Below are 56,278 nucleotides of genomic sequence, written 5' to 3' on the forward strand. Positions count from 1 at the left end.
AATTCACCATGTCGCGATCATCGCCTCCGATTATGAGGCTTCCAAAGCCTTCTATACAGAGGTGCTGGAATTGCCGATCATACGCGAAAACTACCGGGCGGATAGGGATTCCTACAAACTCGATCTCAAGCTGGGGGAGAGCGAAATCGAACTTTTTTCTTTTCCGAATCCGCCTGAGCGCCCAAGCGGTCCGGAATCAGTCGGGCTCCGTCATCTTTGCTTCTACGTTGAGGATGTCGAGGCCACTGTGGCTGAACTGAACCGCAAGGGCGTGGAGACTGAGCCAATCCGGCTGGATGACTACACGAACAAGAAATTCACTTTTTTCAAGGATCCGGACGGCTTGCCGCTGGAGTTGCATGAATAAAGCATAGCTAGAACGGGGAGTGTCTCATTTGAGATGCTCCCCGTTTTTTTCGGCCTGTGTTCACCGGGGTTCAGAGCCGAAGCCGCAGTTCGAGGCGACACATTCATCTGTTTAAATTGATAATTTGTAAACACAAATATAAAATAGGTATTTACAACGAAAAGGAAAGGGGTTACAATATGAAAAAGAGAGTTGGAGGAGGCAACTCAATCATCAATCAGAACAAGCAGAGCAAAAAGTTTAGGAGGAAAAAGAATGGAAAATGCGAAGTGGATTGAACGTTTGAATATGATCGCCTATAAGATCAATGATTTGAAGTATATTATCGCAATCAAAAATGCCTTTTCAATGTTGTTGCCGGTCATCATCACGGGTGCTTTTGCCACATTGTTTTCGAACATGGTGTTCGATTCAACGAATGGATTGGCCCAGTTCGAGGCTTTACGCTTCTTGGAACAAATGAAACCGATTACGCAGGCGATCAACTACGCCACCATGAACCTGATGACGATCGGTGCGGTCTTTTTGATCGGGATTGAAGTCGCTAAACTGAACAAAGTATCCGATCATTTCGCTGGTCTTTTGGCGGTCATCAGTTATATCGCGACCATCCCGACAGCGATTGAAGTTCTGTTTGAAGAGACGCCGGTTCCGGTGACAAATGTCCTTTCCAGCAATTATACAGGGTCGCGCGGTTTATTCCTTGGGATGTTCATCGCCATCTTATCCGTTGAACTTTACACTTGGTTGAGCAAACAGGATAAACTGAAGATCACCATGCCTGATACTGTACCTACGAATGTTGCCCGCGGTTTCTCTGCTTTGATCCCGACTATTTTGACGGTTTCACTGATTGCGGCAGGTGCCCATCTGATTTTCATGATTACGGGATTGACTTTGTATGACATCATTTATACGACCATCCAAGCGCCGCTTGCGAAAGTCGTTCAAGGCTTGCCGGGCATCCTCTTGCTGATGTTCGTATCGCAGATTTTTTGGGTAATTGGGATCCATGGTAACCAAATGATCAAACCGATTCGCGAGCCGATTTTGTTGGCTGCTATCGCTGAAAATACAGCCGCTTTCGAAGCCGGCAAGGAAGCTCCGAACATCATCAACATGCCTTTCTGGGATATGTACATGAGTATGGGCGGTTCCGGCGTAACGATCGGTCTGCTGATCGCCGTCTTCATGGTTTCGAAACGTGCCGATTTCAAGGAAATCGGCAAACTGTCTGTAGGCCCTGGCCTCTTCAACATCAATGAACCGCTTATTTTCGGGATGCCGATCATGCTGAATCCGATCATGGCGATCCCGTTCATCTTGACCCCTTTGATCACGGGCACAATTGGTTACTTCGCGACGGCAATCGGATTTGCCGGCAAGGCGGTCGTGATGGTTCCTTGGACAACGCCACCATTGATCAGCGGCTATCTTGCGACAGCCGGCAGCCTGGGTGCAGTCGCTACGCAACTGATTTGTATCGCTGTTTCCGTGCTGATCTATCTGCCGTTCGTGAAGGCCAGCAATCGTGCGCTTGCAGTGGAACCAGAAACCGAAAAGGAAGCAAAAGTGGCGGCAGCCACAGAATAATGGAAGATTTGAACAGAAAGGGGCATGAGGATGATTAAAAATATACCAGAAGGATTCATCTTGGGCGCATCTTCTTCTGCTTGGCAGACGGAAGGCTGGAAAGGCAAAAAAGAAGGGCAGGATTCCTACCTGGACATGTGGTACAAAGAGGAGCCTTTCGTATGGCATGAAGGTTATGGACCGGCTGGAGCGACCTCATTCTATGACCGCTACCACGAAGATGTTGCCTTGATGAAAGAAATCGGTCTGACGCATTACCGTACGTCGATCAACTGGGCGCGCTTCTTTACGGATTATGAAAATGCAGTAGTCGATGAAGACTATGCCCAGCACATCAACGATGTCGTGGACGCACTGCTTGGGGCCGGAGTCGAACCGATGCTCTGCCTAGAGCATTACGAGGTCCCTGCCTATTTGATGGAAAAATACGATGGCTGGAGCTCAAAACATGTCGTCGAACTCTATGCGAAATATGCCGAAATAGCCTTCGAACGCTATGCCGACCGCGTCAAAAATTGGTTCACTTTCAACGAACCGGTTGTCATCCAGACGCGCATCTACCTCGATGCCATCCGTTATCCGCATGAGCAGGATACGTCGAAATGGATGCAATGGAATTTCAACAAGGTGATCGCCACGGCACGGGCAGTCCAAATTTTCCATGAAAAAGGCTACAGCGGCCAGATCGGAGCCATCCTGAATCCGGAGGTGACCTACGCGCGTTCCTCATCACCGGCTGACCAAAAAGCCGCCCGGATGTACGATCTGTTGTATAACCGCATCTTTCTGGATCCATTGGTGAAGGGGGAGTATCCCAATGAGTTGTTCGATGTGCTCGCAAAGCACGCTATCCCGTTTGAATACTCCGAAGAGGAACTGCTCATCATCAAAGAAAATACGGTGGACTATCTCGGGATCAATCTGTATTTCCCGAAACGGGTCCGTTCGCCTCGTTATGAGTGGAACAAGGAGACACCGTTCCATCCGGAATACTATTATGAAGAGTTTTCCTTGCCCGGCAGAAGGATGAACACATCGCGCGGTTGGGAAATCTTCCCGCAGATCATGTATGATATGGCCATGCGCCTGAAATCCGAATACGGAAATATCCCGTGGTTCGTTGCGGAAAGCGGGATGGGCATCGAGCAAGAGGAGCGTTTTGCTGACAGCAAGGGCACCATCCAGGACGATTACCGTATTTCATATATCACTGAACACTTGAGTTCCTTGTTGGATGCTGTCCATGACGGGGCGAACTGCAAGGGCTACATGCTGTGGGCCTTCACCGATTGTGTCTCGCCGATGAATGCCTTCAAGAACCGTTACGGACTCGTGCGGATCGACTTGGAGGACGACAAGAAGCGTTCCCTGAAGCAATCGGCCTATTGGTATCGGGATCTTATCCAAAGCAAACGACTGGAAGTGGCGGAGCACACATATAAGTGACAGCTGTATTTCCTCTTGTCTGTTGGCCAGTTGTCTATGTTATAATCAACAAGGAGAGATTTGTAAATACAAATTTTCGTATCACGTAGATAAGTGGTGAAGGACATGGCAAAATACAAAGAAGTCGCAAATGAAATCAGAAAAAGAATCAAAAGCGGAATCTATCATTCCGAAGAAAAAATTCCCGATCAAGAATCCTTGGCGAAGGAGTTCGGCACCAGCCGCGTGACGGTTAAGAAGGCGCTCGATATGCTGAGCGTCGCCGGGTTGGTGTACACGATCCAAGGTTCGGGGACCTATGTGAAGAAAAACGCGGTCAATCTGGCCGAGCGGAGCATCCAAATCGGCCAGAACGTCGGCTTGACAGCTGCGGCCGGAGAACGATTGGAACTGAAAACGGAAGTGCTGGACTTCAACGTCCGTTTCCCGGATGAGGAAGAATGCAACCAATTGAGCATCACAAAGGAAGAACCTATCTATGACATCAAACGATTGCGGATCCTGGATGAAAAACCGTATTCCTTGGAACATACGATCATCCCGATCGCACTGGCACCAAACATTACGAAGGACATCCTGAACCGCTCACTCTATGATTATCTCCAAGGGGACTTGGGCATCGTCTTTGGCGACAACCGACAGACAGTCCGGGCGGTGAAGCCGGATGATAATGACAAGAAATATCTGCAATGTTCCAATGAGGATCCGGTCCTTGAAGTGAGCAAAGTCATGTTCCTGGAAAGAGGGACGCCATTGGAATATTCAATCGTGCATCACCGCTATGATATGGTGGAGATGTCTTTCATCAACGTCAGCAGAGACGGACTGTTGGGATAGCTTTTACGGACAACGAGGTTGCGCGGCAACTTTCGTTGTCCGTTTTCCGTAAAAGCTTTGCGTTACAACAATGAAAACGCTATACTAGATATATTAACTTGTTGAGGTGATGACATGTATCAACCGGCACAAAACAGATATGACAAAATGATCTATAACCGCGTAGGCAACAGCGGTCTGAAACTGCCTGCCATTTCCCTAGGGCTTTGGCATAACTTCGGCGAGGTGGATCTGTTCGATAATTCGCGCAAAATGGTCCAACGCGCCTTCGATCTGGGGATCACCCATTTCGATCTGGCAAACAACTACGGTCCGCCTCCGGGCAGCGCCGAAGAAACATTCGGCAAGATTTTGAAGAAAGACTTCCAGGCTTACCGGGATGAAATGATCATTTCCAGCAAGGCCGGCTATGATATGTGGCCAGGTCCGTATGGGGAATGGGGTTCCAAAAAATATTTGACGGCGAGCCTTGATCAAAGTCTGACAAGGATGGGGCTTGATTATGTGGATATTTTTTATTCACATCGTCCGGATCCTGAAACACCGTTCGAAGAAACTGCGCAAGCATTGGATTTGATGGTCCGCCAAGGGAAAGCCCTTTATATCGGCATTTCCAGCTATTCTGCGGAGCAGACTACTGAAATTACAGCCATCTTCAAAGACTTGAAGACGCCGTTCATCATCCACCAACCTGCCTACAACATGTACAACCGTTGGATCGAGGATGGCCTGCAGGATGTTCTGACGGCCAACAAATTGGGCACCATCGCCTTCAGCCCGTTGGCGCAAGGCATGCTGACCGATCGCTATTTGAATGGCATTCCGGAAGACTCACGTGCGGGCAGAGCTTCTTCACCGTTCCTGAATGCGGAAGGGGTGCAGCAAACCATCGAAAAATCACGCGCTTTGAACGAAATCGCGCAAAGACGCGGCCAGACATTGGCTGAGATGGCAGTGGCTTGGATTCTCCGCGATGGGAAAGTCACGAGCGTACTGATCGGCGCCAGCAGAGTGAGCCAAATCGACGACAACGTGAAGGCGTTGGAAAACCTGGACTTCAGCAATGAAGAACTGGATGAAATCGAAGCGGTATTGGCAAAATAAAAAATAGGAACAGCTTCCCGAAGCGGTGCAAAGCATCATTTCGGGAAGCTTTTTTGTTGTTCGGATGATGCAGCTTCATCAGTGCGCAGGAGCCATGAACAGAAAACAGTATTATTATTTTGCATAAATCTGCTTGCAGACAATCAGAATGTTGGGTAAAGTGGATAAGTACGCCCGGATTGTACATCGGCAACAATACAAGCGGGCAAGCATCTTTATTTACTGAAAGGGGAAGCGATATGACAGACAGAAGAAAGGGACAGATCGGACTTATTTTTGTGACGATGATATGGGGTTCGGGATTCGTCGTGAGCGCCATATCATTGGAGTATTTTTCCCCATACCAAATATTGACCATGCGTTTTTTGTTGGCATTCATACTGATGGGTGCAATTTTTTTCGGCCAGCTGAAGCATGCGACCAAAAAGACTTATCTAAAAGGCATAGGTCTCGGAACCATCCTTTACTTGGCTTTCTTGTTTCAGACGGTGGGGCTGGTCTACACGACCCCTTCGAAGAACGCGTTCCTTACAGCTTTCAATGTCGTGTTGGTGCCGTTCATCGGCGCACTGTTTTTCAGGAGGAAAGTGACGGCCCCTGCCATCGTGGGCGCGCTGTTGTCGATTGGCGGCATCGCCGTCATTTCCCTGACCGACTTCCACAGCGTAAATTTCGGGGATATGTTGACGCTGGTTTGCGCTCTGTTGTTCGCCTTGCAGATCATCTTCACAAATCGGTTCGTGCTGGGTGAAAACATTTATGCATTGACCACCATTCAGATGGGCACCGCCGCTCTCTTGGGGGTGCTCGTATCGCTCGCAAGGGGAGAATTTTTGTTTCCGGCAGCCGCGGAAGGCTACTTTTCCATCATTTATTTGGGAACGGTCAGCACGATGCTGGGCTTTCTGATCCAAACGGCCTCGCAGCAGTTCACCAAAGAAACGGAAACAGCCATCATCCTTTCGCTGGAGGCCGTGTTCGGGATGGTCGCTTCCGCACTTTTTCTGAAGGAAGAGATCACGTTGCGGATGCTTATCGGAGCAGCGTTGATTCTGGCCGGCGTATTGGTCGTGGAGCTGAAGCCGAAGACAACCTTGACAGACCGACAGTCTATTACGGATATTCAGGACTGAAGATAACATCAGTTTTTACGCTGTCAACATGCAATAAAAGAAGGTGGACCGTAAATCATCCGGATTTACGGTCCACCTTCTTTTGTTAGCTATCAGTCCTGGATTTCGAATTTGTAGATCGTTTCAGCCGAATAGACTTCATCCGGTCGGAGCGTGATGTCGCCGAAGCCTTCTTGATTGATGGCGTCAGGTAAAGCTTGCGTCTCCAAGGTGATACCGGCATATTGGATGACCGGTCTGCCGGCAATCGTGTACTTATCGATGGCGGCGTTGTGCATATAAATCACGACGCAATCCTGATCCGTATACATTTTGACGATTCGGCCGGATTCCGCATCGCTGAGGATTGCATCAGGTTTTCCATCATCATGCTGCAGCAGGAAAGGATGGTCGAAGCCGGCGACTTTTTTTGTCTGCGGATGGCTCTGCTCAGCGGCAACTGCAAGTTTTCCTCCGTAGCGGAAATCAAAAGCGGTCCCTTCTGCAGGCAACAAGGCCCCGGTAGGGAGATTGCCTTCGCCCAATTCGGCAAAAACCGCGCTGTTCAGTTGCAGATCGTGCTGCAGGATCGGTTTGTTGATGTCGCCGCTCAGGTTGAAATAGACATGATTGGTCGGATTGAACAAAGTTGCCTGATCCGTCGTTGCCCGATATGTGACTTTCCATTCGTTAGCGGCAGTGAGCGTGTAGCTGACCATTACCGAAAGTGTTCCGGGATAGCCGTTGGCGCCATCAGCATCTGTCGTTGTGAAATGGATGCTGGCTTCATCAGCGGATGCCTGGACCTCCGCATCCCAGACATGCGTATCCAATCCGGCCGGACCGCCGTGGAGTTGATTACCCCCCTCATTCACGACCAATTGATGCGGTGTTCCGTCCAAGTCAAAAGCCCCTTTTGTGATGCGTCCTGCAATCCGGCCGATTGTGGCTCCGTAATACGGACGATGCGTCACGTAATCATCCAAAGAATCCATTGCCAAAATAACGTTCTCTGTCTTTCCGTTTTTGTCCGGCATCAATAGTTCCGTGATGCTGGCTCCGTAGGTCATCGCTGTAAGGGAGATGCCGTTGGGGTTCGTCAAAGTGTAAGCTACAACGTCTTTTCCGTTGGCTTGCCCGATTATTGCTTCAGATACTTTCATTGTTTTTCCACTCTCCTGCTTGCTTAGTGTTAGGCGAATCAATCGATCCGCTATATTTTATTTGGAAGTCTATTTAAGTTTCCTCTCCATTGTAAGCGTTTGAATTTCGTAAAGCAATGAAAACGGTAAAAAAAATGATAAATTAAGTAAATATTTACTGATGCTTATGATGTCACCAGAAAAAAGTGCTAAATTTCAGCAGAAAATGCCTGAAAAACATGATTCCAGTAACTGAAAGCGGTATAATAGGATGAGGTGCGAGTATGCTGTTTCATGACAAGTCGGACAAGTATCGAGTGGAATCCGATGGTGGCAACGCACGCGAAAACTAACCAATTGGAGTGAAAAATTTATGCTAGTAGGTGGAATTGAAGCAGGCGGAACAAAATTTGTGTGCGCTGTCGGAAATGAAAAAAATGAGTTGTTGGAGCGGGTCGCTTTCCCGACGACTACGCCGGAAGAAACACTGGAGCAGGTGTTTGCTTTCTTTGATCGTTTTGATTTAGCTGCAATCGGAATCGGTTCCTTTGGGCCGATCGACGTCAATGCAGACTCGGAAACATATGGCCACATCCTTTCTACGCCAAAGTTGGCCTGGAAAGATTTTGATTTCCTGGGTGCCATGAAAGCAAGATATGCCGTTCCGATGGGGTGGACTACAGATGTGAATGGCGCTGCCTTGGGCGAATCCGCTCTGGGCGCCGCAAAAGGGATGAAGAATATTATGTACATCACAATCGGCACAGGTGTTGGAGCCGGTGCAATCGTCGACGGGAAAATCCTGCAAGGTATCGGACACCCGGAAATGGGGCATATGCTTGTGCGTCCGCATGAACATGACCACTATGAAGGTTTCTGCCCTTACCACGGCAATTGCCTTGAAGGCATGGCTGCCGGTCCTTCAATCGACGGACGACTGGGTAAAGCCGGTAAAGATGTGGAGCCTACAGATGCGGTCTGGGATTACATCGCTTATTACATTGCGCAAGCTTTGGAAGCCTACACGGTCATTCTGCGTCCGGAACGCATTGTATTGGGCGGTGGCGTCATGAAGGTTCCTGGTATGCTTGGTAATATCAAAGCGAAATTTACGAAGCTGCTTGCCGACTATGTGCCGGTCCCTGCTGTCGATGATTACCTCGTGCTGCCAGGCTTGGGCGATGATGCCGGTATTACCGGTGCAATTATCTTAGCGAATGAAGTGAAAGCATAAAAACGATCGAATCAGCAACAGAAAAAGCGGCCCCTTCCCGACGAAGCTATCATCGGGAAGGGGTCGCTTTATTATTTTTCTTAGCTGTTTTTCGGTCCGGGATTGGAGGCTATCAGTTCCATGTTGCCGGATAGGGACCAAGCCGAAACGGTCGCAGGCAAAATGAAGTGATCGCCTTTTTGCAACGGATAGGCTTTTCCGTCGACAGTCAGGCTGCCATTGCCTTCAATGACGCTCGCCAAAGTGTAGGGAGCTGTCTTTTTGAAGGCCATTTCCGAAAGGATATCCCATTTATAGACAGTGAAATAGTCGCTTTCGATGTAAGTCGTCACGGTATTGCCGTCCACTGTGGTTGTTTCGAAATGGTTCGCAGGATCCGTGTGCGGGATCATCGACACATCGATGGATTGTTGGATGTGCAGGTCGCGTGTGTTGCCTTGATCGTCTTTGCGGTCGAAGTCGTAGACGCGGTAAGTCGTGTTGCTGCTTTGTTGCGTCTCCAGAATCGTGATGCCGCCGCCGATGGCATGGATGGTTCCGCTCGGTACGAAGAAGAAGTCGCCTTTCTTCACTTTGACATGGCGCAGCAAGGTATCCCAGTTTCCTTTCGCAATCATTTCGGAAAACTGCTCTTTTGTTTGGGCATTGTGTCCGTAGATGATTTCGGAATTCTCATCTGCATCGATGATGTACCAACATTCCGTTTTCCCCAACTCGCCTTCATGCTTCAGTCCATAAGCGTCATCTGGATGCACTTGGACGGATAAGGCTTCCGCAGCATCGATGATTTTGGTCAGCAAAGGGAAGACGGGCGAATTCGGATTTTCGAACAGCTCAGGATGTTCCGCATAGAGGACATCCAGCTTTGTGCCGGCGTATTGGCCGTTTTCCACGGCTCCGGTGCCGTCAGGATGGGCGCTGATCGCCCAGCATTCCCCGGTATGGTCGCTGGGAATGTCGTAACCGTAGATGTCGCGCAGTTTTGTGCCGCCCCAGATTTTTTCTTGCAGGACAGGTTGGATGAACAATGGCTCTTGCATATTTTTCCTCCTAATATTTGTTATTGTTTAATGATATCAGTGATGGTGTAGGAACGCGTATCGAAGCGGCTGCGGGAAGTCGAGTATTCGAAGGGAGTTCCGTTCGTGAGATAAACGACCTGTTCCACTTCGAGGATCGGAGTATTCGCATCGCATTCCAGTTCTTGCCAATCCAGTTCATTGGATCGCTCAGCATGGATTTTTCGGTAGGCTCCACCGATTTTCAGCCCTAAGGTATCGCGGATGTGATCATAGATGGAACGGTGGATGATGTCTTCCGTCAGGTCCTTCACCAAGCCTGCCACAAAGTAGGTATTTTCCAGTATATAAGGTTTGTCGTCGATGATCCTCAGGCGCTGCAGATGATAGACAGGTTGGTTATCCTCCAGCATCAACAAGGCTTGGATGGTCTTGGGAGGGAACATGATATCGAACAGGATGATTTTGCTCTTTACAGTCTTGTTCGGGAACTGTTTGGATAAGCCGGCATATTCATCTGCTTTGGAATCTCCGCTGTTCCAGAGAGCGCTCTTGATGACAAAGGTGCCGACACCCCGTTTGCGGAAAATCAGGCCTTCCATTGCGATCATATCGATGGCTTTCTTTAAGGTCATCCGGCTGACGCCGAATTCTTCCGCCAGAGCGATCTGATCCGGGAGCATTTCATCTTCCGCGTACTCGCCTTCAGCGATGCGGCGCCGCAGTTCATCCGCTATTTCTTCATATTTTTTCATTACAGTCGATCCTCCCGGAAATTACACGATTTTATTCCCCATTATACCGTAATGGCTAGACTTGAAACAAGTTAAGCTTTACATTTGGCTGATTAAGGAAAGGCAAATGGCCCGAAGCGGGTTGCCTCGGGCCATTTGCTTGGAAAGAACAGAGAATGCAGTTTCCGGAATTGGTCAGCTTAGTTTTTTGATTGCGCGCCTTGCAAGGAAGTGCGGTCAGTAGCTTGCTCATTTTCCTCGACAGTGAGTGCCAAATTCGCTTTATCGACAACTTTCAGGAATGGATACCACATCACTCCGACGATTGCGAAGTCGATCAATTGTAGCACGCCGCCCATGATGGAGTTGGTCGCCATCATACCGCTGAAGAACAACGGAACAGTCCAAGGAACCGTTACGCCTGTTGGAGTAGGGAACAAACCGGATGCCATCGACAAGTAATTGACTGTCGTTACGAGCAGCGGTGTCAATACCCAAGGGATCAGGATGGAGGCATTCAATACGATCGGCAAACCGAAGATGACAGGCTCGTTTACGTTGAATATTCCAGGTCCGATCGCCAGACGACCGATGTCTTTCATTTGTCTGCTCTTCATGACGAAAGCCATCAAGATGACAACCATCAACGTCATGCCGGAACCGCCCAGGCCGACAGTAAATGTCTCCATGAAAGGTTTCGTGATGATGTGCGGCAGTGCTTCGCCTGCTTTAAAAGCATCCAGGTTTTCCAGAGCCAAAGTGTTCCAGATCGGATCCATAACCGAGTTGACGATGATTTGGCCATGGAGACCGAAGAACCACAGGATTTGGACAAAGAACAAGGAAAGCAGGGTTGCGGGTAAGCCGCTGCCTAAACCTACCAACGGTTTTTGGATAACGGTGTAGACCACATCATGCAGGTTTGTCGTGAACACGCCGGACACCAATGCATTCACAAACAAAAAGATCGTCAATGTCGAAATGGCAGGGATCAGGGAAGCGAAAGAACGAGCGACGGCATCAGGAACACCTTCAGGCATTTTGATGACGATGCCTTTTTTCGTGATGCGCACATAGATTTCAGCCGCAAGGAAAGCAGCCAGCATCCCGATGAACATCCCTTTTGCGCCCAAACGATCCAAGGACAACGCGCCGCTTACTTCAGCGCCGTCTGCAGTCGTGAAGCTGAAAGGCGTCAAAATCAGATAGGAAGCCAGTGAAACAGCTCCACCAAAGATGCCGTCCTCATCATAAGAACGGGTCAGGTAATACCCGATACCGAAAGTGATGAAGATCGTCATGATGGACATGGTCGCATTTTGACCGTTTCCGAAGAGACCGCCCAAAGTGCCTTTCAAGTCATCGCTCCAGAAGGGCAAGTTATTCAGCACCACTACGATCGAACCGAACATCGTCAGTGGGAAAGAAAGCATAAAAGCGTCACGCAATACTGCTAAGTATCTGTTTGAGCCGAGCTTGCCGGCAAGCGGAGTCAATTTTTCGGCTAAATTATCAATAAAATTATTCATTAGTCATTTTCCTCTCTTAGAAAACTTATGCGTCAAAACCATTGTTGTCTGAAACTTGTTTGAACCAGTAACCACTTTTCTTGATTGTGCGTTTTCCTTCTTCCGCCAGATCGACCGCAATGAAGCCGTAACGGTTTTTGTAGGCGTTTGTCCAGGACCAGTTATCCATGCACGTCCACATGTGGTAGCCTTTCACATTGCAACCCTCCTGCAACGCTTGATGGACATATTTCAGATGATCTTGGACAAATTCAATACGGTAATCATCTTCGATCATGCCATCCGCGTTGATGAAGCGTTCTTCGCCTTCCACACCCATTCCGTTTTCGGAAATGTAGCAGGGCAGGTTGCCATAGTTGTCGCGGACATTGATCAGGCAATCGTAAATGCCTTTTTCGTAGATTTCCCAGCCGCGGTACGGATTCATTTTGCGTTCCGGCCAGATGTAATTGTCGAAGTAATCATCCGGCATCGGCTTGTCTGACAGGCGTTCTTTGCTTTCTTTTTTCATGATGCGTCTTGGCTGATAGTAATTGATTCCCAGAATGTCGATGGTATTATGTTTGATGAGTTCTAATTCCGATTGCATATATTCCGGTAGGTAATCCAATTCCTTCAACAGCGAAACCAAATCTTCGGGGAAGGTGCCTTTGATGGCAGGATCCAAGAAGGAACGGTTGAAGAAGGCATCAGCGAGATGGGCTGCCTTGACGTCTTCAGGATCATTGTCATTGCGCGCGTAACTAGGTGTCAGATTGAGGATGATGCCGATTTGCCCGTCAAGGTTCATTTCATGATAAATTTTGATGGCTTTCGCGCTTGCCAAAGTTTCGTGATAAGCGACTTGAACGGCTTTTTTCATATCCACGACACTAGGGTAGTGGAATTGGTAGAGATAGCCGCCTTCGACCGGAACGATCGGTTCATTGTGGGTGAACCATTTTTTAACGCGGTCGCCGAACAGCTCAAAGCAGATGCGCGCGTAATCCGCATAGGCATCCACGACTTCTTTGCTTTCCCAGCCTCCTTTCTGTTGTAATGACAACGGCATATCAAAGTGATAGAGATTCATGAATGGTTCGATGTCGTTGGCCAACAGCTCGTCGATGTAGCTGTTGTAGAACGCCACCGCTTCCGGATTCACTGCGCCGATCCCATTCGGAATCAGACGGCTCCATTGAATGGAAGTTCGGTACGTTGTGTGTCCCGTTTTTTTCATGAGTGCTATATCTTCTTTGTAGCGATTGTATACGTAGGATGTGTCTTCAGGACCGACTTGATTGAAAAACAGTTCCGGGTTCTGCTTGTACCAGTGATCCCAGATGCTGTCCCCCTTGCCGTCTCCGGCAACCGTGCCCTCTGTCTGTGGTCCGCTTGCTGCCGATCCCCACCAGAAACCTGCAGGAAATTCGTATTTCATCTAAACAACTCCTTCTCTATGTCTATACATAACTTCAAATAGAATTATACAAAATAGAAAAAGAAAATGCAATCGATTTCAACGAAAAATATATATTTTTATTATTTCTCAATTATTTTCACGTTCTGACGAGAATTGGGGAGTTGATTATGGTATAAAGAGAACAAACAGGTTTGGAGGCGATTATTGATGAAGATTGGAGTCATCGGTTTAGGGAACATTGCACAAAAAGCATATTTGCCGGTTATGGTCGAGATGCAGGATGAGGTGGAATGGCATCTGTGCTCGCGGAACAAGGAGACGCTGGAAGCGGTCGGAAAGAAATTTGGCTTCCAGCATTTGTACACTTCGCTGGACGACTTGTTGGACAGCGAAATCGAGGCTGCTTTTGTGCACGTAGCTACCGTTGCCCATGGGGAAACCATCCGTAAGTTGCTGGAGCGCGGCATTTCGGTCTATGTGGACAAGCCCATCAGTGGTGATTTGGAGGAGACAAAGGAACTGATCGAGTTGGCGGACGCCAAGGGCTTGCTGCTTACCGCGGGCTTCAATCGCCGGTTCGCTCCGATGGTGGAACGGCTTAAAGAGATTCCTGACAAAAAGATGATCCTGATTCAGAAGGATCGTGTGAAGAACGTGGAATCGGTCCGCTTCGCTGTATATGATCTGTTCATCCATATCGCGGATACGGCTTTGTATTTGTTGGATGATGAGGTGGTTTCGGTGCAATCGCATCTGGTCGAAAACGAAGGGGAATTGAAACGGCTATGGCTGATGCTTGAAACGAAGAGCACCACTTGTTTCGTTTCGATGAACTATGAAGCGGGCGCCAATCAGGAAGTCATGGAAGTCCAAAGTCCGGAGGGGATTGCGCGCGTGCTGAATTTGACCGAAATGACCATCGAACAAAAAAACGGCAAGCAGCAAATTGCTTTCGGCGATTGGGAAGGGACACTCCGCAAAAGAGGATTCGAGCCATTGATCAATTCGTTTGTGGCGGGCATAAAGGAACATACCAACCCCGTCTCCACAGAATCAAGTTACCTGAGCCATTCGCTGTGCGAGAAAATTCTCGCCGACAACGGATTCGGAAACAATCCAAATGAATAGAACGATATTTTTGTAGGTACAAATTATATATTTTTGTTAATTTGTTCGTACATATCTGGTATAATATAAATCAGCAAGGCCTAGGATCATTAAATGGAGGTGAAGGATGACAAAAGATATGACTGCCGGCAGTCCTGCGAAGCTGCTTGTGCTGTTTTCGGTTCCGATGCTGATTGGGAATATATTCCAACAACTGTACAGCTTAGCGGATACAATCATCATCGGCAGGACATTGGGAGTGGACGGACTGGCGGCCATCGGATCGGTCGGCGGGGTACTCTTTTTCATCCATGGATTCGGGATCGGAGTCACTTCGGGTTTAGGGATCGTCATCGCGCAGCGTTTTGGCACTAAAAATGAGGAACGGATCCGGAAGAGCATCACGATAAGCGTCTGGATTACGCTTGCCATAACGGTCCTCATCACCATCCTGAGCGTTTGGCTGGCTGAGGATATCCTGTTATTTATGGATACACCGGCAGAAATACGCAAGGAAGCCGAAGCCTACTTTTTAGTTTTGATGTGGGGTTCGGTGGCGATCATGGTATTCAATTTGTTGAGCAACATCCTGCGTTCGCTTGGTGACAGTAAGCTGCCGCTGGTCATCCTGGTGATTTCTTCCCTATTGAATGTGGTGTTGGACTATGTGTTCATTGTCTGGTTTTCTATGGGGGTCGCAGGAGCAGCGTTTGCGACTGTTGCGGCACAATTGTTCGCAAGTTTTCTCTGTTTCGTATACATAAGGAAGAAAATGGCCATTCTGCGCTTTTCCAAAGAAGATTGGCGCGTGCACTCCGCAGACTTCTCTTTGCCATTGAAAATTTCGCTCCCGATCGGTCTGCAAGCCTCTATCATTTCAATCGGTTTGATTGTATTGCAGAAAAGTCTGAATGGCTTCGGACCGGAAGCGGTCGGTGGATACGCCATCGCCCAAAAATTGGACATCATGGCAACATTGCCGATAGCCTCCATCGGTATCGCGATGGCGACTTTCGCAGCCCAAAACTACGGGGCCGGATTGTATTCGCGCATTTGGGCAGGCGTGCGCATCAGTTTGCTGCTGTCCTTTGGCTACAGCATTCTTTTAGGAGGAGCGCTGTTGTTCTTCGGGACGGATCTGATCCGGCTATTGTTCAATCAGAATGATCCGGCTGTATTGGCATATGCGCATACGTATTTTATTGCGACGGCCAGCTTCTATCTGGTATTGACGACTTTGATCATTTTGCGGTATACACTGCAAGGTGTGGGCGACAATGCCGCGCCTACCTTTGGGGGTGTGATGGAGATGGTCGCGCGCGTCCTTGTTCCGTTGGGATTTTCCGGTCTGTTAGGCTATCAGGCTGTCGCTTTTGCCAATCCCGTTGCGTGGGTGGGGGCTGCCGTTCCCATGATGTACGCGTACCGTCAGTTGAAAAGGAAATTGACTTTATTGGAAGAGAACAGACGCAAGGAAACTGAGGGTGAGCCATGGATTGAATTGTCTGATTGATAATCCATTATTGCTACATATCTAAGTTAATAAACTGATATAAACCGATTCGGAATATGTTATAATAAGATTAAATCATGATTATAAAAGTTGGTTGAGGAGTTCAATACTAGATTCACTATCTTGAGGAGGAAAAAAATGTTTGATCAAATTGATGAGTTAGCAGTTAATGCAGTACGTACACTTAGCATAGACGCCGTACAGAAGGCCAATTCAGGGCATCCTGGTTTGCCGATGGGAGCGGCTCCGATGGCCTACGCGCTTTGGACAAAACATTTGAAAGTCAACCCTAAGAACAGTTTGTGGGCAGACCGTGACCGTTTCGTATTATCGGCTGGACATGGATCATCCATGTTGTACAGCTTGTTGCACTTATCTGGCTTCAATGTGAGCCTGGACGATGTGAAGAACTTCCGCCAATTCGGCAGCAAAACACCTGGACACCCGGAAGTGCATGATACGGACGGCGTGGAAGCGACAACCGGTCCATTGGGACAAGGGATCGCGAATGCGGTCGGTTTCGCAATGGCGGAAGCGCACTTGGCGGCTACTTACAATAAAGAAAACTTCCCGGTTGTGGATCACTATACGTACTTCCTGAACGGCGACGGCGATCTGATGGAAGGTATCTCCCATGAAGCGGCTAGCTTGGCTGGCCACTTGAAATTGGGCAAACTGATCGGTTTGTATGACTCCAACGACATTTCCCTTGACGGCCCGACATCGAAATCATTCACTGAAGATGTGGCTGCCCGTTTCGAAGCGTACGGTTGGCAACATATCTTGGTGAAGGATGGCAATGATCTGGAAGCTATCTCGAAAGCCATCGAAGAAGCGAAAGCTGAAACGGAAAAACCAACTTTGATCGAAATCAAAACCATCATCGGCTTTGGAGCTCCTGACGCAGGAACGCATAAAGTACATGGCGCTCCCCTGGGAGCGGAAGGCGTTACTTTCGCGAAAGCGGCTTACGGCTGTGCGGACGAAGCTTTCTGCGTACCGGCTGAAGTGACAACCCGCTTCGATGAAACAATGGTTGCAGAAGGCCAACAGGCTGAAGCAGCATGGACAGCAATGTTCAACGAATACAAAGCAGCCTACCCGGAATTGGCGCAACAATTCGAAGCTGCCATCGACGGTAAATTACCTGAAGGCTGGCAAGACAAACTGCCGACTTATGAAGTGGGCAGCGCAGCCAAAGCTAGCCGTGTGACCAGTGCTGAAGCGATCCAAGCATTGGGTGAAGCTGTACCTTATTTCTGGGGCGGTTCTGCGGACTTATCGTCCTCAAACAACACAATGATCAAAGCGGCAAGCGATTTTGAGCCGGGCAACTATGCCGGCCGCAACATCTGGTACGGTGTGCGCGAATTCGCGATGGCCGCTATCATGAACGGCATCGTTCTGCATGGCGGAACCAGAACGTATGTAGGAACATTCTTCGTCTTCACGGATTATCTGCGTCCAGCGATGCGTTTGGCTGCCATTTCGCACTTGCCAGGCACTTACGTGATGACGCACGACTCAATCGCGGTCGGCGAAGACGGCCCGACGCATGAGCCAGTGGAACACTTGTCCAGCTACCGCGGCATGCCGAACTTGACGGTTCTGCGTCCGGCTGACGGCAACGAAGTCAGTGCAGCATGGGAAATCGCCGTGTCTTCAGCGGACAAACCAACGATGTTGGTGCTGACGCGCCAAAACTTGCCTGTTTTGGAAGGCACAAAAGAAATGGCCCGCGAAGGCGTGAAGAAGGGTGCTTACGTGCTTTCTCCACAACAAGGCGAAACGCCTGCGGGCATCCTGATCGCAACCGGTTCGGAAGTGAACTTGGCTGTGGAAGCGCAGCAACAATTGCGTGAAGCCGGAGTGGACGTCTCTGTTGTCTCCATGCCGAGTTTCGATCTGTTCGAAGCGCAGGATGCAGCCTACAAAGAGACTGTCTTGCCTGGCGCAGTCCGCAACCGCATGTCCATCGAAATGGGCGCGACCTTCGGTTGGGAACGTTATGTCGGCTTGGATGGCCTAGCTTACGGCATCGACACTTACGGTGCAAGCGGCAATGGCAACGTGGTAATGGCGGAATATGGCTTCACTACTGAAAAAGTGGTTGCGGCCTATCAAGCAAAATTCGCAAAATAAACTTCATTAAAACAAATCAAAAAGCTGCGACCCACTCCTCTCGGAGCGGATCGCAGCTTTTTTTCTTATTTTTCAGGAATAGTAGGCTTTGAAGTTGATATCCTGGTCATGATTTCCGAATTTTTTGCCGAATAGGGTCACGCCTCCGACATTTTCCGCATCCGGCTTCACTTCGATGCGGATCTCCCATGTTTCGGCTGTCTTATTCAGGTCAGAGATGCTGACTTGGGAAAGGGGGTCTCCGTCCATGTAAGTACCGTGATGGGTTACCCTTAGTGTCTTCAACAAACCGTATTGGTTCAAGTTCGAAGGCCACCAAGATGGATTCAGCTTCCCGCGCGTATCCGCGAAGTCGCCTGGACTCGTCCACGTGCCCAACTCTGTTCCGTTCAGAGTGAATGTGATGTCGGATGGCCAAACATCATTCGAAAAAGGGAATTCCGAACTGATTTCCATGCTGATGTCAATCTGCTCCAACGTGTCATCAGGCGTCAGGAAATTGGGGGTCTTGTATTCCACATAGCCTGCAGTGAACCAAAGGATGCTGGCGTCCATTCGCCCGGAGTCCATGAAGTATTTCGGTTCATCGACATTTCCGATGAAATCTTTGGAATCAGCCAAGCCGCAAGTCGGAGTGACGTGATAATCCGTGTAGTGCCCGATTGGAATGGCGGTATCGAAGGTTTCGAAGGAGTGGTAGATTTTCTTCGGAAAATGGATGTCGATATGATCGACTTTCAGGATGGAGACCTTTTGGAGACCGGATATGCCGGGGATCCTTTCCGTTTTGATGATACCTACGGCTTCAAGTTTTTTGATGTGCTTTGAAATGATGGCGCTGCTTAGATTTAGTTCAAGCGCGAGATCTTTCACATTCATTTTTTGTTTGGATAATAATTGGATGATCTTTAAGCGTATATCGCTGGCCAATGCCTCGTATACAGCCAAAGATGATTCGGATATGTCCAATTGCATAAGCTCACCTCATTTTTCATTTATGTTAATGATATTGTTTATCACTGTATGTGATAAATATAAAAGTTTATCACTTGTCTGTCAATAGGTTGGATTACATTACTCTATGAGTTAACTAAAAAAGATATATCTCTCATAGGTTTATGAAAATGACGATCAAAAAGAGCGCAATGACAGTACTTATGAACATGGTTAACAAATATGTTTATTAAGTTCGGGATATTTTTATAAAAACAACGCAAATAGTATTGACAACGTTTGCATAGTTCGTTATTATTACCTCATAAGTTAATTTTATTAATCTTAGTAAACAAAAAGGTTAACTAAGTTAGTGAGGAGGACAAATGGAAGCGAAATTATCGATCAACAGGCAGAATACCATCAGCAAAATAGATAAGCGTTTGTATGGTTCGTTCATAGAACACTTGGGAAGGGCCGTATATGACGGCATTTACGAACCGGAACACAAAAATTCCGATGCAGATGGCTTTCGGACAGATGTAAAAGAGGTAGTGACGGAACTGAATGTACCGCTTATCCGTTATCCTGGAGGGAATTTTGTTTCAGGGTATAAGTGGGAGGATGGAATCGGGCCAAAAGAGATGCGTCCCAAAAAATTGGACTTGGCGTGGCGATCCCTGGAGACGAACCAGGTAGGCATCCACGAATTCGCCAAATGGGCAAAAGAAGTCAATGCAGAAGTGAACATGGCAGTCAATTTAGGCACGCGCGGCATCCAGGAAGCTGTGGAATGCTTGGAATATTGCAACTTTGAAGGAGGGACCCACTGGAGCGACTTGCGCAAGCAGAACGGATCGGCAGAACCTTTCGGAATCAAGACCTGGTCACTCGGCAATGAAATGGATGGTCCGTGGCAAATCGGCCATAAGACTGCGGAAGAATACGGGCGCTTGGCGGCAGAAACAGCTAAAGCGATGAAATTGGTCGATGACAGCATCGAATTGGTCGTTTGCGGAAGTTCGACCAGCAAAATGCCGACTTTCGGTGACTGGGAACGGATTGTTTTGGAACATACTTATGATTATGTCGACTATCTTTCATTGCATTGCTATTATGGAAATAAGGAAAATGATATAGGCAATTATCTGGCACAATCTTTGGATATGGACCGCTTCATCAAGACAGTCGTTTCCATCTGTGATTTCGTGAAGGTCAAAAAAGGCAGCGACAAACAAATCAATCTGTCGTTTGACGAGTGGAACGTATGGTATCACTCAAATGATCAGGATAAGGAATTGGAACCATGGCAAGTCGCACCGCCTTTATTGGAAGATATCTATAATTTCGAAGATGCCTTGATGGTGGGGTGCTTGCTGATCACGCTGTTGAAAAATGCTGACCGCGTCAAAATTGCCTGCCTGGCCCAATTGGTGAATGTCATCGCACCGATCATGACGGAAAAGAACGGAGATACGTGGAAACAAACCATCTTCTATCCGTTCATGCAAGTTTCCAATTATGGGAGAGGCGTGGTGCTGACTCCGCATGTCGAGTCGGAAACCTATGGATCGAAGGATTTTGCCGAAGTGCCGTATATCGAAACGATCGCAGTCCACAACGATGAAACGGATGAACTGGTGATTTTTGCGGTGAACCGATCAGAAGATACGGACATCTCCTTTACCTTCGAAGAAGAAGGGTTCGGGTTGGAAAGCATCTCCGAAGCGACGGAGCTAGCTGGATATGATAAAAACGATACAAATGCAACCAATCATGATTTGGTCAAATTGAAAGAAAAGTCGGATGTGGAACTAAAAGAGGGTAGATTGTCCGCTATTTTGAAACCGTTATCTTGGAATGTCATCAGAATAAAAACAAAATAAAAAATGGAGGCATAAAAAATGAAAAATGCACACAGAAAGTTTTTATCAGCAGCGACGTTGGCAGGCATCACCTTATTGGCAGGTTGCGGGAACGCAAATACAATCACCTTCTGGAACCCGTTGACTGGGGACGATGGTGCCTATATGGATGCGTTGGTTGCCGAGTACAATGAGACAGACCCTGAATTTCCCGTCGAGAGCGTCATCACAGCGGATATGTACACCAAAATCTACACAGTCATGAACTCCGGCAAAGACATTCCAGATTTGGCCTTGATTCACGCAGATCGCGTACCCCAATTCGCTGATTTGGATATGCTGGAGCCTGTCGAAGGTCTGATGGCAACGAATACCGATCTGACAGCGGACAACTACCTTGAAGTAGCCTGGAATGCAGGCAATTACGAAGGAACGCAATACACGGTTCCGTTGGATATCCACGGGAATGCGATGTATTACAACACCGATCTGCTGGATAAATATGACGCAAACACTTTCCTTGATGATGATGTGGTGACGATCGAAGAAATCCTATCGTTGGATGGGAAACTGGATGAAGGACAGTATGCCATCAATAATGCCTTGATCGAATGGGTGGCATTGGCGAACGTCGTCAACGTAGGTGGGGATATTTCCGACGAAGCCGGCAATCCTACCATCAATACGGATGCGATGAGAACGGTAGTCGAACAATTGAAATCGGTAGCGGATGCAGGCTTGATGTCACCTTACGGAGAAGATGGCTATGCGATGTTCCAATCGGGAGACGTGTTGTTCTCTACTGACGGAACTTGGACATCCACAGCTCACGGATCTGTTGAAGGATTGAACTTCGGAGTGACCAATATTTATTCCGTGACGCCTGACAAATTCACAAACAGATCTTCTGCCCACTTATTCTCATTGTTGAACAACGAAGACAGAACCGATGAAAAAGAACAAGGGGTAGCAGATTTCTTGAGCTGGATGCGCGAAAACTCAATCGACTGGGCAGGTGCCGGTCAAATCGTAGCAAGTAAAGAAGTGTTCGAGAGCGAGGAATACCAACAGTACCCACAATCCTTCTTCACAAGCTCAGATGCCGAAAAAGAAGCTTCCTATATCTTTGAGTACAAATATTACAGCTATGTCGAATCAGCTTTGGCTACCGTTTTATCTGACATGATCTATGGCAACATCACAATCGATGAAGGTCTGGATCAAGCGCAAAAAACAGTCGAAGATCTGATTGCCGAAAACGCAAGCTGATCATCCAACTGCAATGGAGTGACAAGGAAGTAATTCAAAAATTCATACGGCGTTCTTAATCGGAATCGCTGTATGGATTTTTTTGAAAGGAAGATAATATGCAAACATCTGAAGCTATATCCACCAAAGAAAACGCTAAAGACAACAAGAAAAAAAACTTTAAATTTCTGTATTTCATAGGTCCCCATTTGATTCTGTTCTTTGTATTCGTGCTGTTGCCGATCATATACGGTATTTATTCTTCATTCACACAGTGGAACCTAATTTCCGACCAGACTTGGGTAGGCTTGAACAACTACAAAACGATTTTGTTGGATCAGGAGTCGACGTTCTATTTTCAATTCCGGAATGGTCTGAAAAACACTTTGCTCTTTGTGCTCTACACGATCCCTTTCCAAATTCTGTTCCCGCTGATCATCGCAACCGTCATGCAGCATAAAGGACTGAAATTCAAAGGCTTGTTCCAAGCCATCTTTTATGTTCCAGGGCTCGTTTCCGCCTCGGCAGGTGCCTTGATTTGGCTATTGATCTTTAATCCGAGATTGGGGCCCATGAACAACTTGGTCGCTTCGGATATCGTTTGGACAGCCCAGCAACCGTATGCCTGGATCGTCATCTTCGTTATGTCGATGTGGGGTGCGATCGGCGGCAACCTGATCATTTATCGTTCCGCGATGGCGGGTGTATCGGAGGACCTTTACGAAGCCGCTGAAATTGACGGTGCGGGTTCGTTCCGGAAATTCATCAGCATCACGTTGCCTTCCATCCGGTTCCCGCTGTTCTATACATTCGTCATGTCCACTGCAGGTGCCTTCAATGTGTACGTTCAACCGTTGATGGCAACCAACGGGGGACCTAATCAGTCAACCACCGTCCTGATGATGTACATCCGCAACCTGGCATTCGGCTCGGGCGAGTCGGTTGCGGGTATGGCTTCCGCAATGGCAGTCCTGTTGGGTCTTGTCATTCTGGCAGTCTCAGCCTTGCAATTCTATGTCATGACGAAAAGATCGAAGGGGTGAAAAAGATGAGAAAAAACAATGTTTCAAAATATTTGGCTTATGCCTTCCTGATTCTGTTGGCGCTTGTCTGGTTGTTCCCGGCTCTTTTCGGGCTGTTCACATCATTCAAATCCCAAGGTGACATCATGGAAGTGGGCTTCCGGATGTTCCCTGCCAACTGGATCGTCACCAATTACCTGAAATTGCTGCAGAATACATCGAGCGCACCAATCATCACGTGGTTCTTCAATTCACTGTTCGTTTCGACCACTCATGCTTTGTTGGTTGTGGTAGTCGTCTCCTTGGCTGCATTCGGATACACAAGGGTCAATTTCAAAGGCCGGGATGCTTTGTTCTATGGCGTGCTTGCCATTTCGATGTTCCCATCAGCCGTGAATATCATCCCCTCCTATAAAATAGTGGATTCCTTGGGTTGGGTGAACACGTACTTGGCAGTCATCATCCCGGGCTTGGGAGGCGTCGGAAATGTGTTTCTGGTCCGCCAATTCATGCAGAATATTCCGGCAGAATACGATGAGTCCGCAAGAATGGATGGCGCTTCGGATTTCGTGATCTACAAAAATATCATCCTTCCTTTAGTGAAGCCTGTCCTGATTGTTGCGGGTATGTTCTCGTTCGTCGGCTCATGGAATGACTTCCTGTGGCCAACAATCGTTTTGAGCGATGTCAAAAAAATGACGATCACAGCTGGTCTGCAATTGCTTCAGGACTTGTACGGCAACTATGTGATGATCGGGCAACTGATGTCGGCTGCAGTCATCGCCATGATCCCAACAGTGCTGCTGTTCGTTTTTGCGCAGAAGTATTTCATTGATTCATTGAATCTAAATGTAGGTATTAAGTAACGGGGTGTTAAAAGATGAAAAGAACTTTGGAAAGAAACCTATTAAGAGGCGGTGCCATCTGGAATCTCATCAATGGGATGGTCACAATACTGGGATATGCAACATGGATCAAAACATCCGGAATCGGTGCGCTGTCTTCCGGGATGTCATCCGATATCAATTTCGACGGTTCTTTGATCGACTCCGTCTACACGATTGCAGTCGGGTACGGCATTCTGCAATTGATCATCGGTGTGTTCAATATCATTATTGTGCGCCGTCTCCGGAATAACCAAATACAGAAAAGGGTAGTTGTTTGGCTGGGGGGATTGCTCCTCTTCTCCATCAGCACCATGGATGTCATCGGCATCATCATCTACTCGGTGCTGTTCGTCATCTATCAATCGCGCAATAAAGCGATCCGATTGGCAAACCAAATGTCCCTTTAAAAAGAAAAGTCGAGGTTGTGATTGTGCGGAAAAAAATACTGTTTAGTCTGTCAGCTGTGGCATTATTGGGCGGCTGCGGGGAAGAAGCAAAAAATGCGACAGCGGTACCGAACCAGGAGGTCAGCCTAAATCAAAATTTCAAGGAAGCCTCCGTTCATGACCCGTCCATCATTTTTGCGGAGGGTCAATACTATGTCATCGGGTCCCATCTGGCATTCGCGAAGAGTCCGGATTTGATGAACTGGGAACAATTGGCGACGAGTGTGTCTACAAGCAAACTGTTCGAGGACGTCTCCGTTTCGTTGGCTGAAAGTTTCGATTATTCCAGAACGGATACGCTCTGGGCAAGCGACATAACCCAACTGAAGGACGGGAAATACTATCTTTATTATTGTTCCTGTGAAGGTAGCAGCCCACTGTCGACGCTGGGAGTGGCAGTGTCGGATTCGATCGAAGGGCCCTATGAGGACAAAGGCATCTTTTTGACATCCGGCACCGAGAGCATTACCGGTGAAGCGTTCGATGCGACGGAAGAGCCGAACGTCATTGATCCCCACGTTTTTTACGACGAGGAAAATAGGCTGTGGATGGTTTATGGCTCCTACTCGGGAGGTATTTTTATACTTGAGATGGACTCCGCAACCGGGTTTCCGAAAGAAAATCAAGGCTATGGCAAAAAGTTGTTGGGCGGCAACCACAGTAGGATTGAAGCCCCCTATATTTTATACAACAAAGACACAGACTATTATTACCTATTCTTGTCCTTTGGCGGGTTGGACGCAAGCGGCGGCTACAACATAAGGGTCGCGCGGTCGAAGAATCCCGATGGGCCGTATGAGGACGCAAGCGGCAATGCGATGATGGATGCCAAAGGTGAGGAAGGCAGCTTCTTCGATGATGAGGCGATAGAAGACTACGGAACCAAGCTTATCGGTAATTTTGAAATCACGAATGAACAGGATATTCCGGTCGGTGGCTATGTGTCGCCTGGGCATAATTCAGCCTACTACGATGAAGTTGAGGATAAGTACTACATCATTTTCCACGCACGCTTTCCGAACAAGGGTGAGCAAAATGAAGTGCGGGTGCATCAGTTGTTCTTTAATTCAGATGGGTGGCCGGTGATTGCGCCGATGAGATATGCCGGGGAGTCGCTCACCGCTTTGGAAGTAGAGGATATAGCAGGGGATTACCGCTTCTACAAAATGGACAATGCGATCGATGCCGAATATGAGGAGGAACTCGCGCTGACGTTGACAGCTGCGCATCTTGCCTACGGTCAAGGCGGAGGCTACTGGAAAGGGTCAGAATTGCCGAACGAATCGAGTTTGGTCCTGAATTTCACCGAATACAAAGGCTACTTCATCAGACAATGGGATGAAGTGAACGGAGTCGAAACGACGACTTTTTCAGGCATGTCCGCTGAAGGGGAAGCCCTGTTCGGCATCAAAAAAACAGAAGATTAGAGTAAAGAATAAAGAGGTGGATGCTTTGGTTAAGGCTATGACAACTTACAAAAACCCGATCGTGATCGAAAGAGCGGATCCGTGGGTCTACAAACATACGGACGGTTATTATTATTTCACCGGCTCGGTTCCGGGCTATCAGGAGATCGAAGTGCGCCGCGCGAAAAGCCTCAATGATCTGGAACAAGGGGAGCGCGCCAGCGTTTGGCACGCGCATGCAACAGGGCCTATGAGCAGCTTGATTTGGGCGCCGGAAATCCATCTGATCCAAGGGCGCTGGTACATCTATTTCGCCGCGGCCGGAACGGATCAAGTCGCCAAAGGGACGTTCCAGCATCGCATGTATGTGCTGGAATGCGACGACGAAAATCCGCTGACCGGCAATTGGATCGAAAAAGGCCAGGTCAAAACGGCATTCGAAAGCTTCAGCCTGGATGCGACTGCATTCGAATTGGGCAACAAGCTCTATTATGTCTGGGCCCAGAAAGATCCGGCCATCCCGGGCAATTCCAATCTCTACATTTCCGAAATGCAGAACCCTTGGACCCTCTGCGGCAAGCAGACGCTCCTGAGCATTCCGGAATACGATTGGGAAAAAGTCGGTTTCCTGGTGAATGAAGGGCCGGCGGTCATCATCCGCAACGGCAAAGTCTTTATCACCTATTCCGGCAGCGCGACCGATGAAAATTATTGCATGGGTCTGTTGTGGGCGGATACGGAAACCAATTTGTTGGACGGCTACAACTGGCACAAACTGGAGGAACCGGTCTTCCGGAGTTCTTCTAAGAACCAGCTGTTCGGGCCGGGGCACAACAGCTTCACCCGCAGCGAGGACGGGGAGAACGACGTGCTTATCTATCACGCGCGGCCGAAAATCGTGACGGAAGGCGATCCATTGGATGTGCCCGACCGCCATGCGCATGCGCAAGTGTTTTCTTGGAGCGATAACGGGTTTCCGATTTTCGGAGAACCCGGAACAGACAATGACTAGAAGGGATGGATAGCGATTTGAATAAGATACAAGTAACCTTGAACAGGGAAAAAGGAAACATCAGCCGTTATATATATGGTCAGTTTGCGGAGCATCTGGGCAGATGCATCTATGAAGGTGTCTGGGTAGGAGCCGATTCGGAAATCCCGAATGTCAATGGCATCAGGCAAGATGTTGTTGAAGCTTTGAAAGCCATCCAGGTTCCGGTCATCAGATGGCCAGGAGGCTGCTTTGCGGACGAGTACCACTGGAAAGACGGCATCGGTCCTACCGAAGAGCGCGCCACGATCGTAAATACGCACTGGGGCGGAGTGACGGAGAACAACCATTTCGGGACGCATGAGTTCTTTGAATTATGCAGACAGGTCGGGGCGGAAGCTTACATCAACGGCAACGTCGGCAGCGGCACGGTCCAGGAAATGCAGGAATGGGTCGAATACATGACGATGGACGGCATTTCGCCGATGTCGAAGTTGCGATGCGAAAATGGCCAGGATGAGCCTTGGAAAGTCAAATTCTTTGGCGTCGGCAATGAGAGCTGGGGCTGCGGCGGCAACATGCGTCCGGAATACTATGCTGATCTGTACCGCCGTTACCAAACCTATGTCAGACAGTACACAAAAGAACCGCTTTACAAAATTGCCTGCGGTCCGAACATCGATGATTACAATTGGATGGATGTGCTGATGAAGAATGCAGCACCTTTCATGGATGGCATCAGCCTGCACCATTATGCGCTGGCTTCCGTATGGGAAGACAAGCGCCCGGCATTGGGGTTCCCTGAAAAAGAATGGTTCTCGCTGATCGACAGCGCTTTGAAGATGGATGAATTGATCACACGACATAGCACGATCATGGACAAATACGACCCTGAAAAACGTGTCGGTCTGATCGTGGATGAATGGGGCTCTTGGTTGGCTGTGGAGCCGGGCACAAACCCCGGCTTCCTTTACCAACAGAACACAATCCGGGACGCGATGATCGCAAGTCTGACTTTGAACATTTTCCATAAACATGCGGGCCGCGTGCAGATGGCGAACATTGCCCAAATGGTCAACGTACTGCAGGCCATGATCTTGACCGAAGGCGCAGAAATGATCAAGACCCCTACCTATCATGTATTCGATCTCTACAAAAATCACCAGGACGCCACACTCGTGGATGCGGATGGCGCTGTTTCCGGCACGACCAGTTACACGGTCTCCAAAAAAGACGGCGTCATGACGGCATCCTTCTGCAACTACAGCCTGACTGACGCAGAAACCATCACGTTGAGCCGTGTCGACGGCGCATTCGGCGAAGTGACAGCAGAGGGCATCTTCGGAAACAAGACGGATGACCATAATTCGTTCGGAAATCCTGAAGCCGTTGCGAAACAAGCATTCACTGATTTCACAGTGGATGGCAACGAAGTGACGATTACGCTACCTCCGATGAGCATCGTTTCTTTGTACGCAAAGGAAAACTGACATGACCTGCAAAGGCTGCGAACGCCACAACCAGATGATGGAGATGGATATCGAAAGCGCTATCGATGAGCAACTGTCGATGGAGTTGAACCACGCTTCCGAAGAGCTGCGGGATCAACGTCTGGCTGCCTGCAGTGTGTGTCCGGCGCTTTCGGAGCATACGTGCCGGCATTGCGGCTGCTTCGTGCGCTTCCGTGCCAGTCTGCAGGACAAACGCTGCCCGTTGGGTAAGTGGTGAATCCATCCGTCTCAGGCGACGCTTTTGCATTAACGCGCATATCAACAGAAATAGCTGCCGGCTTGCTGGTGGCTTTTCTTGTATCTTGGCATGAAATCAGGATGAAAAATTGGATGAAAAGAGGATTCAGAATGATCAAACCATCGCTGCAGCAAAACCCAAAAGTGACAGTAGCAGACAGCTTCTGGCTGAAGTATATGCAACTGGTGAAGGAGGAAATGATCCCTTTCCAATGGGATGTTCTGAATGACAGAGGGAACATTGTCATCGAAAGCGAAAGGGACGATGCGACCATCCCCACAGAAAAAAGCCATGTGATCGAAAATTTCAAGATAGCGGCTGGACTGAAGGAAGGCCACCATTACGGCTGGCTGTTCCAGGACAGCGATCTGTACAAATGGATCGAAGCGGCAGCCAACACACTCGCATTGGAAAAGGATGACGCTCTGGTCGCCCAAGTGGAAGAAACAATCGACCTCTTGGAAGCGGCACAAGCTGATGACGGGTATTTGAGCACCTATTATCAGATCGATGCCCCGCAACTGAAGTTCAGAAGGTTGTTCGAAAGCCATGAGTTGTACTGCATCGGTCATCTGATCGAAGCCGCCATCGCCTATCATGAAGCTACCGGTTCCGATCGGCTGCTTCAGATCGCCGACAAAGCGATCGCCTGCATCGAAACGCATTTCGGCAAAGCGGAAGGTAAAATCGACGGTACCGATGGCCACCAGGAAATCGAACTCGCGCTTGTGCGCCTATACGAGTTGACGGGCAACCGGAAATATTTGGATTTGAGTGCCTACTTCCTGGAGGTGCGCGGACAGAACCCGCAGTTCTTTGCGGAGCAGCTGGAAGAAAATGACCGCTTGGGATTGCAGCAAGGACCGAAGCCTGGCATCAATGCCGTCTACCATCAAGCGGATATACCGGTAATCGAACAGGATACGGCCAGAGGGCACGCCGTCCGGTTGGTCTATATGGCGCAGGCGATGGCGGGTACCGGACATTACCAAGAAAATGAAAAATTGGTTGCTGCGGCGAAAAAGATCTGGGACAATATCGTCCAAAAACGCATGTACGTCACAGGCGGCATCGGCTCGACCGTCCGCGGGGAAGCCTTCACCTATGATTATGACTTGCCGAACGATCTGATGTACTGCGAAACATGCGCGGCGATCGGGCTGCTGAATTTTTCGAATGAGCTGCTGAGAGCCGAAACCGACAGCCGCTATTCGGACATCATGGAAAGGGTGCTCTATAACGGCATCATCAGCGGCATGGCCTTGGACGGGAAGCACTTCTTTTACGTCAATCCGTTGGAGGTGGATCCCCAAGCGAGCGCTTTGAATCCGGACAAGAGCCATGTGAAGGCGACGCGGCCTTCCTGGTTCGGCTGCGCCTGCTGTCCGCCAAACTTGGCGCGCACGCTGCCCGCTGTCGGGAGATACGCCTTTACGCAAAAAGATGATGAAGTGCTGCTGAATCTGTTCATCGACAGCGAGTTGGTTGGGGAGCAAGGTGGCAAAGCGTATACGATTCGCCAAAGCCATACGTTTTCCGAGGATGGCAGGACCCTCATCACGGTCGGAAAAGCATCCGCTGAACTTTTGCGTTTGGGCATCCGCATCCCTTACTGGGCTGAGCATCCCGTGCTGGTTGTGGACGGCGAAGAAACGATTGCTGATATACGCAATGGCTATACCTATGTGACCGTAAAGTCCGAATCGACAGCTATCGAATTGACCTACACGATCGCCACCAACGAACTCGAGGCGCACCCGCTCGTCAAAGCCGATAAAGGCAAAGTCGCCCTGCAACGAGGACCCTTCATTTATTGCCTGGAAGAACAGGACAACGGGAAACAGCTGCATCTGCTGGCATTGACCGGAGCGATTCGACCGCGTTTCCGATCGGATAAGATTCTCGGCGATATCGTCTGCCTGGAAGGCGAAGGGGAGCTGCAAATGATGGAGGATGGTTGGCAGGACACGTTATACCGCGTCCATCAGAAACCGCAAACCATTTCCAAAAAGCTGATGTTCATCCCATACTACAGCTGGGGCAATCGCTCTTTGGGAGAAATGCAGGTATGGATTGATAAGGAGGATGCATATGTTTAGGACTTACGCGCAGACACCACCAAAAGGTTGGAACAGTTGGGATTCTTTCGGAGCAAGCGTGACGGAAGAGGAAGTGTTGGGCAACGCCGAAGTGATGGCGAAAAATTTGAAGGATTCCGGTTGGGAATACGTTGTCGTGGATATCCAGTGGTACGAACCACGCGGGGACTCCTGCGCCTATCATCCGTTCACTGAGCTTCATCAGGATGAATACAGCAGAGTGATCCCTGCGACAAATCGGTTTCCTTCGAGTGCCGGGGGACAAGGGTTCAAACCACTGGCGGATGCGGTGCACGCAATGGGGCTGAAATTCGGTATCCATATCATGCGCGGCATCCCGAGGCAGGCGGTGCATGACAACACAAAAATTTTGGGCACGCAAAGAACGGCCCGGGATATTGCGGATGCGAATTCCATCTGCCATTGGAACACCGATATGTACGGCGTGGATGCGTCGAAGGAAGGCTCACAAGCTTACTACGATTCGCTGTTGGCGTTATACGCTTCCTGGGGCGTCGACTTCCTGAAAGTGGATGACATCGCCGATTCGAAATTATACGGAACGCACACGGGTGAAATCGAGCTGATCCGGAAAGCCATCGACGGCTGCGGCAGGCCGATGGTGCTGAGCCTCTCGCCTGGGCCCGCCCCGATCGATTCTGGCACCTTTTTCCAGCGGCATGCCAACATGTGGCGGCTGACGGACGATCTGTGGGACAACTGGCATCAGCTTCATGATATGTTCGGACGCTGCGGAAAATGGTCGGCTTTTGTAGGATCCGGTTCTTGGCCGGATTGCGACATGCTGCCGTTGGGCCATATTGGCACCCGGACTGCGGCTGACGGATCCGAGGCGCGCATGACGCGGTTCACGAAGGCTGAGCAACGCTCCTTGATGACGCTGTGGTCGATTTTCCGTTCACCGCTGCTGTTCGGCGGCGATCTGCGGAAGTTGGATGATTGGACGCGGTCGCTGTTGACCGATCCTTATCTGATCGATGCGCATCAAAACGGGCGCGATGCCAGGGAAGTTTACCGGAAGGATGATTTGGTGATCTGGGTTTCGGCAAGTGACGCCAGGAAATATGTCGCTTGCTTCAATCTTGCGGATAACCCGGCAGGCTTGCCTGCCGCCGCCGGGGAATGGCTACGGTCGCTTGGCGGGGAAATGCTTGAGGTTTGGGCAAACCGGGCAGTATCGGTGGCGGACGCGGAAACAGCTTTTATCGCCCCTCATGGTGTCGTTCTCTATGTTTCCCAGTAAGGAAGGAACTGAAAAATGAGTGGATCCGAAAAGTTCCGTAAAGTGCTCCTATGCTTTTGGCGCGATTAACGATAAAATGGGAAGTATCAAATAATCGGAAGTTCCTCCTCTTTTGGCCGGAAAGGTTCAAGGAAGAGGGGCAATAATGCGCCATGGAGGGGATACACCAGTGAAAACCGTTCAAGTGAAAGATGTCGTCTTCAACGAAGGCAGGCCTAAAATCTGCGTGCCGTTGGTTGGGAAAACAAAACAGGAAATCATCGCGGAAGTCAAAATGCTGGAAAACGTCGCTTTCGATCTGGCGGAGTTGCGCATCGATTTTTTCGAAGGGGTAGAGAACCCGGAGCAGGTAGGGGCATTGTTGGCCGAAATCAACAGCCTTTACAAAAAGCCTTTGTTGTTCACCTTCCGCACCAAAAAAGAGGGCGGCGAGCGTGAACTGCGCTTGGACCGCTATTTTGAACTGAACCGTTTCGCGATCCGGAGCGGCATGGTGGACATGGTCGATCTCGAGCTGTTCAGTTCCGAAGAAGACGTGATCAAGTTGATTGCCGAAGCGAATGAAAAAAACGTGAAAGTTGTTCTGTCGAGTCATGATTTTTTCCGTACGCCCCCTAAAGAGGAAATCGTCGCGAGATTGGTGAAGATGCAGGAACTCGGGGCGGATATCACGAAGATTGCGGTCATGCCGCAGAGCGAGGAAGATGTCCTGACGCTGCTGGCGGCGACGTTGGAAATGAAAAAAGCGAAAGCGGACCGCCCTTGCATCACGATGTCGATGGGCAAATACGGCGTCATTTCGAGGTTGGCCGGAGAATTGTTCGGTTCGTGCCTGACTTTTGCGGCAGCCAAAGAGGTTTCCGCGCCCGGTCAGGTTTCTGTCCGCGATGTCCGTTCGATATTGGAAATACTGGCGCTGGATTAAGAGCCGCCGGGTGAGCAGAGCGGTTCGGAACTTTCGGATTTCCGCTCAGCTCCGGTGAAGCTTCGCTTGCCGGAGCACATCGATCGTCATCAACCGCAGCTCCGGCGAAGGATCCCTCATCGGAGAACGCCCTCAGAAGGGTTGGGCGAACTCCTGCGAAGCCTCCGTTCACCGGAGGTCCCATATTTTATTCGATCAGGAGAACAAATGAATGGAGAACACCAAAAAGGCCACTCTTATCAATTCAAGGTGGCCTTTTCGGCGTCCGGTTTCCCGGATTGATTCATCGCACAATCAGCTTCGCGGTTTGAAGCTGCTCACTTTCAATAGAATTTGGTTGATGCCAAGCAACAGTTCGTCCGTCAATTCGATATCCACCGACTTGATGTTATCCTCGATCTGTTCCGGACGGCTGGCGCCGATGATGGCGGAGCTGACGCCAGGTTGACGCAAAATCCAGGCCAGAGCCAGTTGTGGCATGGTTACTTCCAATTCGTGCGCGATGGCTTCGATTTCTCCGACTGCTTCCAATAGGGACTCGTTTTCCAGATATTTTTGCATCGTGCTGTTCAGCTTGCTGTTGGCGGCACGGCTGTCTTCCGGAACTTGTTGGCCGGATTTGTACTTGCCGGTCAGGATGCCTTGTCCCAATGGGGAAAAGACGACTTGGCCCATGCCGTTGGCGACGGAGACGGGCAGCACATCGACCTCGATGTAGCGCTCGATCATATTGTAGATTGGTTGGTTGGAAATGAGTGGCCGGAAATTATGCTGTTTTGCGATTTGGTGAGCTTCCTGGATTTTGTCGGCCGGCCATTCACTGACGCCGGCATAAAGGATCTTGCCTTGACGCTGCAGATCATCGAGCGCCCAGAGCGTTTCCTCCATCGGTACGCTCGGATCGTAACGGTGACATTGGTACAGGTCCAGATAATCCATATCCAGGCGTTGCATGCTGGCGTCGCAGGATTCGATGATGTGCTTGCGCGACAAGCCCCGATCATTCGGCCCGTCCCCCATTGGGAAATAGACTTTGCTGGCGACGACCAGACTGGAGCGCCTGTAGTCCTTCAGCACTTTTCCGAGCACGGTCTCAGCAGCGCCCTTTTCGTAAACGTTGGCTGTGTCGAAAAAGTTGATGCCTGCTTCGTACGCAGTCCGGATGCACTCATCCGCTGTTTGATCCGCTACCGATTTTCCGTACGTCAACCAACTACCCAGTGCGATTTCGCTGACCCGCAAACCACTTTTCCCTAGATTCCTGTATTTCATCCATTCGTCCTCCTTGATTATGATGACAATCCTTGAGCCATTAATCAGACTTTGATGATAAATAAAATAGCTTTCTATCCTTATCATAAGCCACAAAATCGAAATCGCCAAAGGAAAAGGCCAGTAAACCAAATAATATGGAAGCGCTATGATTCTTTTTGTATTAACAACAAAAAAAGGTATACTTGTTGTAAGGAATGGTGTCGAGAACAGAAAGGATGGTGTCTGTAAATGACGAACATAGACGAGAACATCATGGCGTCTCTGCGGAGAGAGAATGCCAATCGAATGGTGGCGTTGCCGGACGGAAGCATCATGCCGCAAGTGGGGCAAGGAACCTGGTACTTGGGCGAGGATCCCGAAAAAAGGCAAGAGGAAATCGAGGCTTTGCGGTTAGGCGTGCAACTGGGCATGACCCTTATCGATACAGCCGAAATGTACGGGGATGGGAAGTCGGAACGCTTGGTGGGGGAAGCGATCAAAGGCATCCGTGACCAGGTCTATCTTGTTTCCAAAGTGTATCCCCATCGGGCGAGCCGGAATGAAATTTTGGCTGCCTGTGCCGAAAGTTTACGCAGGTTAGAAACGGACCACTTGGATCTTTATCTGCTGCACTGGCGCGGAAATGTGCCTTTGTCGCAAACGATAGCCGGAATGGAGCAGTTGAAGGCCGAAGGGAAAATCGGCAGATGGGGCGTTTCCAACTTCGACATCCATGATATGCAGGATCTGTTGTCGATGGAAAGCGGGAACCAGTGCCAAGTCAATCAGGTTTTGTATCATCTGGGCTCTCGCGGGATAGAGTATGATCTGTTGAAATGGCAACGGGAGCACAACATTCCGATTATGGCCTACTCGCCATTAGCGCAGGGGGGCCGGTTGCGTGAACAACTGCTGGAGAGCGAAGAAGTGCAGCGCATCGCCAAGAAACATGGTGTCGAAGCGATCCAGATCATTCTGGCGTGGTGCATCATCCGGCCGGACGTGGCAGCGATACCGCGCTCTTCCAACCCTGAGCACACCTATCTCAATGCCCAAGCTTCCAAAATCCGTCTGGATGATGAAGATCTGAAACTGCTGGACAAAAGGTTCCCAGCACCCGCCCGCAAAACTGCGCTGGATATTATTTGAGGATGAAACAAACTGTTTCATTTCTGAAACAAAAATCATTAGGGGGAACTTGCAATCAAAATGTAAGGGGATTCTCCCGATGCGCCGGTATTGTGCTAAGATGAAATCATGAAAGCAAAAAGCCCTTTCACGGACGGTTGGAATGAAAGCCTTTCCTGGCCGGACATTCGGGGATTTACCCGCTTTTGTCAGGGAATGCATTGTCACGACAGAATTTTTGAGCCGGATGAGCCGGAAAGCAAAAAGAAACCAAAAATAGGAGGAAGCATGCATGTCGAAAGAAGCTTTGAAGATTGTTACGATTGGTGGCGGTTCCAGTTATACACCGGAATTGATTGAAGGATACATCTTAAGAAAAGATGAATTGCCTATCAAAGAAATTTGGTTGGTGGATATCGAAGCAGGTAAGGAAAAACTGGAGATCGTCGGCGCAATGGCGAAACGCCAAGTCGAGGCGGCTGGATTGGACTGGGAAGTCCACTTAACATTGGATCGTTTCAATGCTTTGAAAGATGCGGATTTCGTAACGACGCAATTCCGTGTAGGGTTACTGAATGCTCGTATCAAAGATGAGCGCATTCCATTGTCCCATGGTGTTTTGGGCCAAGAAACCAATGGTGCAGGCGGAATGTTCAAAGCTTTCCGTACTATTCCGATCATCGGCCAGATCATTGCGGATATGCGCGTGCAATGTCCGGATGCATGGTTGATCAACTTTACGAATCCTGCAGGTATGGTGACTGAAGCAGCCATCAAACATTTCGGTTGGAAGAAAACAATCGGCCTATGCAATGTTCCAATCGGACACCGCAAAGTCGCAGCAGAAAAATTAGCGATTCCTGAAGAGGAATTATTATTCAAATTTGCCGGAATCAACCACTTCCACTGGCACCGTGTCTGGGATGACAAGGGCGCTGAACGCACAGATGAAGTGATCGATATGGTTTACGGACCACAAAAAACCGAAGATGAAAACCATCTGAAGAACATCCACAGTGCGCAATTCCACTATGAGCAATTGAAGGATCTGGGAATGCTTCCTTGCGGATACCACCGTTATTATTACATCGAAGATGAAATGTTGAAACATTCCATTGAAGAGTTCGAAAAAGGCGAAACGCGTGCGCAAGTCGTCAAAGCAACAGAAACGCGCTTGTTCGAGCTTTACAAAGACCCTGCTTTGAACTACAAGCCGGAAGAATTATCGCAACGCGGCGGTACGCACTACAGTGATGCAGCCTGCGAAGTGATCGCGTCGATCCAAAATGACAAACGCACGGATATGGTCGTATCAACAGCGAACAACGGCACGATCCAAGATATGCCTTATGATTGCGTCGTAGAAGTTTCCGCCTTGATCACAGCTCATGGCGCTGAACCATACAACTGGGGCGAAATGCCTTCAGCGGCCCGTGGCTTATTGCAAGGCATGAAAGCGATGGAAGAAACAGTCATCCGCGCAGCCATCACAGGCAGCTATGGTGCGGCATTACAAGCATTCACAATCAACCCGCTTGTGCCAGGCGGAACAACAGCTAAGACTTTGTTGGATGAATTGTTGTATGCACACAAAGAGCACTTGCCACAATTTGCAGAAAAAATCGCTGAAATCGAAGCAAACCAACCGGAAACAGTTGCTTACGTCGATGAATTGATGAAATCAAACTAAAAAAACAGATAGCACAAAAAGAGTGGCTGCCCGAAAAGGCAGCCACTCTTTTTGCGTTGTTAAACTCCGGCGAGCAGCGGCTTCGCCGGAGTTCGCCCAACATTCTGGTTGCGTCCTCCGATGAGGGAACCTTCGCCGTAGCTGAGGCGTGTAATCACCGGTGTCCTCCGGCGAAGGGGGCCTGGCCGGAGGTGGGTTCGCATCCCGTCGCCGTTCCCCTCCCGCGAATCATCACACTCTTTTTAGTCTTCTAGGACCATGATGCCGATTCCCAGCAGACCGGGTCCAGTGTGGACACCCAATACAGGTGAAATTTGGCCTTCCGCGTATATTTTGGCGCCGGCAACCAGATCCTTCAGCTGTTCTTTCATAACGAGCATCTCATCGTAGGCATCCCCATGGCAGATCGACAAATAGTAATTTTTGTGCTGACCCAGTTTTTCGCGGGTCATATCGATCAATTTCTGGATGCTCTGCTTGCGGCCGCGCACTTTTGCGACCGTATCATAGATGCCTTCTTCGTTGCAGGAAATGATCGGTTTGATGTTCAAGGCGCTTCCCAGAATCCCGGAAACTTTACCGATGCGGCCGCCTTTCATCAGATACTCCAAAGTGCCGACACCGAACAGGATGGTGGACTTTTTCACGGCTGCTTGTGTTTTCGAAACGACTTCATCAAACAGAAGTCCAGCTTCGATCTGCTCGGCAGCATAAAGCGCCACAAATCCGGAGGCGATGGCAATGTTCAGTGTATCGATGACGACGATCTGCATATCTTCGATATCGTCCGCCAACAATTTGATGGCTTGGCAAGTGCCACTCAAGCCGCTGGAAATGGCGGATACGATCACTTGATCAAAGCCGTCCGCTTTGATTTTGGCGAAAGTTTCGACAATCGTTTCCGGCAACGGCAGGCTTGTCTTCGGAATCTCTTCTTGGAATCTTTCGTAGACTTGCTCCGGTGTGATATCGACCCGATCGCGATAGCTCGCGTCTTTGTAATTGATCATCAACGGCAAGATGTAGATATGGTATTTGTCGAGCAGCTCTTGCGGAATATCGTTGCAGGAATCGGCCAAGACAGCAATGGAATTAGATTTCATCATTAGTATTCTCTCCTTTTTGGGATGCGTGACTGACGCCATCGACCAATATGATTTTTTGTGTCAACAATTTCGAAGCGAGCGACAGCGTGATCATCTTCAAAGCGATGTTTTCGCTGTGGATGTCCTCCAAGGTATAGGTGAAATGCTCTTTCTTGTCGAGATCATGGAAGAGCATCCGGAAAGCATATTCCAATTCTTGGCAGAAGGTGTCGTACGCAATCTGGAATCCGCGGATGGAGACTTGCAATTCCAGGCCTTTTTTCACCTCCGACAGCGGCAACACTTGTTTGAGCAAGGTGATGACGATCAGCTGGGCGATGTGGGTTTTGAAATATTTCTTTTTCTCTGGTTTATCGATTAGCTGCAGTTTTACGTAATTATTGATCATAGCCGGCGAGATTATGCGTTCTTCCTGGGTGGCGTTCAGGAAACTCAATTGCTTTTCGATGATGGCAATCACTTGATCGCTGTAGACGCCAAAATCAGGCAGTTCATCAAAACGGATGAACGACATGGCCAGCAGCTGTTGCTGATAGGCTTCCAGTTCTGGTTTAAGCTTCACGGGACAACCTGCTTTCTGAATTAAAGAAATTTTTAATCTAGTTTTAAAAACTAGATGTAATACTTTTCATTACTAGATAAATGTACCAGTATTCCAGGAATAATTCAATCCGGAAGGCTCAGCACCGAGAAGATAAGGCCATTAAAAAAGAAGCCATTTTCAGGCTTCTTTCCAGTCATCATATTCCGTTTCTGTTGCCGTACCGAAATAACGGGCGACTTCATGGGAGGCGTGGGCATCAGAACCCTTCTCATAGGTGAGGCCGATTTTTATGGCGTAAGCCATCATTTTCGAATCCGGGTAAGTTTTGCCGTAGTCCGGTTTGTCGATTCCGGCAAAATTGTAATCAAGCTTGTACCCACTCTCCTTCACCTTATCCAACAGCAGCTTCCAGTCGATCGGATCGCTGACGCTGTAAGCCTTTTGGAACTTATGAATCAAGTTGATGTGGCCGATTTTTTTCGGGGTCAGTTCTCCATACGGAAGTGCCAAAGCTTTTTTGACTGCCTCTTCGTAAAGGGTGTAAAGCGTTTCGTAGCCGATTTCTGCACCTTTTTGCGTGAACGATTCGCGATCCAAGTCGATGCAGAAGTATTCTTCGGGAGCGAGCTGCACAAAATGCACACTCAGAATCGAATGGGGGACGGTCTCCGGGTATTTTTCCAAGAAGGCACGTGTTTCTGTTTCTTTTCCTTCCAGATAATCCAATTCAAAACCGGCGTGGATTTCGATGCTGTCTTGATACTTCTTGGCAAGGGCGCGGACTTCGGACAGGTAGGCATCGACATCTTCAGGGCGCATCGAACTGTCTTTGTCCGGAAGCGGATCTTCCATCGGTAAAGGAGCGTGTTCCGTGAATGTGAGGGACTCAAGGCCGGCCTCGATGGCAACCTTCACATAATTTTCCAAAGCATCGGATGAACCGTGCAGGCAATACGGGGTGTGGACGTGTCTGTCGCTGAGCATCTTCTATCTTCCTTCCTTCGTAAAGTGTCATCATTTTAGGATACAATGTAGCAACTTTCTATGGTATGATAACACCAACGTCTAATGGTATTCTAACGATATTCTAAGGATAACAGATGGCCTATCAAAAAGAAATGGGAGTGAGACAGTTTGGACGAAATGATGACGAATGAATCGTTGCTAGCGAAGAAACAAAGAGAGATGGGGTTTCTCCATCATTTCCACCACTTAGGGTACGATCTGATCGACCTGGGAGTCGTAGAGAAATTTGAGTGGACACAACTGTCTCATGATGACTTGCACCTGATGCTGAACCGGCATAAATGGCAAAGCGGCGATAAACTTTTCGCCCTGCGCAGTGACTGGACGAATGCCATCGTGAGATACCGCAAGCAGTACCATTTACGCGCCGATAAAATAGCCTATTCCGGCCCGGTTTATTCGCTGCTGAAAGAGCGCCACCAACTGGGTGTGGAAACATTTACCGACTCGATTCCGAAACAGATCGAGGTTTTGGGCGATATGATCACCTTCATGGAGAAGGAATTGGGCCTTTCCTTATCGGTTGCGGTAGTCAGCCATAACAAATTACTGAAAAAAATACTGAGCCCGCGGGAGTTGGAAGATCCTTCCGTCCGCAAGTTCATCTGCGAAAGAAACCAGGATGCTTTGAAGCATCGTTTGGGTGCGGATCATCCGCTGATCGGTTTGATGGATCAAGCACCTACCGAACAGGCCAGCTATTTGAAGGAAAACTATCCTGAACTGACCGGACATTTGAATGAACTGGCGGAATGGGAAGCGACGCTGAAAAGCAAGAATGTGGATTACGTCTACGCGGATATGCTGGCGTTGCCGAACCAATCCTATTACAAGGGAATCTTTATCCAACTTTACGGAGAAAACCAAACGGAACCCGTAGCATCGGGCGGTCAATATACAAGCTCTTCCAAAGCATTCGGAATGGCCATCAACAATTAACGGAGGGAAAAAATGATTACTATCGCGCTATCAAAAGGCAGACAGCTTAAGGATTTTATCCAATACTTGGATGAAATCAACCTGACGGAATGGTCGACAGCATTGAAGTCCGTTTCTCGGGAATTGGTCATTCAGACAAAGGACACCCGCTTCATTCTGGTAAAAGGGGAAGATGTGCCCGTATATGTGGAAGAAGGCATCGCGGATCTGGGCATCACCGGAAGCGATATTCTGATCGAGCAGAATTGCAACATCAACAATCTGATGGATCTACCTTTCGGCTATTGCCATTTCGCCATCGCCAGCAAAGAGAAGAAAGACGTTTATCCAGTGGTTGCGACAAAGTACGTGAACTACACCAGACAATATTTTGATTCCATCAAGCAACCCGTGAAAATCATCGCCCTGAAGGGGTCCGTCGAATTGGCCGCGACCATCGATATGGCAGATGCGATCATGGATATCGTTCAATCCGGCAAAACGCTGCATGATAATGGTTTGAGTGAGCAGGTTCGCCTTGATGAAATCAATGCTCGCCTGATTTCGAATAAGCATGCTTATTTCTCCAAATACGATGAAATCCAGACTATAATCAATCAATTGAAGGTGAAAAATAATGTACACAACTAAAACGTTCAAGGAAGCTTACAAAACAAAAAATACGATCGACTTTTCGAAGACGCAAGCCGTGATGGAAATTATCCAGACAGTCCAGGAAAAAGGCGATGCTGCGCTGTTCGAATATGCAAAACGCTTTGATGGGGCGGACGTCACGGAGTTGGAAGTGCCGCAGAGCGTCATCAAGGAAGCTTATGACAGCTTGGATGCGGATTTGCGCGCTGCTTTGGAGGAAGCCCGCGATAACATCACGGTCTACCAAGAGAGCATCAAGTGGCAACAGTCTCCGGCTGGGGAGCTGTACCAGAAAATCCATCCGCTGAACAAGGTCGGCATCTATGTGCCGGGCGGCAAAGCGAGTTATCCTTCCACAGTGCTCATGACTGCCGTATTGGCCAATGTAGCCGGCGTAAAGGAAACAATCGTCGTGACCCCGCCGCAAAAGACCGCCATCAACCAAGCGACCTTGGCCGCTTGCTATATCTGCGGCGTGACCCACGTTTATCAAGTAGGCGGCGCCCAAGCCGTTGCTGCCTTGGCTTACGGTACGGAAACCATTCCGCGCGTCGACAAAATCGTCGGACCCGGGAACCAATATGTCGCTTTGGCCAAAAAATTGGTGTACGGAGATGTCGGCATCGATTCGATCGCCGGACCATCCGAAATCGTCGTAGTCGTCGACGAAACTGCGAACAACGAATGGGTTGCCGTCGATCTGCTGGCGCAAGCCGAGCACGATGAGTTGGCCCGCACCTTCCTTGTCTGCGACAACGAAGAGAAATTGGCCGCCATCGAAGCCGAGCTGCTTGTCCAGAAAGCGAAACAAAGCCGCATCGAGGTCATCGAGGAGAGTTTGAAACACAATCACTTCCCGATTTTGACGAGCGGTAAAGCAGAGAACATCGAAGTCGTGAATCTGATTGCGGGAGAGCACGTCTCGATCCAGACAAAAGATGCAGAAGACTACATAGACGCCATCGAAACAGCAGGAGCGATCTTCATCGGAGAATACTCGCCTGAAGCGATTGGGGATTATGTTGCCGGACCTAGCCACGTGCTGCCTACCGGCGGCAATGCCCGCTTTGCGAACGGACTGTCCGTCAACGACTTCCTGCGCCCGAACTCTGTCCTGAACCTGAAGAAAGAAACGTTCCGGAAAATGGCTCCTGCCGGGATGCTGATCGCGACTGAAGAGTCACTTCAGGCCCATCACGATTCCTTGGCTGTCAGAATGGGGGACGACAAATGATCCGCATCAACAAAAATGAAAGTCCCATCCGTGCGCTGACAGATGAAGAAATTGCCGAAATAGCTGTAGCGACGCGCTTCCAGGAGTACACGGACGATGCCATCGACCGCTTGACGGAAGCGTATGCCGCTTTCCACGGCGAGGATCCCGCCCTGATCGCTTTTGCCAACGGATCGGATGAATGGATCCAGAAGTGCACGATCCTTTTGGGGGATGGACCGATCCTGATGCTGGAGCCGGATTTCGTCATGTACGAAGAGTATGCCGCGCAATTCCAACGCGATATCATCAAAGTGCCGTGCCGAGCGGATTATACCTTTGACTATGACCAGGTGTATGCCGTCATCGAGAAGGACAAGCCTGCTTATTTCATCGTATCGCAACCGAACAACCCGCTGGGAGGCTTGCATCCTGCAGCTTTCATCCAAAAGACGGCGGATCTGCTGGCTGCATACGGCGGTTATCTGATTTTGGATGAGGCTTATATGGATTTCGTGGACAATCCACCGGCGCGTCCGGCAGGGGATCATGTCATCCTTTTGCGTACCTTGTCAAAAATATATGGCTTGGCCGGTCTGCGCATCGGCATCGCCAGTTCGACGGCGAAAACGATGCAGTTGTTGAACTCTATTGCCCATCCGTATCCGCTCAATACCTTATCCTTGAGCATTGCGGCCTTCCTGTTGGAGCATCCGGAACGTTTGCGCGCCTTCATGGCTGATCAGCGCCGGCTTTCCGCCAAATTGAAGAAAATCTTCAATGAAGGCGTAGGGGATATTATTTCCGTCCTGCCGAGCGAGACGAATTTCGTCTTCACTTACGGTGAATTGGCGCCTGCGTTGGGTAAATGGATCATCGACCACGGCTATCAGCCGCGCACTTATGAAAAATCAGGCATCGCGTGCATCGAAACGGCTGTCCGTTACTCAATCGCAACGGATGAACAGTTGGATGCCTTAGCCGAAATCATCAGAGAATGGAGAGAACAGCTGTGAGCGTATCAAAAGAGCGCGTTACCAAAGAAACGAAAATCGCCATCACCCTGAAACGAGGGTTGGAACCTTCCGTCATCCACACGGGTGTGGGCTTCTTGAATCATATGTTGGATCTGTTCGCTTTCCATGGCCACTTCGTTTTGGATGTGCAGGTGGACGGCGACACGGATGTGGACGATCACCACACAACCGAGGATGTCGGTATCGTCTTGGGGCAGCTGTTGGCTGAACTGGGTCAGGACAAAGGCGCCATCAACCGCTACGGGAGTGCCTACGTGCCGATGGATGAAACCTTGGCCCGTTCCGTCATCGACATCAGCGGTCGCCCTTACCTTAGTTTCAATGCCGCATTTTCGAAAGAAAAAGTCGGCAGCTTCGATGTAGAACTGGTTGAGGAATTCTTCCATGGTTTGGTCATCAATGCCCGTTACACAGCACATATTGATCTTATCCGCGGCGGAAACACGCACCATGAAATTGAAGCCATCTTCAAAGCTTTTGCGCAAAGCCTGCGCATTGCGATGGCCGATTCAGATGTGCAGCGCTTGCCTTCCTCAAAAGGAGTGATCGAATGATAGCAATCGTTGATTATGGGTTGGGGAACATCGCGAACCTGACGAACGCCATCCGTTTTCTTGGCTACGAAACTATCCTGACGCATGACGAAGAGGAATTGCGCAAAGCGGATGTCATCGTCCTGCCAGGAGTGGGCCATTTCAAGGATGCCATCGACCGGATCGATGCGATCGGTTTGCGGGAACTCCTGACTGAGTTGGAGCAGACGAAACCGTTCATCGGCATCTGTCTCGGGATGCAACTCCTGTTCCAGCACAGCGAAGAAGGCGATGTCGATGGGTTGGGCTTTTTGCCTGGCGAAGTGAAATACATCGTCAGCGACTTGCCGGTGCCGCATTTGGGCTGGAACAATCTGCATTCCGACTATCCAGGTTTGGACAAAGATGTCTATTTCATCCATTCCTACAAAGTAGTGACTGACGAAAATGTTGTGGCAACGGCAGACTACGGACAGGAAATCGTGGCGATCGTCCAGAAGGATAACGTCATCGGCATCCAGTTCCACCCGGAAAAAAGCGGGGATTACGGTCTGGAAATTTTGAACCAAGCTTTGCAAGGGGGATGGAGATAAATGATAGAGATTTGGCCGGCGATCGACTTGATCGACAACAAGAGTGTCCGTCTGACCGAAGGGGACTACGGCACGAAAGAAGAAATGCAACGCACACCTCAGGAAGCCATCGCTTTTTATGCGCAATATGAGCAAGTGAAACGCATCCATATCGTGGACTTGATGGGCGCATTGAACCAAAAACCGGAAGAGACACCTTTTATTGAGCAGCTTTTGCAGCAGAGCGCTTTGCCTGTCGAAATCGGTGGGGGCATCCGCTCCGAAGAAACCATCAAGCATTATTTCGAAAAAGGCGCCAGCTATGTGATCGTCGGGACGAAAGGGCTACAGGATCTGCCTTGGCTGGCTGAGATGACGGCGAAATATCCCGGCAAAATCTACTTGGGTCTGGATGCAAAAGGCGAATTGGTCGCCGTGAACGGTTGGACCGAAACGGGTCGCCAAACCATCTATGATGTCGTGGAAGCGACAAATCCGATGGCCTTGGGCGGCATCATCTATACGGATATCTCGAAAGACGGCAAGATGGCCGGACCGAACTTTGAGTTGACGGGCAAGCTTGTCGAACTCTCGACCCATCCCATCACTGCATCCGGCGGCGTCCGCAACATCGAAGACATCAAAAAATTGGAAGCTTTGGGTGTGGCGGCAGCCATCGTCGGTAAAGCGGCCAATACGGATGCCTTCTGGGAGGGCTTGTCATGATAAAGAAACGGATCATTCCCTGTCTGGATGTAAAGGACGGCACGGTCGTAAAAGGGATCCAATTCAAGGGATTGCGCGAAATCGGCGATCCGGTCGAACTTGCGAAGCGTTACAATGCTTTGGGTGCGGATGAACTTGTCTTTCTGGACATCTCTGCAACCGAAACTGGGCACAACCTGATGATCGATGTCATCCGCAAAACGGCGCAACAGCTGTTCATCCCGATGACGATCGGCGGCGGCATCAAGTCGACGGATGACATTTCCCGTCTGCTGAACGCCGGCGCGGATAAAGTGAGCCTGAATTCATCAGCGTTGGCGAATCCGCAGCTCATCAAGGAAGCAAGCGACAAGTTCGGTAGCCAATGCATCTGCATCGCTGTCGATGCGAAATGGGAAGCCGATAAAGAGGAATGGTATTGCTATACCCACGGCGGCAAAAAACGGACCAACATCAAGACGTTGGACTGGGTGCAGCAAGTGGAGGCGCTGGGGGCCGGCGAATTGTTGGTCACCAGCATGGATTATGACGGCATGAAGCAAGGTTTCGATCACCGCTTATTGAACAAAATCCAAGCCTTAGTATCGATTCCGGTCATCGCTTCCGGAGGCGGCGGCAATGCTCAGCATTTTGCCGACTTGTTCAAGGAAACGGATGTATCGGCCGGGTTGGCAGCTTCCATCTTCCATGATGAAGAAGTGTCGATTGCCGAAGTGAAAGAATGCTGCACGGAGAATGGAGTGGATATGCGCAATGTCTAAATACGATGCACTAGTGCCTGATTTTTCGAAAGGATTATTGACTGTCGTTCTTCAGCACTTTACGAACAAAAATGTTTTGATGGTCGGCTTCATGAATGAAGAGGCCTTCGAATTGACGAAACGTGACGAAGTTGTCTGGTTCTTTTCCCGAAGCAAGGACAGACTCTGGAAAAAAGGCGAATCCAGCGAGCATTACCAGTTCGTGAAGGACATGTATCTGGACTGCGACCAGGACGCGTTGCTGATCATGATCGATCCGGCCGGGCCAACTTGCCACCGCAACACGGAGAGTTGTTTCGATGTCCCGGTTGCTTTTGGTCTGGATGACTTGGAAGAGACCATCCGCCAACGCGCTGTCGGACATGATGAAAAGTCCTATACAAACTACTTGTTAGACAAGGGAACAGATAAAATTGCCAAGAAATTCGGCGAAGAGGCTTTCGAAGTCGTCATCGGCGCAAAAAATCATGACAAAGAAGAAGTCGCCAACGAAACGGCAGACCTGCTTTACCACCTCGGCGTACTCCTGTACGACCAAGGCGTTGACGTTGCCGATGTGACCAAAGTCCTCATCGAACGCCACCAAAAGAAAAACAACTTCAAAGGCGAACGAAAAGATGTAGAAGAATACTAGGATACGACTCATCCCGTCTTTGCTTTATCCGATAACCGAAGCTATCCCTTGACAGAAGGGGCAGTTTCGGTTATTTTTTGTCTTGAAGAGATAATGTTTCCATATTAAATAAAAATGGGGCGATGACGATGAACGTGTTGGCTGTGGAACTGTCTATGCGGCTTTTTGATTCCAATTCTCTGAAGGACAAGCGCAGCGTTGTGAAAAGTATCCTTGCCAAGATGCATCAACGTTACAATGTCAGCATTGCGGAAGTATCGGCACAGGATATGTTGAACCAAGCAGTCATCGGATTGGCGGTTGTCAACAGTTCGCGGGTCCTGTGCCAACAAATCGTGGATAAAATCATTGAGGAAATCGAATCGAATTATCCTGTGGAAATCTACCAAATCAACAAAATCGAATGAAAAAACAACGCACTTCCAGCCATCCGGCAATTTGCCGGATGGCTGGAAGTGCGTTGATCTATTATTTGAAGACTTTAAGAAGCTCGTAGCGGAAAGAAACGTATGTGTAATTTTGGCGATTGTACATCTCGCGCGCCGTATCCGCTGCATCAGCCACCAAAAGGACGGTCTTCCCGTCGGCATGCTCCATGACGAATTGTTGCAGCGCCGTTCCGATCCCTTTGCACCGGGAATCTATGCCGACGTAGAAATTGTCGATTTCAATGCTGTCCTCTTTCAGATAAAGATCGATGGAACCGACTGCTTCATCGGAGCACATGGCCACGATGGGACGGAAGGCCGGATTTTCGAATTTAGCTTGGGTGTAGGGTTGCTTCTGTTTCGCGAATTCCTCGCTGACTGCCTTGTCTGCCCGTGCGGACAAAGACAGATAGGCATTGCGGTTATCGGCGTTCTCCCATTCCACCCTAACGTCGGAAGGCGTTTCATCAATCCGCGTCGGCACAAAGGTTCCGGGAGGGGCCACATACAGCTCCAATACATCCAGGCTGAAGTCGTTCGATCCCAGATAGGAAATGATCGGCTGCGGAATTTCGCAATCTTCGGGCCAAATAAACTTTATGAAATCCTGGCCATATTTTTGGTGCTCTGATTTCAAATAGGCTTCCGTCTCCACGAATTCAGCGAAGGTGGGGACGCGGTGGAAAATAACATAATTTTCGATGTGCATAAAAAAAGCTTCTTCATTGCGATGGTGCGTGTACAGAGAGGTTTCTTTGGCGATGGACTTGCTGTGTTCGATATCCTTGAAAGAAAAGGTCATTTTTGGACTCCTTAAAAAGAAAAATTGATGCACGCTCCAAGATATGATAGCATAGGAAAGGAATTTGTTACAATAAGCCGAAACAGGATAAGCGGCGGAATCGCTGGAAACACATGCCAAAAGCAGCGGCGTGTGCTCCTCGTTTGACCATTATCAAGGGTTGCGCTTATGTTTTTTAGTAGATAGGAGATATAAATGAGAGATTATCAAAAATTGTACGAGAACATAAAGGCTTTTCATAAATTGAAGCCTTGGGACAAAATGAAAGACACGGACGTCGTCGGAATCAAATATTCCGATCGCAAGGAACCGGTATTCTTTGCTCTGGATGGGCTGGATGAGGACAGCATCGGACTGAGTGTGTTCCGGGATGTTTCGGAATACATCCTCTATTTGGATCTGCTGGAGTCGGAGTTCACGGACGCAGACGGCATCGGGGAATACACCGAAAAGCTGAAAAACATCAGACTGGAATTTGTCGACCGAAGCAAACTGGAAGAAATCGACTATAACCGCATCCGCACAACGGATGTCAAATTCCGCGGCAAAAAAGCGTGGCCGGAACTGCTGGATTTTACGCCAGGCTTTGTTCCTTGGTCGGCGACCGAAGAGGACATCACTCTTTTCGAACGGGTGCTGGAGAGCTTTTTGGAAATGTTCCCCATCTACAGCAAACTGGATTTTGACAAGTCTTTTGCTGCGGATGATGTTCCGACGCGTTACTATTACCAAGCCGGTACAAAGGACAGCGTTTGGAAATTGAAAGAAGAACATATCCTTGCGTTCCTGACTGGCGGCGAATTGACGAAAGGTCCATACGATCTGATGCTTTCCCAGTTCGAAATCCGTCGTCTGATGATGGAAAAGAAAAACTTCCTAAGAAACACCTTCGAAGTAGACTTGTTCTATTTACCGCAACCAATCACCTTCAAAGAAGGGGAACGGCCGCGTTTTGTGAAGATGATGGCCATCGCGGATAAAAAATCAGGGGAAGTGCTGCTGGCGACTGTGCTGACTTCCGATAAATCACGCGATATCCAATTCGAACTGTACAAATACCTGTTTGAAGCGAAAGTCTTCCCTGCAAAAATCGAAATGCGCGGCGACAGCGTGTTGGAAACCTACGAAATGTTGGTTCCTTTGTTGGATGAGTTGGACATCGCACACAGTGAAAAGAGTAAATTACGCAAAATCGAGGCATTCCGCGAAAGCATTTCAGAGGATATCTTCTAAGAAGCAGCCTGTTTTCTGAAATGAACATCACAAAAAAACAAAACAATTTTGAGTTCCGTAAAATTGTTTTGTTTTTTGTTTTTTTCAAAATAAATGGTAAAATGGTTAAGAAGAAAAGACAACGAACTAATGCACGCCTCAGAGCTTATTTTGTTCCGGATAAAGGGGTTTTTACGTGTTCAATCAAGAGAATGTGAAGTTACTGACGAATACAGAGTTAAAGGTATACGAGTACATCGTGCAGCATACCCAAAAAGTCATCCGTATGAGCGTTCGCGAGATAGCTTCCGAGACCCATGTATCGCCGGCAACGGTTACGCGGACCATCAGCAAGCTGGGTTTCGAAAACATCTGGGAGTGCAAGTTGCATCTGAAGGAAATGGACAACCGCAAACACAATAAGAAGGTGTTTGAAACTTCCGAAATCGTCGAAGAGTTTTTCAGCCGTTCCATGCAATCGGAATACGAAGAAAAAATACAATCCGCAGTCGAACTGATAGCCAATTCAGAAGTCGCGCTCTTTTTTGGGATCGGCACATCAGGCCTGATTGCCGCTTATGCAGCCCGACAGTTTTCAAATTTGGGCCAAAGCACCTTCCATATCCAGGATGCTTACTACCCATTCCATCTGATCAGCAGGCAATATACGAATACGGTGGCGATTGTTTGTTCCGTGTCAGGGGAAACGGATATCATCTTAAGGAAGGTGGGAGATCTGAAAAGTCTGGGGAGCAAAATCATCAGCATCACGAATTCCTCCACCAATTCATTGGCCAGACAGTCGGATATAAACTTTGCCTATCACCTGACGCCTGAGTATGTCGACGATGAGGTAAACGTGACTTCTCAATTGCCGGTCGTATTTTTGATTGAAACACTTGCGAGACGCAATTATAACTACATGCAACAAATGCTTAACAATAAGCTTTAGCAGCTGGTTAAGCTGAAACAAATCGTTTCTTTTCTGAAACATCATTCCAAAAGCTGATTATTGTTCCTTTAATACATGAAACTGTTTACATTTCGTTCACAAACTCTATAATAAGCTTATATTGAAAAACAGAAAGCGCATTCGCAATCTGGAAACGACTCTTTTTGAAAAGAAGAGAGTTCGCTTTTGAAAACTATGTAACCGCTTAAAGATAGTCGGCTTCCTGAGTGGGAATCGATGAGGAAGGAATGAGAGTATGTATCATAAGAAATTGAAACCGTTTAAAGAAGATTTTTTATGGGGGTCCGCAACCAGCGCATATCAAGTTGAAGGCGCTTGGAACGAAGACGGTAAAGGACCATCTGTTCAGGACGCGAAGGAAATCGTTCCCGATACTTCCGATTTCAAAGTAGCTACTGATCATTACCACCACATGCAGGAAGATATCGCATTGTTGGCTGAGATGGGATTCAAAACCTATCGCTTCTCGATTTCATGGTCACGGGTCATTCCTGATGGTGATGGAGAAGTCAATCCGAAAGGTCTACAGTTCTACAGCGATTTGATTGATGAATGTCTGAAATACGGGATTGAACCGTTAGTGACAGTCTACCACTTTGACTTGCCGCAAGGACTTGCTGAAAAAGGTGGCTGGGAAAATCGTGCCACAATCGATGCTTTTGTCCGCTACTGCGATGTCCTCTTCGATAACTTAGGAGACCGCGTCAAATTATGGCTGACGATCAATGAACAGAACATGATGATTCTTCATGGCGCTGCAGTCGGTACAGGTGAAAGCACTTTGAAATCCTTGTACCAACAAAACCACCACATGCTTGTTGCGCAAGCGATGGTGATGAACAACTGCCACGAAAAATTACCGCATGTGAAAATCGGACCGGCACCGAACATTTCGGCCGTCTATCCAAAATCGAACAACCCAGCGGATGTCCAAGCAGCCGATCTGTATACCGCAATCCGTAACTGGCTTTATCTTGATATCGCCGTGTATGGTGTATACAATCACCAAGTGTGGGCTTACCTGGAAGAAAATGAAGCCCTGCCTGATATGGAACTGGGTGATTTGGAGATACTGAAATCCGCGGAATGTGATTTCATCGCCTTCAACTACTACAACAGCTCGACTGTTCAAGCCTATCCGGCCGGAACGGAACGCGCAACAGGTAAAAAAGATCAGCAATTATCAGATAGCCAAGAAGGATTCTTCGCAGGATCCGACAATGAGCATCTTCCTTATACTGAATTCGGTTGGCAGATTGACCCTACTGGATTCCGCACGACGATTAACCAAATTTACTCTCGTTATCGTAAACCCCTGATCGTTACTGAAAACGGTTTAGGCGGTATTGATAAGCTGGAAGATGGGAAGGTCCATGATCACTATCGGATCGACTATCTCCGCAACCATATTGAACAGATGAACCTGGCAGTTACGGATGGAGCAGATGTGTTCGGTTATTGCACATGGAGTGCGATCGACCTAATCAGCACCCACCAAGGGTTCCGCAAGCGTTATGGCTTTGTTTACGTCAACCGGGAAGACTTCGATCTCAAAGATCTGAAGAGATACCGGAAAGATAGTTTCTATTGGTATAAAGGAGTGATCGCGTCAAACGGGGAAAAACTGGAAGGTTAGAGGTAGAAAGCAATAAAAGTTTTTCGCACCATCCGTTGTTGATAAAGAACAGCGGCAAGTGAATGCTGAAGACGAAGGCCCATTGTTCTGAGACTGACTGGCAGAATCCGGACAAGCAATCATATCAATTTATTTTACTGTTTTTGAAGACGGTACGCTGTCTTCACATGTGTTCTAACAGAGGAGGATTTTATTATGGATAAATTCTTAGATACATTACAAGAAAAATTAGGACCAATTGCTTATAAATTAAACGAAAACCGTTACCTTTCAGCAATCAAGAGCGGGTTCTTCGGAGCAATGTCCCTACTGATCATCGGATCGATTTTCCTATTATTCGCTAACTTACCGATTCCTGGTTACGCAGATATGATGGCAGGCGTCTTCGGCGCTAACTGGACAGAATTCTTCATGGTACCTTACAACATGACAATGAACATCATGACATTATTCGTTATGATCGGGATTTCCCAAGACTTGTCAAAACACTATGGCTTGGATGATCTGGCAGGAATCATCTACGGTATCGTTGGATTCCTTATCTTGACTCCAACATTATTGAGTGCTGAAAATGCATCAGGGATCCCAATGGGTAACTTGAGTGCAAGCGGTTTGTTCCTAGGTATGATGAGTGCTGTTTTCGCAGTCGAAATCATCCGTTGGGTATTGGCTCGCGGCTGGAAATTAAGCATGCCTGATTCCGTACCATCAAACGTTGCAAAATCATTTGACGCTTTGATCCCTGGATTATTCGTTATCTTGATCTTCAACATCTTGCGTATGGTATTCGCTTTGACACCTTACGAAACAGCTCAATCATTCATCTTTGAAATCATCCAAGCGCCACTGACTAGCTTAGGTGCAACATTGCCTGCAACTGTCTTGGTACTGATTTTGGAAACACTTTTGTTCTCATTCGGTCTTCACGGTCCAAACATCTTGGGTGCTGTAATGCAACCAATCTGGTTGACACTGACTGCAGAAAATGCGGATGCTTACGCTGCAGGTTTGGAATTGCCGAACATCGTCAACTACCAATTCTATGCAAACTTCATTAAAATCGGTGGTGCCGGTTCAACATTAGGTTTAGCATTATTGTGCTTATTCGCAGCTAGATCTACTCAATTCAAAACACTCGGAAAATTAGCGATCGGACCTGGATTGTTCAACATCAATGAGCCATTGATCTTCGGTATGCCAATCGTATTGAACCCAATCTTGATGATTCCATTCATCTTGACTCCAGTAATCTTGGCTATCCTTACTTACTTCGTGATGAGCATCGGTCTGGTTCCTCTTACAAACGGGGTAAACATTCCGTGGACAACTCCTCCAGTATTCTCTGGTTTCTTGATCAGCGGATGGAGAGGTGCTGTATGGCAAATCGTCGAAACAGTCATCAGTGGAGTAATCTTCTACCCATTCTTCAAAATCGAAGACAACAAAGCATACAATGTTGAAATCGGTGAACTTGAGGCTGATGCTTCAGGAAACGTAGTAGCATAATCAAATAGCCTCAAAATGAGCCCCTTTTATAGGGGCTCAAATATATATAAGGGTGGAGAAAATATTATGGCAGACAAAACAATCATGTTAGTATGTGCAGCTGGAATGAGCACCAGCTTACTTGTATCAAAAATGCAAAAGGCGGCGGCAGCGCAAGGATTGGACGCTGATATTTTCGCAGTATCCGCTTCAGAAGCAGACGCACACTTGGCTAAGAAAAAAATCGATGTTCTGATGTTGGGACCTCAAGTCAAATACATGAAGAAACAATTCGAAGATAAAGTAGCCGGCACTGATACAAAAATGGATGTCATCAACATGCAGGACTACGGCATGATGAACGGCGAAAAAGTATTGAAAACAGCTCTTACTTTAATGGGCGAATAATAAAAACACTGAAGGAGTAACTCTAATGGCAGAACCAAAAAACCTGGATGTCATCATGCAATTGATCATGCATGGAGGCGATGCAAAAGGAAATGCGATTGAAGCGATCGAAGCGGCAAAAGCAGGAGACTTTGCATTAGCAAGCGAAAAAATCGGCGAATCGGAAAAAGCATTGGTGGAAGCCCACCATGCGCAAACCGGTCTGTTGACACAAGAAGCATCAGGCGATGCAGTGGAATTGTCCTTATTGATGGTCCACGGACAAGATCACTTGATGACGTCCATCGCATTCAAAGACTTGGCGAAAGAAATCGTCGAAATCTATGAGAAAATCGCAAAATAGTCACTGATCACCAAACATAGATGGACCATAAATCGCTCATATGATTTATGGTCCATTTTGTGTTTTGAGAAGCAGAAATAAACTAAAGAGAAAGCGGGTCATGATATGCAACACAAAAAACTGAAGGATTTTCCGGAAGACTTCTTATGGGGCTCTGCCTCGGCCGCCTATCAAGTCGAAGGGGCTTGGGATGAAGATGGGAAAGGCGTATCTGTCTGGGATACCTTTGTCAGAATTCCCGGCAAGACTTTTAAAGGCACGAACGGGGATGTAGCGGTGGATCACTACCACCGGTTCAAAGAGGATGTCGCGCTTATGGCTGAACAAGGGCTGAAGGCTTATCGTTTCTCGATTGCGTGGAGCCGCATCTTCCCGAACAACATGCAGGAAGTGAACGAAAAAGGCTTGCAATTTTATGACGATCTGATCGATGAGTTGCTGGCGAACCATATCGAACCGGTTGTCACATTGTATCATTGGGATATCCCGCAATATCTGCAGGACGATTATTTGGGATGGGAATCCCGCCAGATAATCGAAGACTTTACCACTTACGCAGAGGCTGTGTTCCGTAGATACGGCGACCGGGTCAACCATTGGGTAACCTTGAACGAACAAAATGTCTTCATTTCCCATGGCTACTTGATGGCGACACACCCGCCGGCAGTGAAAGATCCAAAACGGATGTACCAAGCCAACCACCATGCGAACGTTGCGAATGCGGCAGCCATTAAAAAATTCCGTTCGCTTGGATTGCAAGGGAAAATCGGTCCGAGTTTCGCTTATTCGCCAGGCTATCCGATTGATGCCCGGCCCGAGAATGTTTTGGCGGCGGAGAATTTCGATGAACTGAATGCTTATTTTTGGATGGATGTCTATGCCAAAGGGCAGTACCCTTCGGTCATCTGGAATTGGTTGGAAGAGAACGATCTGTTGCCTGAAACGTGGCCGGAAGATTTTGAGGTGTTGAAAGCCGGTAAACCGGATTTCATGGGCGTGAATTATTATCAGACATCAACTGTTGCCGCGAATCCATTGGATGGCGTCGGCATCGGGACGCCGAATTATTCCGGCGAAAAGGGAAGTACGGAAAGAGGAGGGACTCCAGGCGTCTTCAGAGAAGTGCTGAATCCATTCGTCGAAAAAACCAATTGGGATTGGGATATCGATCCGGTGGGCCTTCGGATTGCTTTGCGTCGGATAAACAGCCGATACGGATTGCCGATATTGATAACCGAAAACGGATTGGGTGAGTACGACAAGCTTGAAGACGGAGCAATCCATGACCAGTACCGGATCGACTATTTGAACGACCATGCCAAAGCGGTCCAGGAAGCCATCACGGATGGGGTCACAGTGCTTGGCTATTGCACTTGGAGCTATACCGATCTTTTGAGTTGGTTGAATGGCTATCAAAAGCGCTATGGATTTGTATATGTGGACCGCGATGAAGACAGTCCAAAAGAATTGAAACGCTACAAAAAGGCCAGTTATTACTGGTACAAACAGGTCATAGAACAAAACGGGAAGAACCTTAAGTAGGGTCTTTCCTTCGCGGAAGTATAAAGAAAGCGATTTTCTGAAAACGTTTGTAAATTCATGTAAGTGTTTTCGACAAACGCTGTCATCTGTGTTATAATAATTGCATATCAAATTAATTTTATGGATGGAGAGAATGAATATGGCAGATAAAACAATCATGTTAGTATGTGCAGCTGGAATGAGCACCAGCTTACTAGTATCAAAAATGCAAAAAGCGGCGGTAGCGCAAGGATTGGACGCTGATATTTTCGCAGTATCCGCTTCAGAAGCAGACGCACACTTGGCTAAGAAAAAAATCGACGTTCTGATGCTAGGACCTCAAGTCAAATACATGAAGAAACAATTCGAAGATAAAGTAGCCGGCACTGATACAAAAATGGATGTCATCAATATGCAGGATTACGGCATGATGAACGGCGAAAAAGTATTGAAAACAGCTCTAACTTTGATGGGCGAATAATATAAGTAGACTAAGGAGTTTATAACATGGCAGAACCAAAAAACCTGGATGTCATCATGCAATTGATCATGCATGGA

At 48.5% G+C, this 56,278-nt stretch carries 53 protein-coding genes (1 of these 53 running past the window's edge); 42 read left to right on the forward strand and 11 right to left on the reverse strand.

All coding sequences use genetic code 11. The features are described from left to right. The 6 genes from gloA2 to C7R73_RS09760 form a co-directional block, all read left to right on the forward strand. Positions 1–367 carry the 3' portion of an SMU1112c/YaeR family gloxylase I-like metalloprotein gene (gene gloA2 / locus C7R73_RS09735; RefSeq protein ID WP_086986696.1) on the forward strand. The gene continues 14 nt to the left of window position 1, outside the view, so 367 of the gene's 381 nt are visible here — the last part of the coding sequence; the start codon falls outside the window, past its left edge; the stop codon is at positions 365–367. A 255-nt stretch (positions 368–622) separates the two neighbouring features. Further along, entirely contained in the window at positions 623–1,960 is a 1,338-nt protein-coding gene (locus C7R73_RS09740) for a PTS sugar transporter subunit IIC (protein ID WP_106450327.1), read from the forward strand. A 30-nt stretch (positions 1,961–1,990) separates the two neighbouring features. Next, a complete protein-coding gene (locus C7R73_RS09745) occupies positions 1,991–3,406 on the forward strand; it encodes a glycoside hydrolase family 1 protein (protein ID WP_106450328.1) in 1,416 nt (471 codons plus the stop codon). 105 nt (positions 3,407–3,511) lie between these two features. Beyond that, positions 3,512–4,243, forward strand: a complete 732-nt coding sequence (locus C7R73_RS09750; RefSeq protein ID WP_106450329.1) for a GntR family transcriptional regulator — start codon at positions 3,512–3,514, stop codon at positions 4,241–4,243. 114 nt (positions 4,244–4,357) lie between these two features. After that, complete coding sequence (mgrA, locus tag C7R73_RS09755) at positions 4,358–5,347, forward strand: L-glyceraldehyde 3-phosphate reductase (RefSeq protein WP_106450330.1); 990 nt, start codon at positions 4,358–4,360, stop codon at positions 5,345–5,347. 239 nt (positions 5,348–5,586) lie between these two features. Continuing rightward, positions 5,587–6,480 (forward strand): DMT family transporter, encoded by an 894-nt coding sequence (locus tag C7R73_RS09760; RefSeq protein WP_106450331.1) that lies wholly within the window; start codon positions 5,587–5,589, stop codon positions 6,478–6,480. Between the two features lie 92 nt (positions 6,481–6,572). On the opposite strand, the gene C7R73_RS09765 is transcribed toward C7R73_RS09760, so the two are convergent. Continuing rightward, a complete protein-coding gene (locus C7R73_RS09765) occupies positions 6,573–7,622 on the reverse strand; it encodes an aldose epimerase family protein (RefSeq protein ID WP_106450332.1) in 1,050 nt (349 codons plus the stop codon). A 352-nt stretch (positions 7,623–7,974) separates the two neighbouring features. Here C7R73_RS09765 and C7R73_RS09770 point away from each other — a divergent pair, with 352 nt between their 5' ends. Next, positions 7,975–8,835, forward strand: a complete 861-nt coding sequence (locus C7R73_RS09770; RefSeq protein ID WP_106450333.1) for an ROK family protein — start codon at positions 7,975–7,977, stop codon at positions 8,833–8,835. A gap of 80 nt (positions 8,836–8,915) precedes the next feature. Here C7R73_RS09770 and manA read toward each other — a convergent pair whose 3' ends face one another. The 4 genes from manA to C7R73_RS09790 form a co-directional block, all read right to left on the reverse strand. Beyond that, positions 8,916–9,875, reverse strand: a complete 960-nt coding sequence (gene manA, locus C7R73_RS09775) for a mannose-6-phosphate isomerase, class I (protein WP_106450334.1) — start codon at positions 9,873–9,875, stop codon at positions 8,916–8,918. A gap of 20 nt (positions 9,876–9,895) precedes the next feature. Beyond that, positions 9,896–10,609 (reverse strand): GntR family transcriptional regulator, encoded by a 714-nt coding sequence (locus C7R73_RS09780; RefSeq protein ID WP_106450335.1) that lies wholly within the window; start codon positions 10,607–10,609, stop codon positions 9,896–9,898. 179 nt (positions 10,610–10,788) lie between these two features. Continuing rightward, positions 10,789–12,117 (reverse strand): PTS cellobiose transporter subunit IIC, encoded by a 1,329-nt coding sequence (celB, locus tag C7R73_RS09785; protein WP_106450336.1) that lies wholly within the window; start codon positions 12,115–12,117, stop codon positions 10,789–10,791. A 25-nt stretch (positions 12,118–12,142) separates the two neighbouring features. Next, positions 12,143–13,537: a glycoside hydrolase family 1 protein gene (locus tag C7R73_RS09790; RefSeq protein WP_106450337.1), complete on the reverse strand. Its 1,395-nt coding sequence runs from the start codon at positions 13,535–13,537 to the stop codon at positions 12,143–12,145. 189 nt (positions 13,538–13,726) lie between these two features. Here C7R73_RS09790 and C7R73_RS09795 point away from each other — a divergent pair, with 189 nt between their 5' ends. The 3 genes from C7R73_RS09795 to tkt all read left to right on the forward strand — a co-directional run bounded on the left by C7R73_RS09795 (position 13,727) and on the right by tkt (position 18,281). Continuing rightward, entirely contained in the window at positions 13,727–14,647 is a 921-nt protein-coding gene (locus C7R73_RS09795) for a Gfo/Idh/MocA family protein (protein WP_192875260.1), read from the forward strand. 106 nt (positions 14,648–14,753) lie between these two features. Then, positions 14,754–16,139 (forward strand): MATE family efflux transporter, encoded by a 1,386-nt coding sequence (locus C7R73_RS09800; protein ID WP_106450339.1) that lies wholly within the window; start codon positions 14,754–14,756, stop codon positions 16,137–16,139. Positions 16,140–16,277: 138 nt separating this feature from the next. After that, the gene (gene tkt / locus C7R73_RS09805) at positions 16,278–18,281 is read left to right on the forward strand and encodes a transketolase (RefSeq protein WP_106450340.1); all 2,004 of its coding nucleotides are present in this window, start codon (positions 16,278–16,280) and stop codon (positions 18,279–18,281) included. A 72-nt stretch (positions 18,282–18,353) separates the two neighbouring features. Here tkt and C7R73_RS09810 read toward each other — a convergent pair whose 3' ends face one another. Continuing rightward, positions 18,354–19,256, reverse strand: a complete 903-nt coding sequence (locus C7R73_RS09810) for an ArsR/SmtB family transcription factor (protein WP_106450341.1) — start codon at positions 19,254–19,256, stop codon at positions 18,354–18,356. Positions 19,257–19,600: 344 nt separating this feature from the next. Here C7R73_RS09810 and arfA point away from each other — a divergent pair, with 344 nt between their 5' ends. From arfA to aroD, 12 genes are all read left to right on the forward strand, one after another. Further along, positions 19,601–21,100, forward strand: a complete 1,500-nt coding sequence (gene arfA, locus C7R73_RS09815) for an arabinosylfuranosidase ArfA (protein WP_106450342.1) — start codon at positions 19,601–19,603, stop codon at positions 21,098–21,100. Positions 21,101–21,118: 18 nt separating this feature from the next. Then, positions 21,119–22,348: an extracellular solute-binding protein gene (locus C7R73_RS09820; protein ID WP_106450343.1), complete on the forward strand. Its 1,230-nt coding sequence runs from the start codon at positions 21,119–21,121 to the stop codon at positions 22,346–22,348. Between the two features lie 98 nt (positions 22,349–22,446). Further along, a complete protein-coding gene (locus C7R73_RS09825; RefSeq protein ID WP_106450344.1) occupies positions 22,447–23,370 on the forward strand; it encodes a carbohydrate ABC transporter permease in 924 nt (307 codons plus the stop codon). Between the two features lie 5 nt (positions 23,371–23,375). Next, the gene (locus tag C7R73_RS09830) at positions 23,376–24,215 is read left to right on the forward strand and encodes a carbohydrate ABC transporter permease (protein ID WP_086629765.1); all 840 of its coding nucleotides are present in this window, start codon (positions 23,376–23,378) and stop codon (positions 24,213–24,215) included. Between the two features lie 14 nt (positions 24,216–24,229). After that, positions 24,230–24,643, forward strand: coding sequence for a hypothetical protein (locus tag C7R73_RS09835; RefSeq protein ID WP_106450345.1), 414 nt, complete (start codon positions 24,230–24,232; stop codon positions 24,641–24,643). A 23-nt stretch (positions 24,644–24,666) separates the two neighbouring features. After that, positions 24,667–26,109 (forward strand): glycoside hydrolase family 43 protein, encoded by a 1,443-nt coding sequence (locus C7R73_RS09840; protein ID WP_106450346.1) that lies wholly within the window; start codon positions 24,667–24,669, stop codon positions 26,107–26,109. Positions 26,110–26,146: 37 nt separating this feature from the next. Next, on the forward strand, positions 26,147–27,100 hold the full coding sequence (locus C7R73_RS09845) for a glycoside hydrolase family 43 protein (RefSeq protein WP_106450384.1): 954 nt from the start codon (positions 26,147–26,149) through the stop codon (positions 27,098–27,100). 17 nt (positions 27,101–27,117) lie between these two features. Beyond that, complete coding sequence (locus C7R73_RS09850; RefSeq protein WP_239992617.1) at positions 27,118–28,569, forward strand: alpha-N-arabinofuranosidase; 1,452 nt, start codon at positions 27,118–27,120, stop codon at positions 28,567–28,569. A 1-nt stretch (position 28,570) separates the two neighbouring features. Next, the gene (locus tag C7R73_RS09855; RefSeq protein ID WP_106450348.1) at positions 28,571–28,807 is read left to right on the forward strand and encodes a DUF6171 family protein; all 237 of its coding nucleotides are present in this window, start codon (positions 28,571–28,573) and stop codon (positions 28,805–28,807) included. Between the two features lie 131 nt (positions 28,808–28,938). Continuing rightward, the gene (locus C7R73_RS09860) at positions 28,939–30,927 is read left to right on the forward strand and encodes a glycoside hydrolase family 127 protein (RefSeq protein ID WP_106450349.1); all 1,989 of its coding nucleotides are present in this window, start codon (positions 28,939–28,941) and stop codon (positions 30,925–30,927) included. Next, the gene (locus C7R73_RS09865) at positions 30,920–32,191 is read left to right on the forward strand and encodes a glycoside hydrolase family 27 protein (RefSeq protein ID WP_205076503.1); all 1,272 of its coding nucleotides are present in this window, start codon (positions 30,920–30,922) and stop codon (positions 32,189–32,191) included. The genes C7R73_RS09860 and C7R73_RS09865 overlap by 8 nt, the downstream gene beginning before the upstream one ends. A gap of 145 nt (positions 32,192–32,336) precedes the next feature. Further along, positions 32,337–33,116 carry a type I 3-dehydroquinate dehydratase gene (gene aroD / locus C7R73_RS09870; RefSeq protein WP_106450351.1) on the forward strand — a complete coding sequence of 260 codons (780 nt, stop codon included), beginning with the start codon at positions 32,337–32,339 and terminating at the stop codon, positions 33,114–33,116. A gap of 294 nt (positions 33,117–33,410) precedes the next feature. On the opposite strand, the gene C7R73_RS09875 is transcribed toward aroD, so the two are convergent. Continuing rightward, positions 33,411–34,388, reverse strand: coding sequence for an aldo/keto reductase family protein (locus tag C7R73_RS09875; RefSeq protein ID WP_106450352.1), 978 nt, complete (start codon positions 34,386–34,388; stop codon positions 33,411–33,413). A 231-nt stretch (positions 34,389–34,619) separates the two neighbouring features. Here C7R73_RS09875 and C7R73_RS09880 point away from each other — a divergent pair, with 231 nt between their 5' ends. Further along, positions 34,620–35,519, forward strand: coding sequence for an aldo/keto reductase (locus C7R73_RS09880; protein ID WP_106450353.1), 900 nt, complete (start codon positions 34,620–34,622; stop codon positions 35,517–35,519). 271 nt (positions 35,520–35,790) lie between these two features. After that, positions 35,791–37,188, forward strand: a complete 1,398-nt coding sequence (locus C7R73_RS09885) for a 6-phospho-beta-glucosidase (RefSeq protein WP_106450354.1) — start codon at positions 35,791–35,793, stop codon at positions 37,186–37,188. Positions 37,189–37,430: 242 nt separating this feature from the next. Here C7R73_RS09885 and C7R73_RS09890 read toward each other — a convergent pair whose 3' ends face one another. The 3 genes from C7R73_RS09890 to hisJ form a co-directional block, all read right to left on the reverse strand. Continuing rightward, entirely contained in the window at positions 37,431–38,294 is an 864-nt protein-coding gene (locus tag C7R73_RS09890) for a DegV family protein (protein ID WP_422664373.1), read from the reverse strand. Further along, the gene (locus C7R73_RS09895) at positions 38,281–38,856 is read right to left on the reverse strand and encodes a DUF1836 domain-containing protein (protein WP_106450355.1); all 576 of its coding nucleotides are present in this window, start codon (positions 38,854–38,856) and stop codon (positions 38,281–38,283) included. The genes C7R73_RS09890 and C7R73_RS09895 overlap by 14 nt, the downstream gene beginning before the upstream one ends. 159 nt (positions 38,857–39,015) lie before the next feature. Further along, the gene (hisJ, locus tag C7R73_RS09900; protein ID WP_106450356.1) at positions 39,016–39,822 is read right to left on the reverse strand and encodes a histidinol-phosphatase HisJ; all 807 of its coding nucleotides are present in this window, start codon (positions 39,820–39,822) and stop codon (positions 39,016–39,018) included. Between the two features lie 159 nt (positions 39,823–39,981). On the opposite strand from hisJ, the gene C7R73_RS09905 reads away from it, so the two are divergent. The 10 genes from C7R73_RS09905 to C7R73_RS09950 all read left to right on the forward strand — a co-directional run bounded on the left by C7R73_RS09905 (position 39,982) and on the right by C7R73_RS09950 (position 47,319). Then, positions 39,982–40,803 carry an ATP phosphoribosyltransferase regulatory subunit gene (locus C7R73_RS09905; RefSeq protein WP_239992620.1) on the forward strand — a complete coding sequence of 274 codons (822 nt, stop codon included), beginning with the start codon at positions 39,982–39,984 and terminating at the stop codon, positions 40,801–40,803. Positions 40,804–40,815: 12 nt separating this feature from the next. After that, the gene (gene hisG, locus C7R73_RS09910; protein ID WP_106450358.1) at positions 40,816–41,433 is read left to right on the forward strand and encodes an ATP phosphoribosyltransferase; all 618 of its coding nucleotides are present in this window, start codon (positions 40,816–40,818) and stop codon (positions 41,431–41,433) included. Further along, positions 41,420–42,670: a histidinol dehydrogenase gene (hisD, locus tag C7R73_RS09915; RefSeq protein WP_106450359.1), complete on the forward strand. Its 1,251-nt coding sequence runs from the start codon at positions 41,420–41,422 to the stop codon at positions 42,668–42,670. Before hisG ends, hisD begins: the two co-directional genes overlap by 14 nt. Next, on the forward strand, positions 42,667–43,665 hold the full coding sequence (locus tag C7R73_RS09920; RefSeq protein ID WP_106450360.1) for a pyridoxal phosphate-dependent aminotransferase: 999 nt from the start codon (positions 42,667–42,669) through the stop codon (positions 43,663–43,665). Before hisD ends, C7R73_RS09920 begins: the two co-directional genes overlap by 4 nt. After that, entirely contained in the window at positions 43,662–44,240 is a 579-nt protein-coding gene (hisB, locus tag C7R73_RS09925) for an imidazoleglycerol-phosphate dehydratase HisB (RefSeq protein ID WP_106450361.1), read from the forward strand. The genes C7R73_RS09920 and hisB overlap by 4 nt, the downstream gene beginning before the upstream one ends. Further along, positions 44,237–44,812: an imidazole glycerol phosphate synthase subunit HisH gene (hisH, locus tag C7R73_RS09930; RefSeq protein ID WP_106450362.1), complete on the forward strand. Its 576-nt coding sequence runs from the start codon at positions 44,237–44,239 to the stop codon at positions 44,810–44,812. Before hisB ends, hisH begins: the two co-directional genes overlap by 4 nt. Beyond that, positions 44,813–45,517 carry a 1-(5-phosphoribosyl)-5-((5-phosphoribosylamino)methylideneamino)imidazole-4-carboxamide isomerase gene (gene hisA / locus C7R73_RS09935; protein WP_106450363.1) on the forward strand — a complete coding sequence of 235 codons (705 nt, stop codon included), beginning with the start codon at positions 44,813–44,815 and terminating at the stop codon, positions 45,515–45,517. It begins immediately after the preceding gene. Further along, positions 45,514–46,278 (forward strand): imidazole glycerol phosphate synthase subunit HisF, encoded by a 765-nt coding sequence (gene hisF / locus C7R73_RS09940; protein WP_106450364.1) that lies wholly within the window; start codon positions 45,514–45,516, stop codon positions 46,276–46,278. The genes hisA and hisF overlap by 4 nt, the downstream gene beginning before the upstream one ends. Beyond that, a complete protein-coding gene (gene hisIE / locus C7R73_RS09945) occupies positions 46,271–46,912 on the forward strand; it encodes a bifunctional phosphoribosyl-AMP cyclohydrolase/phosphoribosyl-ATP diphosphatase HisIE (RefSeq protein ID WP_106450365.1) in 642 nt (213 codons plus the stop codon). Before hisF ends, hisIE begins: the two co-directional genes overlap by 8 nt. A 122-nt stretch (positions 46,913–47,034) precedes the next feature. Continuing rightward, complete coding sequence (locus tag C7R73_RS09950) at positions 47,035–47,319, forward strand: DUF503 domain-containing protein (RefSeq protein ID WP_239992618.1); 285 nt, start codon at positions 47,035–47,037, stop codon at positions 47,317–47,319. A gap of 61 nt (positions 47,320–47,380) precedes the next feature. On the opposite strand, the gene C7R73_RS09955 is transcribed toward C7R73_RS09950, so the two are convergent. Continuing rightward, positions 47,381–48,142: a GNAT family N-acetyltransferase gene (locus tag C7R73_RS09955; RefSeq protein ID WP_106450367.1), complete on the reverse strand. Its 762-nt coding sequence runs from the start codon at positions 48,140–48,142 to the stop codon at positions 47,381–47,383. Positions 48,143–48,337: 195 nt separating this feature from the next. Here C7R73_RS09955 and C7R73_RS09960 point away from each other — a divergent pair, with 195 nt between their 5' ends. The 8 genes from C7R73_RS09960 to C7R73_RS09995 all read left to right on the forward strand — a co-directional run bounded on the left by C7R73_RS09960 (position 48,338) and on the right by C7R73_RS09995 (position 56,201). After that, positions 48,338–49,375, forward strand: a complete 1,038-nt coding sequence (locus C7R73_RS09960; protein ID WP_106450368.1) for a DUF7309 domain-containing protein — start codon at positions 48,338–48,340, stop codon at positions 49,373–49,375. A gap of 175 nt (positions 49,376–49,550) precedes the next feature. Continuing rightward, positions 49,551–50,306 (forward strand): MurR/RpiR family transcriptional regulator, encoded by a 756-nt coding sequence (locus tag C7R73_RS09965; protein WP_106450369.1) that lies wholly within the window; start codon positions 49,551–49,553, stop codon positions 50,304–50,306. 256 nt (positions 50,307–50,562) lie between these two features. Further along, positions 50,563–51,963, forward strand: a complete 1,401-nt coding sequence (locus C7R73_RS09970; protein WP_106450370.1) for a glycoside hydrolase family 1 protein — start codon at positions 50,563–50,565, stop codon at positions 51,961–51,963. Positions 51,964–52,158: 195 nt separating this feature from the next. Continuing rightward, on the forward strand, positions 52,159–53,469 hold the full coding sequence (locus C7R73_RS09975) for a PTS sugar transporter subunit IIC (RefSeq protein ID WP_106450371.1): 1,311 nt from the start codon (positions 52,159–52,161) through the stop codon (positions 53,467–53,469). Positions 53,470–53,535: 66 nt separating this feature from the next. After that, positions 53,536–53,856, forward strand: coding sequence for a PTS sugar transporter subunit IIB (locus tag C7R73_RS09980; protein WP_106450372.1), 321 nt, complete (start codon positions 53,536–53,538; stop codon positions 53,854–53,856). Between the two features lie 25 nt (positions 53,857–53,881). After that, positions 53,882–54,199: a PTS lactose/cellobiose transporter subunit IIA gene (locus C7R73_RS09985; protein ID WP_106450373.1), complete on the forward strand. Its 318-nt coding sequence runs from the start codon at positions 53,882–53,884 to the stop codon at positions 54,197–54,199. 105 nt (positions 54,200–54,304) lie between these two features. Beyond that, positions 54,305–55,741 (forward strand): glycoside hydrolase family 1 protein, encoded by a 1,437-nt coding sequence (locus C7R73_RS09990; protein ID WP_106450374.1) that lies wholly within the window; start codon positions 54,305–54,307, stop codon positions 55,739–55,741. A gap of 139 nt (positions 55,742–55,880) precedes the next feature. Then, positions 55,881–56,201: a PTS sugar transporter subunit IIB gene (locus tag C7R73_RS09995; protein WP_086986658.1), complete on the forward strand. Its 321-nt coding sequence runs from the start codon at positions 55,881–55,883 to the stop codon at positions 56,199–56,201. The last annotated feature ends 77 nt before the right edge of the window (positions 56,202–56,278 follow it).

This window comes from Trichococcus alkaliphilus (genome assembly GCF_003008695.1).
Taxonomy (GTDB): Bacteria; Bacillota; Bacilli; order Lactobacillales; family Aerococcaceae; genus Trichococcus; species Trichococcus alkaliphilus.

What these genes read in the sequence shown, in the direction of transcription:
- C7R73_RS09740 (WP_106450327.1), top strand. Translation starts at nt 623, where the DNA reads ATGGAAAATGCGAAGTGGATTGAACGTTTGAATATGATCGCCTATAAG.
- C7R73_RS09745 (WP_106450328.1), top strand. Translation starts at nt 1,991, where the DNA reads ATGATTAAAAATATACCAGAAGGATTCATCTTGGGCGCATCTTCTTCT.
- C7R73_RS09750 (WP_106450329.1), top strand. Translation starts at nt 3,512, where the DNA reads ATGGCAAAATACAAAGAAGTCGCAAATGAAATCAGAAAAAGAATCAAA.
- mgrA (WP_106450330.1), top strand. Translation starts at nt 4,358, where the DNA reads ATGTATCAACCGGCACAAAACAGATATGACAAAATGATCTATAACCGC.
- C7R73_RS09760 (WP_106450331.1), top strand. Translation starts at nt 5,587, where the DNA reads ATGACAGACAGAAGAAAGGGACAGATCGGACTTATTTTTGTGACGATG.
- C7R73_RS09765 (WP_106450332.1), bottom strand. Translation starts at nt 7,622, where the DNA reads ATGAAAGTATCTGAAGCAATAATCGGGCAAGCCAACGGAAAAGACGTT.
- C7R73_RS09770 (WP_106450333.1), top strand. Translation starts at nt 7,975, where the DNA reads ATGCTAGTAGGTGGAATTGAAGCAGGCGGAACAAAATTTGTGTGCGCT.
- manA (WP_106450334.1), bottom strand. Translation starts at nt 9,875, where the DNA reads ATGCAAGAGCCATTGTTCATCCAACCTGTCCTGCAAGAAAAAATCTGG.
- C7R73_RS09780 (WP_106450335.1), bottom strand. Translation starts at nt 10,609, where the DNA reads ATGAAAAAATATGAAGAAATAGCGGATGAACTGCGGCGCCGCATCGCT.
- celB (WP_106450336.1), bottom strand. Translation starts at nt 12,117, where the DNA reads ATGAATAATTTTATTGATAATTTAGCCGAAAAATTGACTCCGCTTGCC.
- C7R73_RS09790 (WP_106450337.1), bottom strand. Translation starts at nt 13,537, where the DNA reads ATGAAATACGAATTTCCTGCAGGTTTCTGGTGGGGATCGGCAGCAAGC.
- C7R73_RS09795 (WP_192875260.1), top strand. Translation starts at nt 13,727, where the DNA reads ATGAAGATTGGAGTCATCGGTTTAGGGAACATTGCACAAAAAGCATAT.
- C7R73_RS09800 (WP_106450339.1), top strand. Translation starts at nt 14,754, where the DNA reads ATGACAAAAGATATGACTGCCGGCAGTCCTGCGAAGCTGCTTGTGCTG.
- tkt (WP_106450340.1), top strand. Translation starts at nt 16,278, where the DNA reads ATGTTTGATCAAATTGATGAGTTAGCAGTTAATGCAGTACGTACACTT.
- C7R73_RS09810 (WP_106450341.1), bottom strand. Translation starts at nt 19,256, where the DNA reads ATGCAATTGGACATATCCGAATCATCTTTGGCTGTATACGAGGCATTG.
- arfA (WP_106450342.1), top strand. Translation starts at nt 19,601, where the DNA reads ATGGAAGCGAAATTATCGATCAACAGGCAGAATACCATCAGCAAAATA.
- C7R73_RS09820 (WP_106450343.1), top strand. Translation starts at nt 21,119, where the DNA reads ATGAAAAATGCACACAGAAAGTTTTTATCAGCAGCGACGTTGGCAGGC.
- C7R73_RS09825 (WP_106450344.1), top strand. Translation starts at nt 22,447, where the DNA reads ATGCAAACATCTGAAGCTATATCCACCAAAGAAAACGCTAAAGACAAC.
- C7R73_RS09830 (WP_086629765.1), top strand. Translation starts at nt 23,376, where the DNA reads ATGAGAAAAAACAATGTTTCAAAATATTTGGCTTATGCCTTCCTGATT.
- C7R73_RS09835 (WP_106450345.1), top strand. Translation starts at nt 24,230, where the DNA reads ATGAAAAGAACTTTGGAAAGAAACCTATTAAGAGGCGGTGCCATCTGG.
- C7R73_RS09845 (WP_106450384.1), top strand. Translation starts at nt 26,147, where the DNA reads ATGACAACTTACAAAAACCCGATCGTGATCGAAAGAGCGGATCCGTGG.
- C7R73_RS09855 (WP_106450348.1), top strand. Translation starts at nt 28,571, where the DNA reads ATGACCTGCAAAGGCTGCGAACGCCACAACCAGATGATGGAGATGGAT.
- C7R73_RS09860 (WP_106450349.1), top strand. Translation starts at nt 28,939, where the DNA reads ATGATCAAACCATCGCTGCAGCAAAACCCAAAAGTGACAGTAGCAGAC.
- C7R73_RS09865 (WP_205076503.1), top strand. Translation starts at nt 30,920, where the DNA reads ATGTTTAGGACTTACGCGCAGACACCACCAAAAGGTTGGAACAGTTGG.
- aroD (WP_106450351.1), top strand. Translation starts at nt 32,337, where the DNA reads ATGCGCCATGGAGGGGATACACCAGTGAAAACCGTTCAAGTGAAAGAT.
- C7R73_RS09875 (WP_106450352.1), bottom strand. Translation starts at nt 34,388, where the DNA reads ATGAAATACAGGAATCTAGGGAAAAGTGGTTTGCGGGTCAGCGAAATC.
- C7R73_RS09880 (WP_106450353.1), top strand. Translation starts at nt 34,620, where the DNA reads ATGACGAACATAGACGAGAACATCATGGCGTCTCTGCGGAGAGAGAAT.
- C7R73_RS09885 (WP_106450354.1), top strand. Translation starts at nt 35,791, where the DNA reads ATGTCGAAAGAAGCTTTGAAGATTGTTACGATTGGTGGCGGTTCCAGT.
- C7R73_RS09890 (WP_422664373.1), bottom strand. Translation starts at nt 38,294, where the DNA reads ATGATGAAATCTAATTCCATTGCTGTCTTGGCCGATTCCTGCAACGAT.
- hisJ (WP_106450356.1), bottom strand. Translation starts at nt 39,822, where the DNA reads ATGCTCAGCGACAGACACGTCCACACCCCGTATTGCCTGCACGGTTCA.
- C7R73_RS09905 (WP_239992620.1), top strand. Translation starts at nt 39,982, where the DNA reads ATGATGACGAATGAATCGTTGCTAGCGAAGAAACAAAGAGAGATGGGG.
- hisG (WP_106450358.1), top strand. Translation starts at nt 40,816, where the DNA reads ATGATTACTATCGCGCTATCAAAAGGCAGACAGCTTAAGGATTTTATC.
- hisD (WP_106450359.1), top strand. Translation starts at nt 41,420, where the DNA reads ATGTACACAACTAAAACGTTCAAGGAAGCTTACAAAACAAAAAATACG.
- C7R73_RS09920 (WP_106450360.1), top strand. Translation starts at nt 42,667, where the DNA reads ATGATCCGCATCAACAAAAATGAAAGTCCCATCCGTGCGCTGACAGAT.
- hisH (WP_106450362.1), top strand. Translation starts at nt 44,237, where the DNA reads ATGATAGCAATCGTTGATTATGGGTTGGGGAACATCGCGAACCTGACG.
- hisA (WP_106450363.1), top strand. Translation starts at nt 44,813, where the DNA reads ATGATAGAGATTTGGCCGGCGATCGACTTGATCGACAACAAGAGTGTC.
- hisF (WP_106450364.1), top strand. Translation starts at nt 45,514, where the DNA reads ATGATAAAGAAACGGATCATTCCCTGTCTGGATGTAAAGGACGGCACG.
- hisIE (WP_106450365.1), top strand. Translation starts at nt 46,271, where the DNA reads ATGTCTAAATACGATGCACTAGTGCCTGATTTTTCGAAAGGATTATTG.
- C7R73_RS09950 (WP_239992618.1), top strand. Translation starts at nt 47,035, where the DNA reads ATGACGATGAACGTGTTGGCTGTGGAACTGTCTATGCGGCTTTTTGAT.
- C7R73_RS09955 (WP_106450367.1), bottom strand. Translation starts at nt 48,142, where the DNA reads ATGACCTTTTCTTTCAAGGATATCGAACACAGCAAGTCCATCGCCAAA.
- C7R73_RS09960 (WP_106450368.1), top strand. Translation starts at nt 48,338, where the DNA reads ATGAGAGATTATCAAAAATTGTACGAGAACATAAAGGCTTTTCATAAA.
- C7R73_RS09970 (WP_106450370.1), top strand. Translation starts at nt 50,563, where the DNA reads ATGTATCATAAGAAATTGAAACCGTTTAAAGAAGATTTTTTATGGGGG.
- C7R73_RS09975 (WP_106450371.1), top strand. Translation starts at nt 52,159, where the DNA reads ATGGATAAATTCTTAGATACATTACAAGAAAAATTAGGACCAATTGCT.
- C7R73_RS09980 (WP_106450372.1), top strand. Translation starts at nt 53,536, where the DNA reads ATGGCAGACAAAACAATCATGTTAGTATGTGCAGCTGGAATGAGCACC.
- C7R73_RS09985 (WP_106450373.1), top strand. Translation starts at nt 53,882, where the DNA reads ATGGCAGAACCAAAAAACCTGGATGTCATCATGCAATTGATCATGCAT.
- C7R73_RS09990 (WP_106450374.1), top strand. Translation starts at nt 54,305, where the DNA reads ATGCAACACAAAAAACTGAAGGATTTTCCGGAAGACTTCTTATGGGGC.
- C7R73_RS09995 (WP_086986658.1), top strand. Translation starts at nt 55,881, where the DNA reads ATGGCAGATAAAACAATCATGTTAGTATGTGCAGCTGGAATGAGCACC.